At 46.7% G+C, this 57,512-nt stretch carries 57 protein-coding genes, 8 tRNA genes and 1 pseudogene (2 of these 66 cut by a window edge); 14 read left to right on the plus strand and 52 right to left on the minus strand.

Features of this window, described 5'->3' with window-relative positions; genetic code table 11:
• From BGP75_RS05665 to tusA, 3 genes are all read right to left on the minus strand, one after another.
• Positions 1–437: the 5' portion of a TIGR00730 family Rossman fold protein gene (locus BGP75_RS05665; protein ID WP_076716386.1), read on the minus strand. It extends 145 nt beyond the left edge of the window; 437 of the gene's 582 nt are visible here — the first part of the coding sequence; it begins with the start codon at positions 435–437; the stop codon falls past the left edge of the window.
• A gap of 4 nt (positions 438–441) precedes the next feature.
• Positions 442–948, minus strand: a complete 507-nt coding sequence (locus BGP75_RS05670) for a ProQ/FINO family protein (protein WP_083704643.1) — start codon at positions 946–948, stop codon at positions 442–444.
• Positions 949–1,120: 172 nt separating this feature from the next.
• Entirely contained in the window at positions 1,121–1,363 is a 243-nt protein-coding gene (gene tusA, locus BGP75_RS05675; protein ID WP_076716389.1) for a sulfurtransferase TusA, read from the minus strand.
• Positions 1,364–1,643: 280 nt separating this feature from the next.
• Here tusA and BGP75_RS05680 point away from each other — a divergent pair, with 280 nt between their 5' ends.
• Positions 1,644–1,928: an antibiotic biosynthesis monooxygenase gene (locus tag BGP75_RS05680; protein ID WP_076716392.1), complete on the plus strand. Its 285-nt coding sequence runs from the start codon at positions 1,644–1,646 to the stop codon at positions 1,926–1,928.
• Positions 1,929–1,970: 42 nt separating this feature from the next.
• Here the strand turns inward: BGP75_RS05680 and rlmM are convergent, their stop codons facing one another.
• Positions 1,971–3,041: a 23S rRNA (cytidine(2498)-2'-O)-methyltransferase RlmM gene (gene rlmM / locus BGP75_RS05685; protein WP_076716394.1), complete on the minus strand. Its 1,071-nt coding sequence runs from the start codon at positions 3,039–3,041 to the stop codon at positions 1,971–1,973.
• A 329-nt stretch (positions 3,042–3,370) separates the two neighbouring features.
• On the opposite strand from rlmM, the gene BGP75_RS05690 reads away from it, so the two are divergent.
• Together BGP75_RS05690 and BGP75_RS05695 are read left to right on the plus strand one after the other, a co-directional pair.
• Positions 3,371–4,129 carry a helix-turn-helix domain-containing protein gene (locus tag BGP75_RS05690; protein ID WP_076716396.1) on the plus strand — a complete coding sequence of 253 codons (759 nt, stop codon included), beginning with the start codon at positions 3,371–3,373 and terminating at the stop codon, positions 4,127–4,129.
• Positions 4,130–4,403: 274 nt separating this feature from the next.
• Entirely contained in the window at positions 4,404–5,087 is a 684-nt protein-coding gene (locus BGP75_RS05695; RefSeq protein ID WP_076716399.1) for a sulfite exporter TauE/SafE family protein, read from the plus strand.
• 10 nt (positions 5,088–5,097) lie between these two features.
• On the opposite strand, the gene BGP75_RS05700 is transcribed toward BGP75_RS05695, so the two are convergent.
• Positions 5,098–5,643 carry a hypothetical protein gene (locus BGP75_RS05700; RefSeq protein WP_076716402.1) on the minus strand — a complete coding sequence of 182 codons (546 nt, stop codon included), beginning with the start codon at positions 5,641–5,643 and terminating at the stop codon, positions 5,098–5,100.
• A 191-nt stretch (positions 5,644–5,834) separates the two neighbouring features.
• Between BGP75_RS05700 and BGP75_RS05705 the strand changes: the two genes are divergently transcribed.
• Positions 5,835–6,494 (plus strand): hypothetical protein, encoded by a 660-nt coding sequence (locus BGP75_RS05705; protein WP_076716404.1) that lies wholly within the window; start codon positions 5,835–5,837, stop codon positions 6,492–6,494.
• Positions 6,495–6,607: 113 nt separating this feature from the next.
• Here BGP75_RS05705 and ccoS read toward each other — a convergent pair whose 3' ends face one another.
• From ccoS to ccoN, 9 genes are all read right to left on the minus strand, one after another.
• Entirely contained in the window at positions 6,608–6,841 is a 234-nt protein-coding gene (gene ccoS, locus BGP75_RS05710; protein ID WP_076716407.1) for a cbb3-type cytochrome oxidase assembly protein CcoS, read from the minus strand.
• Between the two features lie 96 nt (positions 6,842–6,937).
• Positions 6,938–9,478 (minus strand): heavy metal translocating P-type ATPase, encoded by a 2,541-nt coding sequence (locus BGP75_RS05715; RefSeq protein ID WP_083704644.1) that lies wholly within the window; start codon positions 9,476–9,478, stop codon positions 6,938–6,940.
• A 3-nt stretch (positions 9,479–9,481) separates the two neighbouring features.
• Positions 9,482–9,976 carry a FixH family protein gene (locus tag BGP75_RS05720; RefSeq protein WP_076716410.1) on the minus strand — a complete coding sequence of 165 codons (495 nt, stop codon included), beginning with the start codon at positions 9,974–9,976 and terminating at the stop codon, positions 9,482–9,484.
• Positions 9,977–10,075: 99 nt separating this feature from the next.
• The gene (gene ccoG, locus BGP75_RS05725; RefSeq protein ID WP_233152854.1) at positions 10,076–11,497 is read right to left on the minus strand and encodes a cytochrome c oxidase accessory protein CcoG; all 1,422 of its coding nucleotides are present in this window, start codon (positions 11,495–11,497) and stop codon (positions 10,076–10,078) included.
• A gap of 300 nt (positions 11,498–11,797) precedes the next feature.
• A complete protein-coding gene (locus tag BGP75_RS27565) occupies positions 11,798–11,923 on the minus strand; it encodes a hypothetical protein (protein ID WP_255395926.1) in 126 nt (41 codons plus the stop codon).
• A 66-nt stretch (positions 11,924–11,989) separates the two neighbouring features.
• A complete protein-coding gene (ccoP, locus tag BGP75_RS05730) occupies positions 11,990–12,832 on the minus strand; it encodes a cytochrome-c oxidase, cbb3-type subunit III (protein ID WP_076716415.1) in 843 nt (280 codons plus the stop codon).
• Entirely contained in the window at positions 12,822–13,034 is a 213-nt protein-coding gene (locus BGP75_RS05735; protein WP_076716418.1) for a cbb3-type cytochrome c oxidase subunit 3, read from the minus strand. The genes ccoP and BGP75_RS05735 overlap by 11 nt, the downstream gene beginning before the upstream one ends.
• A complete protein-coding gene (ccoO, locus tag BGP75_RS05740; RefSeq protein ID WP_076716420.1) occupies positions 13,027–13,740 on the minus strand; it encodes a cytochrome-c oxidase, cbb3-type subunit II in 714 nt (237 codons plus the stop codon). The genes BGP75_RS05735 and ccoO overlap by 8 nt, the downstream gene beginning before the upstream one ends.
• Before the next feature lie 16 nt (positions 13,741–13,756).
• Entirely contained in the window at positions 13,757–15,190 is a 1,434-nt protein-coding gene (ccoN, locus tag BGP75_RS05745; protein WP_076716423.1) for a cytochrome-c oxidase, cbb3-type subunit I, read from the minus strand.
• A gap of 532 nt (positions 15,191–15,722) precedes the next feature.
• On the opposite strand from ccoN, the gene hemN reads away from it, so the two are divergent.
• From hemN to BGP75_RS05760, 3 genes are all read left to right on the plus strand, one after another.
• A complete protein-coding gene (gene hemN, locus BGP75_RS05750; RefSeq protein ID WP_076716425.1) occupies positions 15,723–17,114 on the plus strand; it encodes an oxygen-independent coproporphyrinogen III oxidase in 1,392 nt (463 codons plus the stop codon).
• 184 nt (positions 17,115–17,298) lie between these two features.
• Positions 17,299–18,075, plus strand: coding sequence for a fumarate/nitrate reduction transcriptional regulator Fnr (gene fnr, locus BGP75_RS05755; protein WP_076716428.1), 777 nt, complete (start codon positions 17,299–17,301; stop codon positions 18,073–18,075).
• Between the two features lie 83 nt (positions 18,076–18,158).
• Positions 18,159–18,692 (plus strand): adenine phosphoribosyltransferase, encoded by a 534-nt coding sequence (locus BGP75_RS05760; RefSeq protein WP_076716430.1) that lies wholly within the window; start codon positions 18,159–18,161, stop codon positions 18,690–18,692.
• 99 nt (positions 18,693–18,791) lie between these two features.
• On the opposite strand, the gene BGP75_RS05765 is transcribed toward BGP75_RS05760, so the two are convergent.
• The 3 genes from BGP75_RS05765 to BGP75_RS05775 form a co-directional block, all read right to left on the minus strand.
• Complete coding sequence (locus BGP75_RS05765; protein WP_076716433.1) at positions 18,792–19,226, minus strand: DUF3010 family protein; 435 nt, start codon at positions 19,224–19,226, stop codon at positions 18,792–18,794.
• Between the two features lie 157 nt (positions 19,227–19,383).
• A complete protein-coding gene (locus BGP75_RS05770) occupies positions 19,384–19,812 on the minus strand; it encodes a hypothetical protein (protein WP_076716435.1) in 429 nt (142 codons plus the stop codon).
• Between the two features lie 202 nt (positions 19,813–20,014).
• Entirely contained in the window at positions 20,015–20,515 is a 501-nt protein-coding gene (locus BGP75_RS05775; protein ID WP_076716438.1) for a flagellar basal body-associated FliL family protein, read from the minus strand.
• An 861-nt stretch (positions 20,516–21,376) separates the two neighbouring features.
• On the opposite strand from BGP75_RS05775, the gene rdgC reads away from it, so the two are divergent.
• The 4 genes from rdgC to BGP75_RS05795 all read left to right on the plus strand — a co-directional run bounded on the left by rdgC (position 21,377) and on the right by BGP75_RS05795 (position 24,839).
• Positions 21,377–22,312: a recombination-associated protein RdgC gene (gene rdgC / locus BGP75_RS05780; RefSeq protein WP_076716441.1), complete on the plus strand. Its 936-nt coding sequence runs from the start codon at positions 21,377–21,379 to the stop codon at positions 22,310–22,312.
• A gap of 154 nt (positions 22,313–22,466) precedes the next feature.
• Complete coding sequence (queE, locus tag BGP75_RS05785) at positions 22,467–23,099, plus strand: 7-carboxy-7-deazaguanine synthase (protein WP_076716540.1); 633 nt, start codon at positions 22,467–22,469, stop codon at positions 23,097–23,099.
• An 87-nt stretch (positions 23,100–23,186) separates the two neighbouring features.
• A complete protein-coding gene (gene queD / locus BGP75_RS05790; protein WP_076716444.1) occupies positions 23,187–23,543 on the plus strand; it encodes a 6-carboxytetrahydropterin synthase QueD in 357 nt (118 codons plus the stop codon).
• A 138-nt stretch (positions 23,544–23,681) separates the two neighbouring features.
• Positions 23,682–24,839: a cation diffusion facilitator family transporter gene (locus BGP75_RS05795; RefSeq protein WP_076716446.1), complete on the plus strand. Its 1,158-nt coding sequence runs from the start codon at positions 23,682–23,684 to the stop codon at positions 24,837–24,839.
• Positions 24,840–24,915: 76 nt separating this feature from the next.
• Here BGP75_RS05795 and BGP75_RS05800 read toward each other — a convergent pair whose 3' ends face one another.
• On the minus strand, positions 24,916–25,386 hold the full coding sequence (locus tag BGP75_RS05800) for an aminoacyl-tRNA deacylase (RefSeq protein ID WP_076716449.1): 471 nt from the start codon (positions 25,384–25,386) through the stop codon (positions 24,916–24,918).
• Positions 25,387–25,545: 159 nt separating this feature from the next.
• On the opposite strand from BGP75_RS05800, the pseudogene BGP75_RS05805 reads away from it, so the two are divergent.
• A pseudogene (locus tag BGP75_RS05805) lies at positions 25,546–26,175 on the plus strand (pseudouridine synthase); the annotation flags it as partial.
• Between the two features lie 63 nt (positions 26,176–26,238).
• Here the strand turns inward: BGP75_RS05805 and BGP75_RS05810 are convergent.
• The 3 genes from BGP75_RS05810 to dapA all read right to left on the minus strand — a co-directional run bounded on the left by BGP75_RS05810 (position 26,239) and on the right by dapA (position 29,610).
• The gene (locus BGP75_RS05810; protein ID WP_076716543.1) at positions 26,239–27,195 is read right to left on the minus strand and encodes a 2-hydroxyacid dehydrogenase; all 957 of its coding nucleotides are present in this window, start codon (positions 27,193–27,195) and stop codon (positions 26,239–26,241) included.
• Positions 27,196–27,347: 152 nt separating this feature from the next.
• The gene (bamC, locus tag BGP75_RS05815) at positions 27,348–28,727 is read right to left on the minus strand and encodes an outer membrane protein assembly factor BamC (RefSeq protein WP_076716455.1); all 1,380 of its coding nucleotides are present in this window, start codon (positions 28,725–28,727) and stop codon (positions 27,348–27,350) included.
• Positions 28,728–28,734: 7 nt separating this feature from the next.
• Positions 28,735–29,610 carry a 4-hydroxy-tetrahydrodipicolinate synthase gene (dapA, locus tag BGP75_RS05820; protein WP_076716458.1) on the minus strand — a complete coding sequence of 292 codons (876 nt, stop codon included), beginning with the start codon at positions 29,608–29,610 and terminating at the stop codon, positions 28,735–28,737.
• A gap of 196 nt (positions 29,611–29,806) precedes the next feature.
• Between dapA and BGP75_RS05825 the strand changes: the two genes are divergently transcribed.
• Complete coding sequence (locus BGP75_RS05825) at positions 29,807–30,286, plus strand: peroxiredoxin (RefSeq protein WP_076716461.1); 480 nt, start codon at positions 29,807–29,809, stop codon at positions 30,284–30,286.
• Between the two features lie 67 nt (positions 30,287–30,353).
• Here the strand turns inward: BGP75_RS05825 and BGP75_RS05830 are convergent, their stop codons facing one another.
• Together BGP75_RS05830 and BGP75_RS05835 are read right to left on the minus strand one after the other, a co-directional pair.
• Complete coding sequence (locus BGP75_RS05830; protein WP_076716464.1) at positions 30,354–31,412, minus strand: AI-2E family transporter; 1,059 nt, start codon at positions 31,410–31,412, stop codon at positions 30,354–30,356.
• 87 nt (positions 31,413–31,499) lie between these two features.
• Positions 31,500–31,736, minus strand: a complete 237-nt coding sequence (locus tag BGP75_RS05835) for a sulfurtransferase TusA family protein (protein WP_076716467.1) — start codon at positions 31,734–31,736, stop codon at positions 31,500–31,502.
• Between the two features lie 166 nt (positions 31,737–31,902).
• Here BGP75_RS05835 and BGP75_RS05840 point away from each other — a divergent pair, with 166 nt between their 5' ends.
• On the plus strand, positions 31,903–33,348 hold the full coding sequence (locus BGP75_RS05840; protein ID WP_158070067.1) for a M48 family metalloprotease: 1,446 nt from the start codon (positions 31,903–31,905) through the stop codon (positions 33,346–33,348).
• Between the two features lie 69 nt (positions 33,349–33,417).
• Here the strand turns inward: BGP75_RS05840 and nadA are convergent, their stop codons facing one another.
• From nadA to BGP75_RS05985, 29 genes are all read right to left on the minus strand, one after another.
• Positions 33,418–34,488: a quinolinate synthase NadA gene (gene nadA, locus BGP75_RS05845; protein WP_076716469.1), complete on the minus strand. Its 1,071-nt coding sequence runs from the start codon at positions 34,486–34,488 to the stop codon at positions 33,418–33,420.
• 276 nt (positions 34,489–34,764) lie between these two features.
• Positions 34,765–34,840 (minus strand) — tRNA-Lys (locus BGP75_RS05850).
• Positions 34,841–34,875: 35 nt separating this feature from the next.
• Positions 34,876–34,951 (minus strand) — tRNA-Lys (locus BGP75_RS05855).
• A gap of 37 nt (positions 34,952–34,988) precedes the next feature.
• A complete protein-coding gene (gene queC / locus BGP75_RS05860; RefSeq protein ID WP_076716472.1) occupies positions 34,989–35,684 on the minus strand; it encodes a 7-cyano-7-deazaguanine synthase QueC in 696 nt (231 codons plus the stop codon).
• Positions 35,685–35,799: 115 nt separating this feature from the next.
• The gene (gene ybgF / locus BGP75_RS05865) at positions 35,800–36,681 is read right to left on the minus strand and encodes a tol-pal system protein YbgF (protein ID WP_076716475.1); all 882 of its coding nucleotides are present in this window, start codon (positions 36,679–36,681) and stop codon (positions 35,800–35,802) included.
• Between the two features lie 11 nt (positions 36,682–36,692).
• Positions 36,693–37,238 carry a peptidoglycan-associated lipoprotein Pal gene (gene pal / locus BGP75_RS05870; protein ID WP_076716478.1) on the minus strand — a complete coding sequence of 182 codons (546 nt, stop codon included), beginning with the start codon at positions 37,236–37,238 and terminating at the stop codon, positions 36,693–36,695.
• Positions 37,239–37,308: 70 nt separating this feature from the next.
• The gene (gene tolB / locus BGP75_RS05875; protein WP_083704647.1) at positions 37,309–38,610 is read right to left on the minus strand and encodes a Tol-Pal system beta propeller repeat protein TolB; all 1,302 of its coding nucleotides are present in this window, start codon (positions 38,608–38,610) and stop codon (positions 37,309–37,311) included.
• The gene (gene tolA, locus BGP75_RS05880; protein WP_076716551.1) at positions 38,607–39,593 is read right to left on the minus strand and encodes a cell envelope integrity protein TolA; all 987 of its coding nucleotides are present in this window, start codon (positions 39,591–39,593) and stop codon (positions 38,607–38,609) included. The genes tolB and tolA overlap by 4 nt, the downstream gene beginning before the upstream one ends.
• A gap of 18 nt (positions 39,594–39,611) precedes the next feature.
• Complete coding sequence (gene tolR / locus BGP75_RS05885) at positions 39,612–40,028, minus strand: protein TolR (RefSeq protein WP_076716480.1); 417 nt, start codon at positions 40,026–40,028, stop codon at positions 39,612–39,614.
• A gap of 50 nt (positions 40,029–40,078) precedes the next feature.
• Entirely contained in the window at positions 40,079–40,741 is a 663-nt protein-coding gene (tolQ, locus tag BGP75_RS05890; protein ID WP_076716554.1) for a protein TolQ, read from the minus strand.
• A gap of 71 nt (positions 40,742–40,812) precedes the next feature.
• The gene (ybgC, locus tag BGP75_RS05895; RefSeq protein WP_076716483.1) at positions 40,813–41,223 is read right to left on the minus strand and encodes a tol-pal system-associated acyl-CoA thioesterase; all 411 of its coding nucleotides are present in this window, start codon (positions 41,221–41,223) and stop codon (positions 40,813–40,815) included.
• Positions 41,224–42,264, minus strand: a complete 1,041-nt coding sequence (gene ruvB, locus BGP75_RS05900) for a Holliday junction branch migration DNA helicase RuvB (RefSeq protein WP_076716486.1) — start codon at positions 42,262–42,264, stop codon at positions 41,224–41,226.
• A gap of 151 nt (positions 42,265–42,415) precedes the next feature.
• Positions 42,416–43,036: a Holliday junction branch migration protein RuvA gene (gene ruvA, locus BGP75_RS05905; protein ID WP_076716489.1), complete on the minus strand. Its 621-nt coding sequence runs from the start codon at positions 43,034–43,036 to the stop codon at positions 42,416–42,418.
• Positions 43,037–43,101: 65 nt separating this feature from the next.
• Complete coding sequence (gene ruvC, locus BGP75_RS05910; protein ID WP_076716492.1) at positions 43,102–43,620, minus strand: crossover junction endodeoxyribonuclease RuvC; 519 nt, start codon at positions 43,618–43,620, stop codon at positions 43,102–43,104.
• Positions 43,621–43,733: 113 nt separating this feature from the next.
• Complete coding sequence (locus tag BGP75_RS05915; RefSeq protein ID WP_076716495.1) at positions 43,734–45,614, minus strand: SurA N-terminal domain-containing protein; 1,881 nt, start codon at positions 45,612–45,614, stop codon at positions 43,734–43,736.
• 81 nt (positions 45,615–45,695) lie between these two features.
• Positions 45,696–45,771 (minus strand) — tRNA-Asn (locus BGP75_RS05920).
• 57 nt (positions 45,772–45,828) lie between these two features.
• Positions 45,829–46,101 carry an HU family DNA-binding protein gene (locus BGP75_RS05925; RefSeq protein WP_076716497.1) on the minus strand — a complete coding sequence of 91 codons (273 nt, stop codon included), beginning with the start codon at positions 46,099–46,101 and terminating at the stop codon, positions 45,829–45,831.
• Between the two features lie 141 nt (positions 46,102–46,242).
• Positions 46,243–48,645: an endopeptidase La gene (gene lon, locus BGP75_RS05930; RefSeq protein WP_198939282.1), complete on the minus strand. Its 2,403-nt coding sequence runs from the start codon at positions 48,643–48,645 to the stop codon at positions 46,243–46,245.
• A 219-nt stretch (positions 48,646–48,864) separates the two neighbouring features.
• The gene (gene clpX, locus BGP75_RS05935; protein ID WP_076716503.1) at positions 48,865–50,145 is read right to left on the minus strand and encodes an ATP-dependent Clp protease ATP-binding subunit ClpX; all 1,281 of its coding nucleotides are present in this window, start codon (positions 50,143–50,145) and stop codon (positions 48,865–48,867) included.
• A gap of 177 nt (positions 50,146–50,322) precedes the next feature.
• Entirely contained in the window at positions 50,323–50,958 is a 636-nt protein-coding gene (gene clpP / locus BGP75_RS05940; RefSeq protein ID WP_076716506.1) for an ATP-dependent Clp endopeptidase proteolytic subunit ClpP, read from the minus strand.
• Positions 50,959–51,095: 137 nt separating this feature from the next.
• Entirely contained in the window at positions 51,096–52,436 is a 1,341-nt protein-coding gene (gene tig, locus BGP75_RS05945) for a trigger factor (RefSeq protein WP_076716508.1), read from the minus strand.
• Positions 52,437–52,646: 210 nt separating this feature from the next.
• Positions 52,647–52,722, minus strand: a tRNA-His gene (locus tag BGP75_RS05950).
• Between the two features lie 14 nt (positions 52,723–52,736).
• Positions 52,737–52,821: transfer RNA gene (locus tag BGP75_RS05955), tRNA-Leu, on the minus strand.
• A 40-nt stretch (positions 52,822–52,861) separates the two neighbouring features.
• A tRNA-His gene (locus tag BGP75_RS05960) sits at positions 52,862–52,937 on the minus strand.
• Between the two features lie 83 nt (positions 52,938–53,020).
• A tRNA-Arg gene (locus BGP75_RS05965) sits at positions 53,021–53,097 on the minus strand.
• Between the two features lie 41 nt (positions 53,098–53,138).
• Positions 53,139–53,215, minus strand: a tRNA-Pro gene (locus BGP75_RS05970).
• Between the two features lie 333 nt (positions 53,216–53,548).
• Positions 53,549–54,943 (minus strand): cysteine--tRNA ligase, encoded by a 1,395-nt coding sequence (cysS, locus tag BGP75_RS05975; RefSeq protein WP_076716511.1) that lies wholly within the window; start codon positions 54,941–54,943, stop codon positions 53,549–53,551.
• Between the two features lie 117 nt (positions 54,944–55,060).
• Positions 55,061–56,803 carry a glutamine--tRNA ligase/YqeY domain fusion protein gene (locus BGP75_RS05980; RefSeq protein ID WP_083704649.1) on the minus strand — a complete coding sequence of 581 codons (1,743 nt, stop codon included), beginning with the start codon at positions 56,801–56,803 and terminating at the stop codon, positions 55,061–55,063.
• A gap of 187 nt (positions 56,804–56,990) precedes the next feature.
• A protein-coding gene (locus BGP75_RS05985) for an EAL domain-containing protein (protein ID WP_076716514.1) crosses the window boundary here: on the minus strand, positions 56,991–57,512 show its 3' portion. It continues 1,416 nt past the right edge of the window; the window shows 522 of its 1,938 coding nt (coding positions 1,417–1,938); its start codon lies beyond the right edge, outside the window — the gene reads right to left on this strand; its stop codon occupies positions 56,991–56,993.

Consider the following 57,512-nt stretch of genomic DNA (forward strand, 5'->3'; position numbering starts at 1 on the left):
AAAAATTCAATCAATTTATCATAATAGCCATTAACATTGAAAAATGCGCAAGGCTTAAAGTGAACACCAAGCTGAGCCCAAGAGATCATCTCGAATATTTCTTCCAGCGTACCGATTCCTCCCGGTAACGCTACAAAACCATCAGCTCGCTGCGACATTTCCTGTTTCCGCTCATGCATGCCGGAAACACTTACCATTTCTGTTAAATGCTGGTGGGCCTGTTCCCACTGGATCAGCCCTTTGGGCATAACTCCAACTACTGTTCCTTGCTGGCCCAGCACGCGGTCAGCAATAACACCCATCAGCCCATTTCGGGAACCACCGTAGACAACGCCAACTCTGCGCCTGACCAAAACATCTGCGAAACTCTCAGCTTGCTTTATAAAATCAGGATCTACTCCAGAGTTAGCACCACAATAGATGGCGATCTGCTGCATCGGTTTAACCGCCTTTTTGCAGCAGCTGGCTCAATTTATCGTTAAAACGTTCCTGGCGTGCGTTTTCACGACTCTCCTCACGCTCCTTCTTGATTCGCTCATTACGGCTATCCCGAATCTTTTTCAACATGGCTTTCGCGTGTTCAGCCTCCTGCTCGCTGACCTTACCAGCAGCCTCTCCCTTCAGGTCAATCCGATCAGCCCCTGCTTTTAGCGCTTTATAATAAAGCGGTGAGCGCACATAAGAAGCCAAGGCACGTTTAATTTTGCCTTGAGATAACTTTCCATCAGCGACAATATCTTCCTGAATACCGATCTTGAGTGGCCGTACACTGTTACGGTTAAAAACTTCAGGATAGTGTTCGGAAATTGTCGCAATAGCAGCACTATTTGCAGCCCGGTTCTTGCTCTTACTTTTGCTTGAGGGATTACCTGTACTTGGGGATTTACCCTTAGAAGTAGGAGTACTTTCAGCGGCTGTATTTTCTGTTGCTGTTTTTTCTGCAGTCATGGAGCTTTACTTCGCTTAACCAATATTAAACAAATTTTATAGCGAAACGAGTCATTCACAGACGACGTATCGATGAGATTGCAATCGAATATTCTGCTTTTATAGATAAAACCAGAATTCGACGGCACAGAGTGCTTGTCGGCAGTCTATAGGCGATTAAGCCCGATGGCAATCAAGCAGCTCCTTTACGGATGTAATACAGGAAACACTCCTGCACTTCTTGATGATCAATCAACTCATGACCTAAAAAAGTGCAAAATTTCGGAATATCTCTCTGAGTTGATGGATCCGTTGCTACAACCTCAAGTACTTCACCAATTCCCATATCACGTACTTTATTGTGTAACATCATTACCGGCTCTGGACAAAACAGTCCTTTTGCGTCCATGTAATGATCCACTTTTATATCGGGCATCAAAAAAACCTCAAATCTCGATAACGCCTATTCTCTCAGAACACAGCCCGACGAAAAAGCTTCCTGTTCCTTTTTTCCTCAAGAATTATTAGAACACTGATAGAGCTCTCCTATACTTCTAATTAAAGGAAATCACAAATGGTGGAATTTAAGCCTGCCTGTAAATAGATAATGCAAGCTTGAAACAATGATAGCGATAAAACAGGAACTCCAAAAAGACTAAGAAACCTAAAACAATAGGAGCTCAGAAGACTCACACAGCAAGAGGCGTAGTGAACCCATGATAAAGATAATAATTGAACGTCACGTGGCCGGGGAGCTTATAGACTACTATCATCGAGCATCCCGCAATATTCTTCAGATGGCAATGCAGTCTCGTGGCTTTATATCAGGCGAATCTCTTAAAAACTCCGATGATCCTAATCATCGGTTAATCATTGCCAGCTACGACACTTCTTCCAATTGGAGCCTCTGGTACCATTCAGATCAGCGAAAGGCCCTGATGGAAGAACTACGACCTATGCTGGTAGAAGATGAAAAAATAACCGTTTTCGAACATATATGATGACATAACCGCCAGCGCCACAGGCTAAGCCATTATTTTTAACTATACGGTATCGGTAGGACGCAGATAACAAGTCACTTCTTCACGGTCATGATAGAGGTGTTTAACATCCAGAATGTAATGACCAGGTAGATCTGTTACCAACGTTTCTATTGTTTCTCTGGCATCAACCACCGCTTGGTAGCGTTTTTTCATCGGCAACTTCAAATTAAACACAGCTCTTCGGCAGCCACCATTAGCTACCCAGTCAGCGGCAAGTCGCGCGACTTTGCTTGGCTGATCAGCGATATCACATACCATCCAATCCACAGTCTTGTTTGGCCGATACGCAAAACCATCTTCCCGAACATGAGTAACTAGCCCGCTATCCATAAGGGACTGCTCCATCGGGCCGTTATCGACAGCGGTAACTCTGATATGTTTTTTAACTAACTGCCACGTCCACCCCCCAGGAGCTGCCCCCAGATCAACTGCGGTCATGCCGGGTTCCAGTAAATGCTCCCTGTCCTTCAATGAAAGAAATGTATGCCAAGCTTCTTCAAGCTTTAAAGTGGATCGACTGGGAGCCTTAGAAGGATACTTTAATCGCATAATTCCCATTGGATTGGGAGAACTGTTTTCAGGATAACTGATCCCCATATAAGCAGAAGACGAATCCTGAAAGAAAAGATGCAAGCGCGGAAGCTTTGACGTACGACGTTGCGTTAAGACCCCGGCACGGCGAAATGCAGCAGCACAGGGCGAGGTAAACTTCTTACAGAAAGTTGCTAGTTGCTTAGCGTCATTGGTATCTGCAGTTTCAATCACCAACTCTCCACACTGCGGTAGTTGCTTAGCGGCAGCTACCAGGGTTGTTATCCGGTCTTTAGCTGGCAACTCGTCAATTCTCTCGCCACAAGCAAGCCACTGACGAGCAAACACCATCTTTGAAAAAGCAAGCAACTTAATTAACCGATGGGCTCCACCAGGCTGCTGACATACGTAACAGACATAACCATCGCCACTCTGGGTTTTAGCATAGCCAAATTCACCCGCCAGCTGTGCTTGATCACTGATCTCGGCCGCTGTTTCAGATTCAAAGCCCGGACGACAATACAGAATCAAATGGTCCATTGTTTTCTCTACCCAATATGAATACAACAACAGATAACTGCTGCAAGTGGTCGCCATTATCTACAGCATTGAAGGAATACACCAGAGGTCCGGCGCAAGAATTAGTCACAAGACATCAAATCCGCTCTTGATCATATTTCACCAAGCCGCTGTATGGCAAACAGCCATTAATACTCAGCATATAATTATCAACGAGCCCATTTGATATAAAGCAATTAGCGCAAAATACCAAAATGCTAATATCTCAATATTCAACGAGACTAAAGAGCTTTAGCCAAAACCATAAGCCTGACAAGCTTAGAACGGCGAACATACAAGCAGGTGCCTGAATGACAACTCGAATCACCACTGATCGCCCACCACGCCGTGGCCAGGCCAACCATGTAGCCTGCGACGATTGCGGACTGTTTCCGCTATGTAATCCCATCAATATCAGCGGTCATGAGCTGAGCATGGCCGAAGAATTTGTAGAACGACGTCAGCCCATAAGAGCCGGCGAGTATCTATTTTCCGAAGGAGCTCCATTTACAGCAATTTATGCTGTTACCTCCGGAGCCATCAAACTTGTCAACAACTCTGATGAAGATGAAGAGTTAATTGTCGGCTTTGTACTCTCTGGAGAAGCGCTGGGACAAACGGGCATTTATCCTCAACGCTATCCATGCAGCGCAATAGCTCTGGAGGACAGCTTTGTCTGTGAATTACCCTTCGGCAGCTTGCTGGAGACTGCCAATCAGGTGCCAGTACTGCTAAACAACTTCCAGACGATGCTGCACAAGGAAAACTTTGACCTGTATCGCCAGTTCGCGATGCTGATGGCACGTAAAAATGCAGAACAACGTTTGTCCGCCTTTTTACTGAATTTATCATTGCGACGACAGGAACGCGGTTTTTCTGCTGAGGAGTTCCAACTTCCGATGTCACGAGATGATATTGCAAATTTCCTCGGACTGCGTAAAGAAACGCTGAGTCGCCTATTCACCAAACTCCATCAATCAGGATCAATAGCAGTACGCGGAAAACATATCCGGATGCTGAATGCAGAACAACTGCGTAAAGCTTCAGGACTCCCCTCCTCAGCCTCCTGACTGTATACGGGCTGATTTCCTCATTGTAATCACAAAACGGCTAAAAGGTTTTTTGGACTTGTGCCGCCAAAAAACCTTATGCTGATTTTGCTCGTTGAGTACAATCGCAATAGTCATTTTACAACGGCCCAGCTCCTTTGATATTTTTCACATCCTTCTCTGAACGAAGAGTAAAGCGAAAAGCCTTTGATACCGGTACCGCTTCTATTTTGCTTATCGTCTAGGCACAATTGACCTCCTTCTTTTTCACAACACCAAGTAATGGGTGGAAACCTTGCCAGATACTCTATCGCCTTTTTTGAGTGCCTTTATCGTTGGTTTAGTTGGTGGAGTACACTGTGTGGGAATGTGTGGCGGTATTGTTGCCACTCTCAGTTTGGGACTGCCAGAGAAGCAAAGACGGAGCCCGCTGGCAATGATTCCCTATCAGCTAGCGTACAATCTCGGCCGAACGGTAAGCTATGTCCTGGCAGGAGCTTTGATGGGTGGAATAGGAGCACTGTTACTGCAGTGGTTACCTCTTTATCTTGCGCAAAGAATATTGCTGACCTTCGCGGGCATTTTTATGATCTTGCTTGGGCTCTATATCGGGGGCTGGTGGATGCTGCTCAATAAAGTTGAACAGGCGGGCACACTTCTCTGGAGAATCATTGAACCAGCCGGCAGGAAGCTTCTACCGGTCAAAACCCCAACGCAGGCTGTTGGAGTCGGCCTCATCTGGGGATGGGTACCCTGCGGCCTGGTCTACAGCATGCTGATTAACGCAGTATCCTCCGGGAGCGCGGTTAGTGGCGCAGGAGTCATGCTTGCCTTCGCATTAGGCACTCTACCAAATCTTATCATCATGGGAATGCTGGCAGGCGTTGCTGCCCATTTACTCCAAGCTCCACTGACACGAAAGCTCGCAGGACTCAGCATCATAGCATTTGGAGTAGTCACCTTAGCGCGACTGCTTTGATATTTTGTGTTTAATGCTCACCAGTCGACGCAACTTCCTGATTCGGATCAGCTAACAACACTGCCTCTTCGTTTGGGAATCGATCATAGATTCCTTTTGATATAATTCCGCTGGAAGCCTGATGCATTCCATCTGATTCCATAACAATTAACACCAGCACAGAAACCATTATCGGCAATAATCCTACGCCTCCAACAAGAGCCATTACCGCTACTTTTTTCATTCCGAGGACGCTATAGCCCATCCACCCCAACCCGGCTATTAAAAAACCGACCAACAGCACTGAGGCAAACACCTTGCTACGCCGAGCTGCCACCTGCCAGTGACACATAACAAACCACTCATCGGCCTCTAGAGATTTTTTCGCTCGCCATATCGTATAAACAATGGTCATGAACGAGATAACCGGAACAACCACCAGAGGTTGCCAAAACGTATTAAAGACCCCCAGCGCAGCAACAAACCAAAGAATATGATTACCCACCATATTGGTCAAAAACAGCTCATGAGGGGCTTTGGCTTTACGCTTAGTATCAGCCGGAATGTCAAACTTCATTCAGTTGTCTCCAGTAGCGATCAGGATTCTACACCAGACGCCATGATACTTAATATTTCCCTGTATTCCTTTCGTTGAGGCCGCTAAAATGCAGAAAGTTCAGGAAAAAATGATATTCGAACTACAGGCATTCAGTTTTTATCATTAGATGCATGCAACCACCTTATCCTCAAAGGAAATAGTTACCTGTTATGGACCGAAAAATAGTCCTGGGCCTGATTGCGATCAGCACTTTGGCCATCATTATTGCGATTAGCTTACCAGGAGGACGGAAAGTCGACAGCAATCCAAAACTTCCTTGGCAGATAACAACGGATGCCGATGGCAACACCAGCGTTTTCGGCCTGACTTTGGGAAAAAGCACTCTTAAGGATGCTGAGTTGAGTTTTGAAAATGCAGCAACCCTAAGCCTGTTTCGAACAACCAGTGGCGAGTATTCCGTGGAAGCCTATTTTGACAGAATTTACTTAAGCGGCCTCAAAGCCAACCTTGTCCTGACTCTCGAAGTCAGCGCTCAACAAGCACAAGAGATATTCTCTCGCGGCATTAGAATAAGCCAGCTGGGCGATGGCAGCAAAAAGGTTGAAATCAGCGAGGAAGACAAACAACACCTTGGCGGATCAACGATAGATCTGATCACCTACCTGCCAGCCGCAGACCTGGAAGCACCACTCATTGCCAAACACTTTGGAATACCGGACAGGAAAATAGCCGAAGGCGAGCATCTGACTCACTGGTTATATCCTGATAAAGGCCTCGATATCACGGTAAACAGTGATGGTAAAGAGGTATTCCAATACCTTACACCGAGCGAATTCCAACGCGTTATAAGCCCATTGGAAAAGCTATGATGTCCCTCTGAAATGCCCTGCCTCCGGTAATACTGGATACCAAAACGTCTGCAACAGGCTGTCCCTGTTGACTGCTAATGTCCCCCGATCCGAACAATAGTGATCGGGGACAATTAATCATTCTTGGTATCACCGCCAGACTTGCTCTCCTGGCCACCAGCGGCATTGCTGGCAGAAGTCGAGGCCTGAGAATCAAAGTCGGGGCTCAGATCATCATCCATCAATATTCGATGCCCCTCCCCCTCCATATCTTCAAACTGACCGCTCTTGGCAGCCCAAAAAAGGATAGCCACTCCAACGACACCAAGAAAGATCATTCCCGGTATCAACCCATAGATTACTTCCATCAACACACTCCTGAACGCTTAGGCAGGAACATTATCTCACTACAATGAATTATGCCCAAGTGTTCTCTAATTCCGGTCACATGATCAGACAATACACTAATCACGCTTACGAAATACTGAATGAATTCGAGCAGCATTACCAATCACCAGTAAAGAGCTGATAGGCATGGTAATCGCTGCCACAAGCGGAGTCACCAATGCAGCCATTGCCAAAGGCACCATAATTAAATTATAGGAAATGGAAATAGCAATATTCTGCCTGATTGCTTTCAGTGTTCGCTGTGAAAGATTCGATACCAATAAGACTTTTTTCAGTTCATTACTCATTAAAACGATATCAGCACTGGCTATAGACACATCAGTTCCCGACCCCAATGCTATCCCGACATCGGCTCGAACCAGTGCCGGCGCATCATTTACACCATCCCCGACCATAGCAACTCTATGTCCTTGAGCCTGGAGTGCTGCAATAACTTTGTCTTTATCAGCCGGCAGCACTTCGGCTATCACCTCCATGCCTCCCAACCGCTTCGCCACGGTTTCGGCGGTGGCCTGTCTGTCGCCGCTAAGCAGTGTAACTCCCATTCCCTTTTGTTTTAGCTTGGAGACCACTTCAATTGAATCTTCCCGCAAGGTGTCTTCTATACCCAACACCGCTACTTCTCTGTTATCAATTGCGCAACGTATGGAACCTATACCAACAGCATCCAATGATTCAGCCTGCTCATCCAACCAGGCAAGCCTTGTCACACCATTTTTATCCATCCAGGCCGCTGTACCAATATGGACTAACTGCTTTTCTACCATCGCAGATATACCGAAGCCAGGTTCACTGATGAACGACTCAACCCTCAGAGAATTTTTATTCAGGAACTCATCAGAGAAACGTCGAACAGCAGATGCAACAGGGTGTTCTGAAGAATGTTCTGCCGCATACACAAGGGTCATAAGGGCTTTAACATCCTCAGATAAAACCTCATCTCCCCGCGACCAATGCTGATTGAGAGTCTTTATCGATACAACTGAGATTATCCCTTCCGTAAGGGTCCCTGTTTTATCAAAAACAAAATGAGTAATTCCTGACAAAGATTCCAGCGTTTCTCCGTTTCTCACCAAGATACCATTACGAGCCCCCAACCCTGACGCCACGGCGATAGACATAGGAGTCGCCAAACCAAAGGCACAGGGGCAGGTAATGATTAATACAGCCGTTGCCGCCATTAGCGCCTGTTCTATTCCAACATTAAACCACCAACTGAAAGTAGCCAGCGCCAAGCCTATTGTCGTTGCCACAAACCAGGGAACTATCCGATCAGCGATACTCTGTATCGGTGCCTTGCTGGACTGAGCCTGCTCGACAAGATGAATAATTCTTCCCAGTGCCGTATTATTCAGGAGCCCGGAAACCTCTACCCGTAACATCCCTTGACCGTTAATAGTGCCTGCACACACCGAAGATCCAACCTTCTTAGACACCGGTTCAGACTCTCCGGTCAACATTGCTTCATCGATACTTGACGCTCCCGCAACCACAGTACCATCTGCAGGTATTCTTTCTCCTGGTCTAACGACAACTATATCCCCCAGCGCAACTGAACGAATTGGGACAACCCGTTCGTCACCATCGCGTATGAGGTTAGCGACTTTTGGCTGAAGGTCCAGCAGCCGTTGTGTCGACGCCACGGCCTGACGTTTGGAAATAGCTTCCAGGTAACGCCCTACAAGAATTACAAAGAGAAAGTTAACGACCGTATCAAAATAGACTTCTCCAACTGTCGTTCCGGACAATGTTACATAGACCGAATACAAATAGGTAATAGTGGCTCCCAATGCAATGGGAAGGTCCATCCCCAGGCTTCGGTTTTTCAGACCTGCCCAGGCCCCGCTATAAAAAGGAAAACCGGAATAAAGCAGCGTTGGTGTGGCCAAAGCTAACCCAATCCAGTGAAACATCTCTCGAAACTCACCCTGGTCCGCTCCGGTATAGAGCGCAATAGAGATCCACAGCAGGTTCATCATTGCGAACCCTGCTACCGCCATACGGTAGAGCAACTTCCTGTTTTCTCGCTTCAGACTCCCCTCTGCAGCTTCAGGATCGAAAGGTACAGCATTATAACCCAGCATCCCCAGGCTTCGGATGATTGAAGATAACGGTATAACTTCATTATCCCAACGAATTTGTAACCGCCTGCCGGTTAGATTAACCCTGGCGTCAATAACACCGCTGATACGTCGCAGACTATTTTCAATCAGCCAGACACAGGCAGCACAGTGAATACCCTCAACCAATAGCTGAACTTCACGCTCAGCCCCGAGTTCGGTGACAAAGTCCTGTTGAATTTCATCTAGATCGTAAAAAGCAAGTTCTTTGGGGATCTCAGGAGGAGGCGCTAAAAAATCCCCTTCCATTCGACGCTGGTAGAACCCGTTAAGACCGGCACTGAAAATTGCCTCACATACGGACGCGCAGCCGTGACAGCAAAACAGCCGTGCTTCTCCTTCAACTTTTCTGGTTATGGCCTGCTCTGAATCGGAAAACAATCCGCAATGAAAGCAAAGGCTGTTGGAGTCAACTCTTTGCATTGCTGGATCTACAGATAACCCAGCAGCAGAACCAGTCACGGCCTCATTAGACATCAGCTAGTTTTCTTCAACAAAAATACGTAGAGAGATATTAAACTCTTCCTCTCCGTCTTTTACACTAGCCAACAAATCCCAGTATCCTTTTAGAGGAAACTGGGTTTTCACCTGATAATTCCCAGGAGCCAGGCGGCTCATTTCGGTAGAGAAATCAGCTCTGGAATCTGACGGCCGGTAAGCAAATAAAGTCACCGAATCAGGAGTAACAACCTTTCCCTCCTTATCGAGCAGACTGAACTGAAACTCTGCAGGCTGCTTAAGGCTGATCTTAGCCGGTGGGGTCAATGTCATCTTCCAACCAGGATCCTTCGCTAGCCTTTTTAGCATGTTTTTTTCGTAATCCTGCCCTCGCTCATAGTAATTTTCTGCGACCAGACTGGGTGCCCGGTCGCCGGCAAGATAAATCAAATAGAAATTCGCCGTGACAAAAATCACGCCCATCACTGTCAGACCAATCACCCATGGGCTACGCCAGGCAGACTGTATTTTTCCCATGTTTCTCTCTCTATTACCAAAGCTGGTTGTTAGTCATTAATTGAGTTCCTAATGGCTGAAACACCTGGGGCCTCTCAGCCTATTAGCGTTCAGCTGATCCTATCTGGGGCCGATAAAAACACTTTCGCGCTTACTTTTGAGAATCTGATTTGAATCTCCGGCACCTTCTATATAAAAGATGATGGACTGGGACTCCCCTACCAGATTACTCCGCGGAACTCGAACAAAAACATCTCGCCCAGAGACAGTTCCGGGTTTCAAGGTCACAGTTTTCTCTGCGCCAACTAGTATCAGTCCTGCAGGGCCGCTGGCTGTAATTGTAACCTCAACGGGGTCCTTTAACTTATTCAACATTTTTAAACGGTATTTGTTTTGTATTGAACCATCACTCTGCATGACAAATAATGGCTGGCGGTCATGCAGCACTTTCAACTGAATTGAATCCAATGTACTCAGGCCATAAATGATACCACTCAGGGAAGCCAGCAAAATAAAGCCGTAAACCCAGACTCTGGGCCGCTTTAAAATAGGAATAGAATGCCCCGTATCAAGCCCTTCCTGAGACTCATAACGGATCAGCCCACGAGGGCGACCTACTTTATCCATAACAGAGTCACAAGCATCAAGACAAAGCGCGCAAGTAATACACCCTTCCTGTTGGCCATTACGAATATCCACGCCTGTAGGGCAGACGGCAACGCATTGATTACAATCGATACAGTCGCCCGTTGCTCGATCTTCTTCCCTTTGCCCCTTCTTTACTCGACCACGGGGCTCACCTCGAACATAATCATAGGTTGGCAAAACAGTGGTCTTATCAATCATGACTCCTTGAATTCGGGCATAGGGACAGAGCCAAAAGCAAGTCTGCTCTCGCATGAAGCCTGCCAAGATGTAAGTGCCAAGAATGAACATACCGATAAATGTGACAGAAACCATGCCAAGCTGCAGACTCAACAACTCCCCCCAAAGCACGAAAGCATCAGTAAACCAGGCGGTGAAACTAATTCCCGTAATTACCGCAATAATCAACCATAAGAAATGCTTTAAAGATTTAACCTTAATTTTTTTCAGATCCCATGGCGCTTTTTCAAGCTTTCGCCGCTTTTGCGGGCTCCCCTCAAGCTTTTCTTCAATCCAGGTGTAAATATCGGTCCAAATGGTCTGAAAACAAAAAAAACCACACCAGACCCGACCCGCTACAGCTGTTACAACCGCCAACAAAATGGCAAAAAACAACAGCAACAGGGCCAACATCCAAAAGTCTTGTGGCAATAATGTAGCCCCAAAGATATGAAATTGACGACTAGGAATATCGAACAAAACGGCCTGACGATCATCCCAGCGAAGGTAAGGGCCCAGAAAAAATACTAACCAAAAACTATTTGCCCACCACTTTATACTTCTCCATTTACCTGGCATTCGCTTAGCATGAATCGTTTCTTCGCCAGTATTTATATGCCAATGACCCGCTTCGGCGTACAAATCATCAACACTAGTAGCTGGAATTCTATTTTGCACATCGCTCAATGTAGGATCTCCTTCGAGGGAGTGATATTTCAGGATCGGGCGAATTCTATCGGAGGCTTAGGTAAAAAACGACAGCCTTTGCGCATCGCACAATTAGTTCAACCTATTATTAAGATTATACTAATTTATATACTTCTTACATACCAAAGACAGCTCTATATCAAAGATTTTTCATTGCAATCAGTGGTCATATCAGTAAGCAGCAAATCGACAACAGCAAGGAGCCTGAGAAATGCTCAGACAATAAAAAAGGGGGACTGTTCAATCCCCCTTCCATGAGATGGTCCGCGACTACTTGTTGTGACGCTCGGAGTCTTCATTGATATGTTGTATTCCTCTGAATACAAAATAACCAAAGACAACTACAGCACCGAGTACACTCAACACGGAACCAATAAGCACAGCATCTGCCGTCATAATCAGTTCCTCCCATCTTGACCGGAACACATGCTCCGGTCGATTCTACGCCTTTACAAGCGCGTCTTATTGCCCACCGCCCAGCTTATAGACATAAACAGCGAGTTTCTTGATATCACCTTCTGACAGGCGATCTTTAAAACTAGGCATGACCGCTTGACGAGTTTTTGGATCATTCGCAGCGTTGACACCATGTATTATCGTGTACTTGGCGCTGGCCAGCTTATCATCTTCATCAAATCTCCATATTGCATCGGTAAGATTTGCAGAGCCTAAAGCTGGGTTTCCTTTAGCATCCATCCCGTGACAAGCAAAGCAAGCCTTGGTTTTGAACAGAGGCTCTTCAGCTATAGTTCCATCAACGATAGCCTGAGCCAGAGTATCAACCTCTTCGGGCTTCAATATTGCACCTTGAGCGGTCATCATTCCCCGACGGCCATTAGTAATTGTCTGCACCAGGTTTTCAATTTTACCTCCGTACAACCAATCATCATCAGCCAGCACAGGGAAGCCAGGACCACCTTGACCACCACTGCCGTGACAAGCAGCGCAATAATCACCGAACAGAACTCGGGCAGAAGCTACTGTATAGGTAGATAGCCCATCATCAGCAAGAATTTCAGCTGCTGACAAATCTTTAATCTGTTCTTCAAATTTGCCACGAATCGCTTCAACCTGATCAAGGCCTTCCTGATACTCACCGATTTGAGTCCAACCAGTTACACCCTTGGTGTGATCATTCGAACCAGGAATCATAGGATACAAAACACCGTAACCAACGACCCACAGGATGGAAATCCAGAATCCAATCATCCACCAGCGAGGGATCGGGTTCGCCAACTCACGGATATTGTCATCCCAAATATGACCCGTATTGTTTTCACCCGGAAAAGGATTTTTATCCGACATTTTTATCTCCGCTATCAGAGCTCTCATCGTCCAAAGGGATGTGCTTGTAAGATTCCAACTTTTCCCTGTTTTTAGGACGCAGAGCATAGACGTACACAACGACCAACAGGCAGAAAACCACCACGGTGAGAATCGTACCCACCCAGTCTTGAGTGGTCATTTCCGCCCAGTTAGTACTGAAGTACTCCTTCAAACTATTCACGATAAGCCTTGTTTTCGTCCAGCTTCGCCATCGTTCCTAATACCTGGAGAAATGCGACCATAGCATCTTCTTCAGTCTTCCCTTCAACAACAGCGGGAGCAGCTGCAATATCAGCGTCAGTATAAGGAACTCCAATAGTCTGTAGCCCAGTCATGTGAGCCTGCATGGTTTCACCATCAACCATCGCCTCTTGCAACCAAGGGTAGTTAGGCATGACTGATTCAGGAACCACTGACCGAGGCGCTCGCAAATGCTTGCGCTGCCAGTCATCCGAGTACTTACCACCTACTCGCGCCAAATCAGGTCCAGTACGCTTGGAGCCCCACTGGAATGGATGGTCATACATAGATTCAGACGCAAGTGAGTAATGGCCGTAACGCTCTTTTTCATCTCGGAACGGGCGAATCATCTGCGAATGACACAGGTAACAGCCTTCACGGATATAAACATCACGCCCAGCCAGCTCAAGCGCAGTATATGGGCGAATACCGTCTCCGGCTTTCCAATCTGCCAGCGTTTGACCCTCTTTACGCTGCCACACGATTTCAGGCGCACTGTTGTGCTCCATCGTCTTCTCAATCGTAAACAAGGGTACGATTTCAACAATACCGCCGACAGAAACAACCAGAGCGGTAGCCAGAATCAAGGCCCAGATATTGACCTCGCACCACTCCTGCAAGCTCTTCGGTTTTGTGTTATTAGCCATCTTATCCGTCTCCCTATTAAGCGCTGACTACGGCAGTGCGAGCTTGCTGCACCTTGCCTTCGGATGTGGACTTGCGAACGGTCATGAACACATTAAAGAGCATGGTTGCCGCCCCCAGCAGGAAGATAGCGCCACCAATCGCACGCATCGCGTAGTAAGGATGCATCGCTTCTACAGATTCAGCGAAGGTATAAACCAAAGTGCCGTATTCGTCGTACGCACGCCACATCAGGCCTTGCATGATACCGGACACCCACATCGCAACGATGTATATAACGGTACCGATGGTGAAGCACCAGAAGTGCATGTTAATCAGGCGTGTTGAGTACATTTCTGTATGGAAGCACTTGGTGATCAAGTGATATAGCGCACCACAACCAACCATAGCAACCCAACCCAAAGCACCGGAGTGTACGTGACCAATGGTCCAGTCGGTATAGTGAGACAGAGCGTTAACGGTCTTAATGGACATAACAGGCCCTTCAAATGTCGACATGGCATAGAAAGCCAGTGACATAATAAGGAAACGCAGTACGTAGTCAGTCCGTAGTTTGTCCCATGCGCCAGACAGCGTCATCATACCGTTGATAGCTCCACCCCAGGAAGGAATGATCATCGCCAGTGAAATAGCAGCCCCCAGAGAACCGGTCCAGTCAGGCAACGCGGTGTATTGCAGGTGATGCGCTCCCAGCCATACGTAACCAAAGGATAATGCCCAGAAATGGACAACAGACAGACGGTATGAAAAAACTGGACGGTTAGCCTGCTTCGGAACAAAGTAGTACATGATACCGAGGAAGCCAGCAGTCAGATAAAACCCTACTGCATTGTGTCCCCACCACCATTGAATCATAGCATCCTGAACACCGGAGAAAATGGAGTAAGATTCGAATAGACCGACCGGAATAGCCAAGCTGTTTACAACGTGAAGATAGGTAATCATGATCATCATCGACAGGAAGAACCAGTTCGATACATAGATATGAGAACTTTTGCGGTTAGCGATAGTCATCACAAAATTAAACAGATAACTCAGCCAGACAATTGCTATAGCGATATCAATCGGCCACTGCAATTCAGCGTATTCTTTGCCCTGAGTCAATCCCAGAGGAAGAGTCACTACGGCTGACACGATAATCAAATTCCATCCCCAGAACGTAAACCATGCCAGCTTGTCACTCCAGAGACGGACGCCACATGTGCGCTGAACAGAATAAAATGCAGTAGCCATCAGCGTACAGCCACCAAAAGCAAAAATAACCGCATTGGTATGAAGCGGCCTCAACCGCCCGAAAGTAATATATGGTAAATCAAAATTGAGTACCGGCCATGCTAATTCCGAAGCAATATATACTCCGGCACTAGCGCCTACCACTAGGTAGACGATAGACATAACCGCGAACCAGCGTACAACACCCAGGTTGTACTTCTGTTCTGCTGTGGCGTCCATGAACCCCCCCTTCTTGGGCCGAAGAAACGTTGTGATGCTTTAAACCTAACCCCCATTAATGCAGGGTTTTAAACGCGCGTAATAAGACGACTTTTTGTGCGCAATGTCAAATCAATATACAAACAAACGCTAGTTATTGATAAATAAAGTCTTTTTATTGAGATATGTCATTTTACAACTCGAGTTGGAAATGCATTTAAAACCCTTTCCAACCCCATCGCAATTAGCCATTATAATAAGACACTATTTCAACAGCTGACTTCCGGTGTCCAAACCGCTTCAAAATACCAAACACCACCTCCTGAAAGACTATAGAGAACAAGCGGCTACGCAAGTACACACACTAAACATCTGGTTATAGATGTCAATCTATAACCAAGCCGGATTCAACTCCTGTTAAGGAAATTTCAATAAATTGATTTGTGATATTTGCAGGACTGACCACTACTGCAACACTAAGAGCAGTGTGTTCTAATAAGCACATATTCAAGACCAAAGCCTCTTCCAGTGGCACCAAAGGATGTAGATAATTGTGACCGCAGAAAATCAAATCAAATGGGATCTAGACCTCATCAAGCGATACGACCTGTCCGGCCCCCGGTATACGTCATACCCTACAGCGATTCAGTTTGATCCTGAGCTAAGCCCGCGGCAACTGGTACAACACGGCCAGGAGACGGCAGATAAAACGGCCCCCCTGTCACTGTATATGCACATCCCTTTCTGCACTCACGTCTGCTATTTCTGCGCTTGCAACAAGGTAATAACCCGCAACAAAAAGCGCGCACAGCCCTATCTGGAGCAGCTTTACATAGAAATGCGCAAATTGTCAGAATGGTACTCGAACGACCGCATTGTCAACCAGCTCCACTGGGGAGGGGGCACCCCCTCTTTCATCAATGATGATCAAATGCGGGAACTGGTTGGACATATCAGAAGCAATTTCAACCTTCGAGATGATGATCTGGGAGACTATTCCATTGAAATAGATCCACGTGAGGCCGATGCGGGCCGGATGAAAGTCATCCGGGAGCTGGGCTTCAATCGTGTAAGCCTTGGCGTGCAGGATATAAAGACAGAAGTTCAGCAAGCAGTCAATCGAGTGCAACCCATCGCGCTATCTGAAGAGATCATAACCAGCTCCAGAGATTTGGGTTTCAAATCGATCAATATAGACCTGATTTACGGATTACCCCATCAAACAATAGACTCATTCTCTGCAACGCTGGAGAAGATCATTGAGCTAAGCCCAGATCGATTGTCTATTTTTAACTATGCCCATATGCCTGATCGCTTCCGCTCGCAAAAACACATAAATGCAGAGGATTTGCCCGCGCCCGAAGACAAACTGGTTATTCTTGAAAACACAATCAGTCAACTAATCAGTGCAGGTTACGTATACATTGGCATGGATCACTTTGCGAAACCTACCGACGAGCTGGCTATAGCGCAGCAAGAAGGAAACCTCCACCGCAACTTCCAAGGCTACACCACTCACAGTGACTGTGATTTGGTTGCAATGGGAGTTTCAGCGATAAGCCAGATCGGCGATGTGTATTATCAAAACGAGCACGACCTGAAACTGTACCAGGATGCGATAGATAGCAGCGAACAAGCAATCAAACGCGGAGTCATCCTCAGCAAAGATGACCGAATCCGTCGAGCAGTTATAACCAAGCTAATCTGTCACTTTGAGCTTGATTGTCAACAAATTGAGGCAAGCTTCGGCATAGAATTCAATGACTACTTTAAAGATGAGCTATTAAGGATGGATCAGTATATTAAAGATGGCCTTCTTGTCATCGATGGACCACAAATCATTGTCACACCCGCCGGCCGTTTGTTAATTCGCCGTATCTGCATGACATTCGATGCATACATACCCAAAGAGCAAACAGGTCGCACTTTTTCGAGAATCATCTAGAATCAATCCATGGATAAAAAAATAGCAGGGATTGCTAATATGACAAAGCAGAGAAATAGATAGCTAAATATTACCACCGGCCATAACATTCATTTAAATCAAAGCCTTCACCCTTGATTGTAAATGTTACATAATGCCTCCAGCAGGCTCCTCTGCAATAGAACAACAAGCATGGATGAGGTTTATGGCTGAAAAGCCAATACATACTGAAAGTTTTCACAATGCCAATGGCGCTCAACGTGCTCGTCCTTCTATCGGCTTGAGCTCTCAACCCTTTGCATTGGAATCCACCGACGCAGACAAGTTGTCTCAGATTGTTGAGGCCAGCCCACCTTTAAAGAAAGGGACTCACCTGTTTCTTCAGGGTGACCCTTTTATGTCTATCTTCACTGTACGAGCGGGCACTCTAAAAACCTATACAGTAACTAATGAAGGCGAAGAGCAAATCACCGGGTTTTACTTCCCTGGGGAAGTCGTAGCTCTTAGTGGCATAGGGACTGACCACCACCCTGTCTCAGCCAAAACACTTGAAACCACAACCGTTCTTGAATACCCCTATATACAGCTGGAAGCACTGGCAAGTCAGGTTCCACAATTACGTACGCAGTTGACAAACAGCATGGGGAAAGAAATAAGGGCCGAACTACAGATGATGCTCTTGTTAAGTAAAAAAACAGCCGAACAGCGAGTCGCAACATTTCTATGCAAGCTATCGGATCGCTTTAAACAAAGAGGCTATTCAGCAACCGTTTTCAGACTGTCAATGTCTAGAAATGAGATCGGTAATTATCTTGGTCTTGCGGTAGAAACCGTTAGTCGTATATTTACTCGATTTCAGAAGCAGCAGCTTATTAATGTTGAGGGGAAAGAAATTGAGATTGTTAGCTTAGAAGATCTTTTCCAGGTTTCAGGAGATGCCAAAGTCTGCGATGAAAGCCCTGGCTCTGCAGACTATCGATAGCAGCTCATAACGTTCATGCAATTATCCCATTTACCAAGCAGTACCACCTCCGCGGTGCCACTCCAAAAGTTTGAGGACTTACAATGTCGTTTGACGAATGCTACTTAAAGTCAGTTATCCGAGCCGTGCCTAACTGGCCAGAAGACGGAGTCACCTTTCGCGACGTAGCACCTCTTTTCCTGAATCCAAAGGCGTTACACATGGTGGCTGACTCCTTCAGCCAGCATTACATGGATTCAGATATAACTCATATAGCTTCATTGGATGCACGGGGGTTTCTCATTGGCTCCATTGTCGCCTATAAACTAAATTTGCCTTTAATCCTAATCCGCAAAAAGGGCAAATTACCGGGTCAAACCTTACAAGAGGAATATTCTTTAGAGTACGGCACTGCAACCGTTGAAATACAGCAAGACGCATGTTCTTCTGGCGATAAAGTACTGATATTAGACGACTTAATTGCCACCGGTGGCAGTATTCTAGCAGCCAGCACTCTGATTAGAAAACTAGGCGCTCAGGTCACCGAGGCTGCTGCTATTATCGATCTCCCAGACCTTCAGGGCTCAGTTCGACTGCAGGAAGCTGACATTCCGGTACACACCCTGATTGCATATTAATCAATTAGTTAGTCAGGCCCTTTTATTCCAGGGCCTGACTAAGCATTTTATCCCGAATCTTCTTCTTTATACACCCTGCCCCCCCCTATCGAAGCTCTTTCAATCACCAAACAGGAGCCCGTTCTGATAAGCGTAAGCTGCATTAAAGGCCGGCTTTTGGAATTTTTTAAGCCCAAGACTATCGAAATCAACCTGTAGTTTATTCAGCTTTATCTTTTCTTTCATCGTCGCTTGGGATATCAACTTAACCGGCTTATCGACCAGTTGAATGGCAGCTTCTAATTTAAAACTGGTTGCACTTCCAGCCAACTTCCCTTTTTGGTCCCGCTCAATAACAACAACCTCATCGACCTGGTAGTCCTGCATTAATTTCGCGAACGCAAAATGAAAGTCTCGGATACTATCCGTTGCCGCTGACTGGGAGACGGCAAACAGACGCTGCCTACACTCTGGCACATCAAATGCGCCGTTGCTATAACCCAATATACAAATAATGGCTTCACCACCCTTTAATTCAACACCACAGACTCGCATGTTCTACCTTTCGAAAAATTGATATGGACGCTATTACCGAGGGGAGAATACTAGCAGTTTTAAGGATTTTCCGGGCAAATAAAGTATAAAAGAAAGCACAGAAGCCTATTCAGCAAGAGAATACAATAAGACCAATCCTCCCACGCCACTGACACGATTAAAACTTAACACCAAGATCAACTTTCGCACCATGAATGGAATCCAGATAGTCTTTACCCGCCTGTAAAGAAGGCTTGCTATCCCGTTCTGCCTCCTCAGTCAGCATAGATCCGCTCATAGAGACCCCCTCTTCATGCTTCTTTTTGGCAACGAATGGATTCGACTCAACCTCCGCCGGCTTCAGATTTTCCATAAACTGCCGCTCTTTTTCGGTTAAAAGTGCATCAGCACCAGTGGCAGCAGCCTGCTCTTCCGAAGACAGTTGCTCCAGGCTTAAGTTTAATGTGCGCTTAGCCTGCCCAGGTTCGCCCTTGCCTAAAGCGATGCCGCCGGATTGGTTTGCGTCGACCCCATCCGCCTGAGCTGCAGCACCAAAAAAACCAATCAAAATAAACAAAAGGATACGAGAAGAGTTGCTGTTTTTCATAAAAAACCTGAATGTAAAAACTGGTTGATTGGCAATTTTAGTGATTTAGAAAGAAGGACACCAGCCCAGCTGACCAAACGGCCTCAGCCAGCGTACCGATGGGCATTCGCTGATACCTGTTCCAGCCTATTTCTCTGCGCCCAAAATGATGATGTTCCTCCTCGTAGCTGCCCCCCCCTAATGCAAAAGATCGAAGATTTCTTTATAGAGTAATAAAATTGGTAAACAGTATTTCTTCAATACCTGGCTTTCCTATTTGCTCTTGAAGGATATTGTTAACAACTTCAGTTGCCTTAATTCTCAATCGCTCCTTTCCTTCAAGCGATTCCATATCAACCACCGTTTGAGACAGAAACAACTCACCTAACCCATGAACAACCAGCGGCATATGTTTTTGAAGAGCCGTTTTAACTTCAGGCTCAAAAGTGCGGGCCTCTGCATAAACCTGCATAAACCGTTCTGTACCCCGATCTTCACTCGGAAAATTGGTGATAAAATACGGTGGAGTCCCTGTTGTCCCCAACTGAACGTAAATAGCTACCTTTTTCTTGGGTTCCTCTACAACAACCTTTTCCACTTCAGCCTCTTCCTTCAAGAGAAAAAACCAAACACCACCGGCTCCAACTATCGCAACCAACGTAACTACCAACGCCACAAGAATAACCACGAGTTTATTGGATTTCTTTGCTGACTCAGCTGTCATCACATTTCCTTATATCGTTTTAGAGACGATCCAATCGAATAAATCCCCAGCAGATCGTGGCAATACTCACACCTGATTACATCAGGACTAACTATTTTCTCCCCCTTCCTGCATTTACGGGTCAGCCCCAAAATAGCAAGGTGAACAACAAACTTTTGCTTGCCCCACCTTCGCCTGAGGCCTATCCTATTCTATAGGCTCTTTCGATGAAGCCTCACGGTGCGGTAGCCACTCTTTTAATCATGAGTTTCGCCGTCCCGCCTGTTAGAAAGTAAGGATCTGGATTAGCAGCCCTGACGCTGCTATTTCAGGTCCTTTTCTCAGCAACTCTTGCAAACCTCCTCCATAAACAATCCGGCACACAAAGGTGCTATTTCACCGACCTCAACAAGTCTGGGGAAATTCTGTTTCGGGATTGATATCTGAATTATAAGCTAGGCATGATCCTGCACATCCTTGTTACGCCTTGGACATTTTTCCCAGTGCTCCTGGCTACATTGGGTTTTTCTGCATTCAAACTCACAATAGGATGAATGCAACGGGACTGCCCTTCTGAGCCCACCAAAAAATGTGCAAATTGACTTAAAAAAAGAAAATGACATTCAACACCCTTTTCTATGACCCTCCATGTCGTTACTTCTAGCCCCGATTATATTGGAGTAGCCATCCGATAAAAACCAAACCTGGCCTAAGAGTTCAAACAATTGACCGGGATCAGATTTTTGCGCTTAATATTTAGCCGCTCAATATCTAACAGCATAGCAAAGAAAACACTGACGCCTGAACGGATCAAAGAACTAGCCGTTTATTAACTCAACCGGTAGACTTGCCGGTTCAATTTTTACAGCCTGGATTTTATACATGTGGTTTAAGAATTTGGTTTTCTATCGCTTTACACAACCATTCAAACTCAACGCTCAAGAGCTTCAGGAAAAACTGGAAGCCAGCCCCTTTGTCCCCTGCAGCAGCCAGGAAGCCACCCGGTTTGGCTGGACCTCTCCGATGGGAAAGCTCAGTGAGGAACTGGTTCACGCTAGCGGAAACTACCTGCTGATCAGTGCTAAAAAAGAAGAAAAAATACTTCCCGCTTCAGTAGTTAAGGATTTTTTACTTGATAAGGTTGAACAAATTGAACAGGAGCAAGACAGAAAGGTTCGAAAGAAAGAACGCGATGCACTGAAAGATGAGATTATTTTTGAGTTACTTCCTAAAGCCTTTAGTCGCTTTCAAACCACTTCAGCCTATATCGATCTAAAGGAAGGGCTGCTGATAGTTGATGCAAGCAGCGCCAAACGTGCAGAAGATCTAAGCTCCTTCCTGCGAAAAACCCTGGGCTCGCTACCCGTCACCATTCCCGCCATGAACTCAGCCCCTTCAGCCATCATGACACAATGGCTGTCAGAAGAAAGCAGCCTGGCCGCTGGGTTTGAGCTGGGGGACGAAGCTGAATTAAAGGATCCACGCGAAAATGGCGCCATCATACGCTGCAAGCAACAGGAACTGGTGGGCGAAGAGATCGACGTTCATCTCAAAGCAGGAAAACAAGCAGTTAAACTTGCTCTGCATTACGCGGATAACTTGTCCTGTGTAGCTGGTGATGACCTGATTCTCAGACGCCTGAAATTCTCCGATTTAGTACTGGAAAAAGCGGCTGAGATGGGTGCTGAAGACGCCGCAGCAGCATTTGACGCCGACTTTACACTAATGGCCATGGAGCTTTCGACCTTTATTCCTCATCTTCTAGAAGCCCTGGGCGGAGAAAACAAGGATGCTTACGCCCCAGCAATAGCAGTATAGGCATTAGCCTGTAGCCAGTCTCAACAGTTATCTTCAGGCCTGGATGCCTGAAGATAATTTGGCACCGGACTACTCCAGCAAACAAAATTCCATATTCCCCCCAATCAACAATCCATGTAAAATCTCACTCTTACCTTCCTACCTATCAAAGACTATGTATTCCGTAAAAGAACTTTTTTACAGCCTCCAGGGTGAAGGCGCCCATGCTGGTCGCGCTGCTGTTTTCTGCCGTTTTACCGGCTGCAATCTCTGGTCTGGCCGAGAGCAGGACAGGGCTAAAGCTGCCTGCAATTTTTGTGATACTGATTTTGTCGGCACTGATGGTGAAGGAGGAGGGAAATATGGTCGGGCTACAGATTTGGCCAAGGCCGCTATGGCGCTATGGCCAGCGTCTCAGCGAGATTCTGCTTACCTGATTTGCACCGGCGGGGAACCATTATTGCAACTTGACCAAGAACTGGTTTCTGCGTTCAAAGCAGTAGGGTTTGAAGTAGCGATAGAAACTAACGGTACTTTGCCCGCGCCCACCGACATAGATTGGATCTGTGTCAGCCCCAAGGGATCATCAGAACTGGTATTGCAACAAGGAGATGAACTTAAACTGGTTTACCGACAACAGGATGCCCTGCCTGAAAGATTCGAAAATCTGGATTTTTCTTATTTTTTTCTGCAAGCCATGGCTGGACCGCAAGAGAAAGAACAACTTCAGCAATGTGTAAAATATTGCCAGGAACACCCCCAATGGCGACTTAGCCTGCAGACTCATAAACTAATCGGCATACCCTAGCAGCACTTTACCCGCTGCTTAACCAACGGACATTGATCCAGCCTGACAACTTCAGCAACCCTATTAACTTTGTAAGCAAGCCGACAAATGGAAATATATAAAGAGTTCACTTTCGAAGCCGCACACCTCTTACCCAACGTTCCAAAAGGACACAAATGCGGCCGCCTTCACGGCCATAGCTTTATGGTACAGGTCCATGTCTCCGGCGAGGTAGATCCACGGACCGGCTGGATTATGGACTTTGCCCAACTGAAAGCAGCGTTTAGGCCTATTTACGACCGCCTTGACCACTATTACCTAAACGATATTGCCGGCTTGGAAAATCCGACCAGCGAAGTACTTGCGCGATGGATCTGGAACGAATTAAAGCCATCTTTACCAGAGCTTTCTAAAATAGTCATCAAAGAGACTTGTACCAGCGGCTGCGTGTATAAGGGAGACTGATCAACCAATGCCAGACTGAGGCTGTTGAACTCGATGACCAGAATCTCTGGTCATCCTTTATTCTCCTCTATACCATTGATATCAAGAACATCAGACCTTTTTTGATGACGCTGTTAAACCAAACGATATTTAGATTTTATGCATAACCACGCTCAAGACCGCACAAAGGAAGCAGTTCGCGTCACTTGGATAGGCGCCATTTTTGATGCCATTCTGGGTGTATCCAAGATAATAGTTGGTGTTTTATTCTTTTCTCACGCCCTTATAGCAGACGGAATACATTCCCTATCCGACTTAATCACCGATTTTATGGTTGTCGTTATTGTCAAAATAGCCCACGCAGAGCCTGATGAAGAACACCCCTACGGTCACGAACGATTTGAAACGCTGGGCACCGTAGTACTCGGTTGCTTGTTAGTAGCCGTTGCAGGCGCAATGGCCTATGACAGCGGGCTTAATTTACTCGACCCATCCGAAAAAAACGTACCCGGTTGGCCAGCACTCGTCATTGCTTTTGCCTCAATCGCCATTAAAGAAGCCCTCTTTCGCTATACTCTGGCCATTGGCAAAAGGATTAAGTCCGATTTACTCATTGCCAACGCATGGCATAGCCGCACAGATGCCTATTCTTCAATAATTGTATTTATTGGCATCGCCGGCTCAATGATGGGGATTATCTGGCTCGACAGCCTGGCCGCCCTTGGCGTGGCGATCTTTGTCGCCAAGATTGGTTGGGAGCTTAGCTGGAAAAGTATTCAAGAGCTTGTTGATACTGCCATCCCTCCTGAAGAGCTAAGTGCAATAACAGCATCGGCCAAAGAAGTTGCAGGGATCGAAGATGTGCATAGCTTTAAAAGTCGGCAAATGGGCCCTAAAATGCTTCTAGAAATGCACTTACAAGTAAAGCCCTATGTCAGCGTTTCTGAAGGCCATTATATTGGCGATTCCGTAGTAGCAAAACTACTAAGAGAATTCGATTCCATCGGCCACATTATTTTCCATATAGACACCGAAAATGACGATAAGCGAAACAGCTGCATGGTTCTGCCCTTTCGCGCAGAGATTACAGATATTGTCGACCACCTGCTGGAAAATCTGGCTCCAGAGCTTACCCGTCAGAATATAACCCTTCATTATCTGCATGGAAAAATTGAGATTGATCTTTTCATAACTCCACCACCGTCGAGCCAAATAGATATTACTGCCATCAATCAAAGTCAACTGTCCGAACAGCTCAATGAACACTTGATGAAATACACATGGCATCAGCACCTGAATCTCTGGCTGGCTATTTAGATCAGCTCAAAGCTGAGAATGATCTATCGAAAGTAAAAAAGAAAGCAAAAAACACTGTCTGTTTTTAGAAGAGAATCTACAAACAGACACTAATTCGCCCTGAACAACCATCCTTCATCAAATGGATAAAACTATTTCTAGACATACAGACCAACTCTTGATGGTCTCCCGCTTCTATACAACACGCGGGCTCATCCACAATACGCTCATCCCACACCACGCTGAGATTATAGGCCTGAGCCAATGCTGGCACCGCGCCCACCACACAATCACTGAACAATTGCCGAAGGTCAGCCTGGTCTGCTAATGACAAGACTCGATTAAGCCGGGAGTTCACCGCTGACAGATCAACACTTCTATTCGCGGGTAACACCGCCACCACAAAACCTGTTTTATCCTTAAGAACGACAGCCTTCGCAAACCGATGCACCGGCAACTTTGACTGCTGCGCACAGTCCACCGCTGTTTCCGCATACCGATGCCTGATCAGCTGATAGGAAACAGACCTGCTCTCCAGGAATTTCCTGACGCGCGGAGCCATTGACATACAGATATCTCCGACAGCTTCCCAAAATAAACATTCACTACATTAGGGAAGCATCCATTAAACACTTGTATGAGCATAGGACACAAAAGCTCAAATTTCCGTTGCCTAATAAATATATTTTAGTACTCTTGTGCCTCTTCTTCAGCAGTTAAGCCAACACCCTATCCTATGATTGAAATCATCTATGCCGATAGCCAAATCGTTCTGATCAATAAGCCCCATGATCTGTTATCGGTTCCTGGAAGGGGACCAAACAATCAAGATTCAGTGCTCCTGCGATTACAACAACAATTTCCTACAATCAGAATTGTCCACAGGCTTGATTGCGCCACTTCTGGAGTCATGGTCCTTGCACTTGATGCCGACAGCCATCGCGCTCTAAGTATTCAGTTTCAAGAACGCAAGACAGCTAAACGCTATATCGCCAGAATATACGGCCAACCAAACAATGATTCCGGTTCTGTCGATCTTCCTTTGCGTTGTGACTGGGAAAATCGTCCAAAACAGATGGTTGATTTTGAACAAGGAAAATCAGCACTAACTCATTGGCAGGTTATTGAATACTCTGAAGATTGCACACGCGTTGCGCTGACCCCTGTTACCGGTCGCTCTCATCAACTCAGAGTACATATGCTGGCCATGGGGCACCCCATAGCAGGCGATCGATTCTATGCCAGCGGGGAGGCCCTGACGGCCGCTGATCGCCTGCATTTGCATGCCGAAAGCCTTGAACTCTTCCACCCCTTAAGTGGTGAGAAGGTCTGTTTTACAGCCCCATGCCCTTTCTAGTATTAAAAACCCATTACAAAGAACACAAGCAAACAATCAAGTCTGAATACGCTCAATAAAGTATCAGGAATTAACAACTCGAACAGGCTTTCCCTCAAGATGGGCTCGAATATTTTCTGCCAGCTGACAGACGATACGCTGACGCGCCTGAAAACTCCCCCATGCACTATGGGGCGTGATGATCAGATTAGGATGGTTACAATCCAGCAGGGGGTTGCCTTCTTTAGGAGGCTCCTCCGTAAGCACATCCACACCGGCACCAGCCAGTTGATCAGATTCAAGCGCATCGACCAATGCAATCTCGTTCACAACCCCGCCACGAGAAGCATTAATCAGCAAAGCTCCTCGCTTAATCAGCCTGAGTTCATCTTTTGCAATAAGATTTCGGGTTTCTTCCGTTAACGGGCAGTGTATCGTTAAAATGTCGATCATCGGCAACATATCTTCCAGCGCATGTCGCCCAGGTCTTGGAACCTCTCCTACTCGTTCAGCAATCATCACCTCCATGCCAAAGGCTTGGGCAATCCGAGCCACGTTTTTCCCTAACTCACCGTATCCGATAATACCCAGCACCTTCCCGGAAAGCTCCTGTATTGGGTAGTCCAAAAGACAAAACTGGCTAGCTAGGTTCCATCTCCCGGTTTGAACCGCTTGATGGTATTGTAACAACCGAGTACTAAGCGCCAACATTAACGAAAAAACGTGCTGCACAACCGATCCAGTCCCATATGCCTGACAATTGCTGACAGTAATACCAAGCTCAGTCGCAGTTTTCAGGTCTACATTATTAGTGCCTGTCGCGGCAACGCAGATCAATTTTAACTGCTTGAGCTTTCGAAGCAGCGGCGCAGTCATCTTTTGTTTATTAACCACCAGTATATCGGCATCACTGGCGCGAGACTCAACCAGCGCCTCAGAAGTCGATGAATATTCACACCATTGGTCAACAACCTGCTTAATAGGACTAAAGTCCAAATCATCACAATCCAGGCTGTCTCTATCCAGAAATACAGCTTTCACGGCTTCTCCTCTAAACCAACGCAATATCCAGGCAAATTTAAAATTGACGAAAATCCAAGAACCAATAAAAAGGAGCTCGATCAGAGCCCCTTTATTTACGAAAAGCCAGTCACTATCCACCGGCATTGGATACTGAAATAACCAATAAACAACTAACCCTGAGGCAAATTATCCTTAATGTTCCAGAGAATTTCTTCCGCCACAATTGCCGACGCTTCTTTCGACTCATCTGTCAACACCGAAACATAGACCCCACTCCTGCGTCGACTTAGCCTAATTTGGTAGTGCCCTGTATGCTCCAGCTCGCCCGTTTCCTGATTTTCAACGAAATCACTCTTGCTGGTTTCAAATACGTAAATAGCTTTTCCACCCAACCAGATTTTATAGCCTTCCTTTTTTGATAGATCATCCGGGTCCACTTCCTCAACATCGCTTTGGCTATAACGAATTTTATCGGCAGCATCCTCCTCATCAGACTCTATGCCAATAGCATCTTCCAGAAAGTCGGTGGAAATGGAAATATCTTCACGATCCCCGTGCAACCAATCAATAAATCCCCAGAACCCGCCTTCATTTTCCTCGTTAAACGGCGTACTGGTCGTATAGGTAATATAATATTTGCCAATATCCTTATCTGATGAGCCAACATCGACCTTGGCAGCCGCCATCGCAGTATCCACCCATTGCCACGCATTATCGATTCCCGTCGCTAGCTTCAGCACAGGATTACCATTCGAGTCCCGACCCAAAAGAGCAGTACCACGCCCACTGTTCTGTCGGGATATCAGTGATTTAGCAGTTGTTGTGGAAGTCGTACGACTTAAATAATGCAACAGCTCATACATCATCTCAGACTTATAACTTACATTTCGGGACTGGGCCGACCAGTCAGGCTGACTGGCATCCTCTGCATCACTTACGCGTAAGTGCTGCATTTTTATTGCCGTTCTTCCTTCATTGTCAGCACGGGCCAGCAACACTCTTAATTTGTCCCGATGAGGACTCTTAACATCCTGAAAAGTCGCTTTACTTAATAGTGATGAGAAAAAGCCAGGCTCTTCTGATTTTTCTTGAATCCAGGCTGTCTCCATCACTCCCTGGGCTGGATTTGATAACTCAATATCAACTTCGTTGTAGCTCCAAAAATCTCCAACTTTCTGCCAGACTTCGCGAACAGGCTCATCCACAACTATATATTTTTCAAGCCCTTCCCGGGCAAGACTGACGATTTCGTTACCGGATTCAGCATAGAAAAAATCAGGGCGAGGCACTTCAAACTCTTCCTCCGAGCGACTGGCAACCGTGCCTACATCAGGAATAATCAGAATGTCTCTTATTGCCTCATCATCAAGATGCTCAGGGACCTCTAATCGTGGAATGGTAACCGCTTGCTCATAGTCCTGGCTTCTATCGCGTACAAGGCCGTTATCGCCAATGAGAGCGTTATCTGTCATCCATCCGCAGCTGGAAAGAATTGCGGACCCTGCCAGAACGACAACAGCCCGGGTTATAAAAGTATGAAACTGCTTCATCAGAGGCCTATATTAGTGCACAAAGTGACAGTGTTTTTTTCAGAATATCGCGTTTTTCTTCGGCAAGAGGTGTTAGCGGCAGACGAATACCTGCGTCAACTAATCCCATTTCGTGTAAAGCCCACTTAACCGGTATAGGGTTGGATTCCAGAAACAGATCCTGGTGCAAGGGGTCCAGTTTTGAATTAAGCTCCCGTGCTTCTACTTTATTCCCATCTATTGCAGACCGGCAAAGTTCCGCCATTGCTTTCGGAGCCACATTGGCAGTAACAGAAATATTCCCATGCCCACCCAGCAGCATTAACTCTACCGCTGTAGCATCGTCTCCAGAGTATACGGCAAACCCTTGGGGACTATTGTCGATAAGGTATTTCGCCCGATCCAAATCACCAGTCGCCTCTTTGATACCAACGATATTGGTGATCCTGGATAATCGCAATACCGTTTCCGGCAGCATGTCACAGGCAGTACGCCCAGGCACGTTGTATAGAATCTGAGGTATATCAACAGCTTCTGCTACAGTTTTATAGTGCTGGAACAACCCTTCCTGAGTCGGCTTGTTATAATAAGGAGTGACCAGCAAACAGGCATCTGCACCGGCGGCTTTCGCAGCCAGGGTAAGCTCAATTGCTTCCGACGTTGAGTTGGCCCCTGTTCCGGCAATAACTGCAATCCGGCCGGCAACTCGCTTAACCACTCTCTGAATGACATCACAATGCTCGTTACAGTTTAGCGTTGCTGATTCACCCGTCGTTCCCACTGCAACAATTGCATCAGTGCCTTGCGCCAGGTGAAAATCTACAAGCTTGTCCAGCTTTTCCCAATCGATATCACCGTTATCCAACATTGGGGTAACCAGAGCAACTTGGCTTCCAGTAATCATTGAGCATCTCCAACCAGAGCTAAAATATTCAGCACCGCAGCTAAACGGTGACACCTTCGATTCAGGCGATTAAAATGCATCGCTGCCGTTTAATGATGCTGACGCAGATCAGCCCACTCAATCGAAACGAGCATTTTACCCAATAAGATCACACATGCGTAGATCAACTGACGATTAATTTCAGGGTGTATTTTTTATGAACAAAGTGGTTCTTGAACAACCGGTTCCGGATTTTACAGCAGAAGCAACTGGAGAAAAAACCGTACAGCTTTCTGCTCTCAAGGGTAAAAACATCGTCATCTATTTTTACCCCAAAGACAGCACACCAGGCTGCACAACCGAGGGCCAGGATTTTCGCGACAACATTGATGCCTTCAACCAGCTGGATACCCTGATTTTTGGCGTATCCAGAGACAAAATGCGCTCACATGAAAATTTCAAGACAAAACAGAGCTTTCCGTTCGAGTTGATATCCGATCCAGATGAAATCCTGTGCAATCTGTTTGATGTTATCAAGCTTAAAAAGCTTTACGGAAAAGAACACATGGGAATAGAACGCAGCACTTTCCTTATCAACAAAGAAGGAGTCCTTGCCCGTGAATGGAGAAAGGTCAAAGTAAAAGGACACGTTGAAGAAGTTCTGCATACTGTACAGCAACTATACAGCGACAATTAGACAACGACAGCAAAAGGGCTAAACCTCTCCGGTTCAGCCCTGCCCTCCAGAACAGTCCCGTTTAAGCTTAGCCCACTTTAACTTTCGATGGCCAAGCACTCATTACTGCTTTAATTAATGTGGCCAATGGTATCGCAAAAAACACTCCCCAAAAGCCCCACAGACCACCAAACACCAGAACCGCAACAATAATCGCAATAGGGTGAAGATTCACCGCTTCAGAAAACAGCAACGGCACCAACACATTACCATCCAGCGCCTGAATAATTCCATAAGCCAGCATTAGGTACATAAACTCCGGCCCCCACCCCCATTGAAAAAAGGCAATGAGCGCAACAGGAATCGTCACAACAGCAGCACCGATATAGGGAATGACAACAGACAATCCGACCATAATGGCTAATAACGCCGAATAACGAAGGCCCAGAACAATAAAGGCAACGTAGGTAACTGCACCCACTACTAAGATTTCAACAACCTTACCTCGAACGTAATTTGCTATCTGGTCTTCCATTTCCAGACCAACCTGTGTAATCACAGCACGTTTTTCTGGGAGAAACGCTGTCCACCAGCGAAGGATTACACTGCCATCCTTCATAAAGAAAAACACCAGAATAGGAACCAGCACCAAATAAATCAGTATCTGAATCAGATTACCTATTGATGAGATAGAAAAGGAAAGAACCATCTGCCCAAGCTTTGCAAGCTCAGCAGTTGCCTGATCAATAACAGCCTGCACCTGAGTACTGGTGATCAGTTCAGGATAACGCTCGGGTAACAACATCAGCAAATCTTGTCCCTGTGCCATCATCCGTGGCAACTCATTTAACAAATTAACCAACTGGCGCCATGACTCAGGAATAACAACCAACAGAATCGCCATGAACGCACTAACGAACCCGACGAAGACCACCGCCACAGACGCTGTATGCTTCATTCCCAACTGCTTTAACTTGGCAACCATCCCCTGCATCAAAAAAGCCAGGATAATACCGGCAAAGACTGGCGCCAACATCCCTCCCAGAGTGAGAACAACAACCAGCGCCAGTACCAGAAACACGAAAAGAAGCAAAGCTTCTTCATCAGAAAAATAACGCTCTACCCAATCTCCAAAAACCTTCAGCATTCGCTGCCTATCCCTTCTCAAATAATCTATTTAAGTCGACTTGCTTTGAATCTACCTACAACCTGTAATGTGATAATGCAGGATCAACTATCCACCCTTCTTGCGAATTATATACGTATAGCTGCCTGCCTTATCAGTAGACTCTAGTAGCTCGTCTCCAGATTGGTCTGTAAATGCTTGAAAATCACGAACAGAGCCTGAATCGGTGGCAACCACTCTCAATACTTGACCCGGCTCCAGCTTATTTAACGCCAATTTGGCTTTTAGCAAGGGTAACGGACAACTAAGGCCACTTGCATCAAGCTCCTGATCAATGTCGTACATAAATTCTCCTAGAATAAAACAGATACGACTAAACTAGGTATATTGCCGCAAAACTGTCTAAATGATGGAACTAATTGCTCACAGCTGCGACTATATACGAAATCCGAACAATCTATAACCGTTCATCAAATGTTCGTCTTTGCTTTCTTTAGAATTGAGGATCCACTTGAAAACCAAACTGTTATCACTTGCAATCCCTCTACTCCTGACAGCCCCGCTGTTGCTGATACAGACTACACCTCTGGACGCTTCCGAATTACCGGTAATTGGCGATACCACATCCAGCACAATAACGCTGGAAGAAGAACACAAACTTGGAAAGGCCTGGGCTCGTGCGTTGCGCGCTCAAGCCCGGCAACTGAATGATCCTTTGGTTTATAGCTATATTGAAGATCTTATTTATCAACTGGCAAGTAACAGCGACCTTCCTGACCGGAGACTTACGCTAATCGTTTTGAATAACCCGACACTCAATGCGTTTGCCGTCCCGGGAGGTATAGTTGGTATCCATGCTGGCCTGTTCCAGTACGCTCAAACTGAAGGTCAATTTGCATCGGTTCTCGCTCACGAACTGTCTCATTTAAGCCAGAGGCACTATGCCACTTCGTTAGAGCAACAACGAAAAAGCTTACCTCTGCAACTTGCAACCATGCTTGGCGGGATAATACTTGCCGCCAACAGCGATGGAGACGGAGCCATAGCAGCAATAGCGTCTGGCCAGGCAGCTTTTCAACAGCAACGATTAGCATTCAGTCGCCAAAATGAACGTGAGGCCGATAATCTTGGTATGCAGGTATTAATGGAGTCAGGATTTAATCCGATAACAATGCCAGACATGTTCATGCAAATGCAAAAATCCTTCCGCTTTGCTGGAGAACAGGCCCCCGAATTTTTATTGACGCACCCGGTTACTGAATCACGAATAGCCGACAGCCAGGGACGAGCAGCACAACTACCGAGCACAGGTAAAATAGACAGCTTAAGCTATCAGCTTATTCGCGGCCGAATCAGCACAATACTAAGCAAAGATACACATGCAACTTATCAGTATTTCACAGACCTTCTTAAAGACAATCCTGGCGAACCAGCCCATTATGCAAAAGCCTTTGCTGCACTGAACTCAGAACAACCCGAAGCAGCACAGGCATCCATTGATTGGCTACTGCAAAAGGATTCCGAAAACCTGTACTACAAGATATTGCAATCTGAATTATGGTTAGCCGAAGGAAAGCCTGAAAAAGCATCAGCTGAACTGAGAGAACTGCTAAGCTTGTATCCCCAAAACCACCCACTGACAGTATTGTTGATTCGCAGCCTAAGAGCCCAACAGAAAAACAACGCTGCAGTAGAAGTATTACGCAAACACCTGCGAAGTTATCCTGAAAATACTAATTTATGGTACGAACTGGCCGAAGCCAACGGATTAACAGACAACATTCTAGGCGTACATCAGGCAAGAGCAGAATACTTTCTGCTTATCGGCGCTACTGCTAAGGCAGAATCCCATCTAAAACTGGCGCTAAAGCTACCCAATATAAGTGAAAACGATCGGGTTCGACTTGAACAACGACTAAAAGAAACGCATGAAATAAAGAAAAGCATGGAATTCTAGCCATAGTCTACCTGGCGATCAGCGCCAGGTAGATCCCCCTGGTCAGGAGATAAAGCTCAACACCGGAGACTAGGCGCGAGCTCTGACAGCCGGCTGTATTTGAGCTGAAAAATCCAACATCCGTTGCAAGGGCAATAAAGCCTGTTGGCCTAGCTGAGGATTAACAAACACCTCCTGCTCTCCTGTCTCCAGCACATGAGCCATGTTTTCAAGCTCGTTCATCGCCATCCAAGGACAGCTGGCACAACTACGACAGGTCGCACCATTTCCTCCAGTGGGCGCTGCGATAAGCGTTTTATCTGGAGCAGCCTGCTGCATCTTATAAAAAATCCCGCGATCCGTCGCAACAATAAATTCCTTATTAGGCATTTCACGAGCAGCCCTTATGAGCTGACTGGTGGAGCCGACGCTGTCAGCCATTTCGATCATTGATGCAGGTGACTCAGGATGAACCAGAACGGCGGCGTTCGGATAAACTTTTTTCAAGTCATTCAGCCCCTGCGCCTTAAACTCTTCATGGACGATACATGAGCCATCCCACATCAACATATCAGCTCCTGTCTCTTTGGCAATATAGCTCCCAAGATGCTTATCTGGCGCCCAAATGATTTTTTGTCCTTCATCAACCAGATATTCAACGATATCCAACGCACAACTGGATGTAACCACCCAGTCAGCACGGGCTTTTACCGCCGCAGAGGTGTTCGCATAAACGACCACCTGATAATCGGGGTAGCGATCACAAAATGCAGAAAACTCTTCAATAGGGCAGCCCACATCCAGAGAACAGGTTGCCTCCAAAGTCGGCATAAGAACACGTTTCTCAGGACTAAGAATTTTGGCGGTTTCTCCCATAAAACGCACACCTGCAACCAACAGTGTTTGCGCAGCATGATCTCTGCCGAATCGAGCCATTTCAAGAGAATCTGATACACAGCCCCCCGTCTCCTCAGCCAGTTCCTGCAACAAAGGATCAGTATAATAATGAGCCACAATACAGGCATTTTGCTCAATAAGCAGGCGCTTGATTTTCTCTTTATAAAAAGAAATCTGCTCTGTAGTCAGTGCGGTGCGTTGATGGTTATGAGCCAAATGCTCTTGGACCATAACCCGGTCTTCAATTTGTTTTTCAGTCAACATAGTATTCGTCAGCATGTATTTTAATCATTACTACTTCGGACAAAATAACCATTTGACAGATGAGCTTTTGAACACGGTTGCTTGCTGTCAACATGACTACCAGCCTAGGCAGTAAAACGTTAATGCGGAGACTTTGCCTTGTCATCACTTACGGGCTCTAGACGATCTAAATATACCATAGACCGGCACCTAAACAGAGCAACGGGTTCGAAAACTCAGGGGGAGGTAGGTCATCGACATTACCAATCCATGATGACACGAACAGGCTGCGGAAAGTGGTGGGTCGTGGGCGACTCGAACGCCCGACCAATTGGTTAAAAGCCAACTGCTCTACCAACTGAGCTAACGACCCCTGGTAGAAAAACTGAAAATATGAAACTAAGTTGTTGGTGGGTCGTGGGCGACTCGAACGCCCGACCAATTGGTTAAAAGCCAACTGCTCTACCAACTGAGCTAACGACCCCAACGGGTTGCGTATACTACCGAAGTATCAACGAAAATCAACCCTGCTTTTGTGAAACATAGCGAGTAACATCCTCTACTCCGGCATCGGCAAAACCTTGGCTACGAAGACGACAACTGTCACAAACACCGCAGGCATTGCCTTCATCGTCGGCCTGGTAGCAAGACACAGTTAACGAATAGTCAAGCCCATGGTTGATACCTTGCTGGATAATCTCAGCCTTGGTCAGAGTCATTAACGGAGTCTCAATCTTAATGCAGCCACCATCAACGCCTATCTTTGTGGCTACGTTTGCAAGAGCCTGGAAAGCTTCTATAAATGCGGGACGACAGTCAGGGTAGCCGGAATAATCCACTGCATTTACGCCTATAAATATTGCCTGAGCCTCAACAACCTCGGCCCAGCCTAGTGCCAGAGAAAGGAAAACCGTGTTTCTGGCTGGCACATAGGTCACAGGTACCCCTTCTTCAATTGACTCAGGAACATCAATACTACGATCGGTGAGGGCGGAACCGCCTATATCTTCAAGGCTCAATCGCACAATTTTGTGATCAATCACACCCTGCTGCCCAGCAACGGCCCTTGCGGCATTCAACTCTGCAAGAGAACGCTGGCCATAATCGAAGCTCAATGCATAGCACTGATAGCCCTGACGATTCGCCATAGCCAATACAGTAGAAGAGTCCAAGCCGCCGGAAAGCAGCACAATAGCTTTTTTTAATTTATCTGACATGTTGGAACATACTCGGAAGGGAATTTCTCGATCAGTAGCGCCACCACGTCCGATGATAGCACTACATATAAGCATAGAGCACAGGGCTCAGATCAAACTAATGTGTGTTCGAAGATCAGTTGTTCAGATTCTTCTTGAGGTAATCATCAGCCAGTTTAGCCGATGATTGATTAGGATAGAGTTCAATCACCTTTTTCATAGCAGCAGCTGCCCCGGGCCTATCTCCCATCAGGTCATAGGTTAACCCTAGTTTATAGTAAGCGTCAGCAGCCTTCTGATGCTTGGGAAAACGCTCGATAAGCCGCTTATAAGCGGCTTCCGCTGCCGTATAATCAGTTTGCGCCCGATGAACTTCACCGGTCCAGAAAACTGCGTTTGGCACTAACGGGCTAGACGGATACTGTTTCACAAAATCGTCAAAGGCTAACAGCGACTTAGCGTAAGAACGCTGCCGGACCAGCGCAAATGCCCGCTGATAAGCCTCCCGATCAGACAACCCTGGAACCGTGGTTGATGTAGCTGGAGAAGGACGGGAGGCAGGCACGGAAGAAGCAGGCTGGTTGAGCACACTCTGTTTAGGCGTAACCTGCGCAGCAGTGACAGAGCCCCTCCCAGCAGCACTTACCTCAGCCAACTGACGAGTAAGATTCGTGATACGACGATCCAGATCACGATACCGATCCCGTTGGCTGGTACGCATCTTTTTCATCTGATGCGCTTGCTCTTCAACCTTCCCCCGAAGAAACTGAACTTCCTGTTGCAGCTGATCCAACAATATAAGCAGCTCCGCCGCCTGGGATTGCTGGGCACTTTGGGCAATCACGACTGGCGCCGGAACACGGCCTGCGGCGTTTACTGCATTTGCAGTTAACGCCCCATTACCTGCAGGTTTACCACTTCGGTCAACAACAGGTACCGGTAGTGAACTTTGAGCCCACAGGGCCGACCCCTGCAAACCAATAACAACGCTAATCAGTACCTTTGCAGCTTTCATCATCTTAATGGTGCTTAGTATTTAATTTCAACGCGACGATTCTGACCCCAAGCGTCTTCACTATGACCAATGACCGCTGGACGCTCTTCGCCATAACTGACAATTTCAATTTGCGAGTTGGAAACACCCTGTACTGTCAGGTACCGACTAATAGCCTTGGCGCGACGCTCACCCAGCGCCATATTGTACTCTCGGGTACCCCGCTCGTCGGCATGCCCTTCCAGCACAACCAGCTGGGACGGGTTATCCACCAGAAACTTAGCGTGGGCTGAAAGATCTGCAAAAGCCTCTGCCCTAACTACTGCCTGGTCAAAATCAAAATAAAAGACGCTGGTTAAACTCATCACGTCAGCTTTGGTCATTCCAGTATCAGTATCCATCTGTCCGTGGGTCATACTGGAACTGTCAGTCCCTTGGCTTGTTGCAGAACCCTCATCTGTTTGTTGCTGCGTATGATCCATAGAATCACCACTATCGGTGTCCTGACTGGTGGTACTACAACCCGCTGCCCAGATTACAGACGCCGCGATAGCAATCGCTTTAAGATTTCCAAGTCGCATTATTTGCTCCTAAATCGCCATTCCTGACTTCAATAATTGATTTTCGCCCTAAGGTACTGCCATCATTAGATTATTGCAAGTACGGAGACCAAGCAGGCTCGCGCACATCGCCAAATTTCGCGGGCAAGCGAAACCTAACTCTTCCGTCAATCGAAACAGCTCCTAATACACCGCGTGTCCCATCCTGGGTCGCGTAAATGACCATACTGCCGTTTGGTGCAATACTCGGTGATTCATCTAAATAGGTCTCTGTAAGCACATCCAGACGACCGGTCTTAAGATCTTGAACTGCAATGTGAAAAACCCCGTTAGAGCGATGAACCATAACCAGATGACGGCCATCATAGGTCAATCCGCCACGGGCGTTATAGTCCCCTTCAAAAGTCAGTCGCTCAATCCAGTTATTGCTTAGATCGATACTATAAATCTGGGGCTTACCACCACGATTGGAAGTAAATATGATAGAACCTCCATCAGAGGACCAGCTTGGCTCGGTATCGATACCATAATGGCGTGTCAGACGTCTGAGGTTTCGGGTCGCAATATCAATGATATAGATCTCTGGATTACCATCCTTGGAAAGCGTTATCGCCAACCGCTTACCATCGGGAGACCATGCAGGCGCTCCATTCAAACCTCTAAATGCAGTAATTCGTTGCCGTTGGCCAGTAGCCACATTTTGAATAAATATTGAAGGCCGCCCGGTTTCGAAGGAAACATAAGCCAGATTTTTTCCATCTCTTGACCAGGAAGGAGAAAGAATGGGCTCTCTGGACTCAAGAATCGTCTGCGCATTAGCCCCATCCGCATCAGCCTTTTGCAACCGGTAATTATAGCGATCCTTAGAGACTTTGCTGGCTGTAACGTAAACTATCTCAGTGGCAAAAGCCCCTTTAATTCCGGTCAACTTTTCATACACCACATCACTGACCCGATGAGCCAAACGCCGCAGATCTTTTTTCGCACCACCAAAAAAACCTCCGGCTATACGCTGTTCTTCGATCACGTTAAACAGTTCGTACTCAACCCGATACCCATTAGAGGCAGGATCAGGAAGCACTTTGCCGATAAGTAAGTATTCCAACCCACCCAGTCGCCAATCCCGAAAATACACATCGCCTCCCTGTGATGGGAAACTCAACATGTTTTCTCTTTCCATTAAAGAAAACAAGCCGCTTCTGTAGAGATCATCACTAACAATCTCCGCCACATCAACGGGCAGCCCTTGTATACCTTCCCAACCGAAAGGAACCACAGCTACCGGCACGGGGTTATCGGCCCCCTGGGTAACCTCAAATGTCAATTCAGCCCTCGTCAGTATTGAAACCAATAGCAAGCTACAGAACAACCAAGTTTGCAGTAGACGTATCACAGACGTAGATCCTCTGGTCTAAAAATCATGTTAAATTCCCGAAGGTTTCGATCAAATGTTATGGGGTCAATTCCCTGAAGCTCGGGAAAACTCTCCGACTTCCAAACAGCATTTACAGCACTTCGATCAAAAGCCGCATCACCACTACTTTTATACATATATGCATCATCAACCTCGCCCGTAGGTAACAGTCGTATCTTTACCTCAACTTGCATGCCATTTCTGGCCGACGGAGGCCTGGACCAGTTTGAAGAAACCACGCGCACAATAAGCGATCGGGCACTTTCCACAATCTGCCCTTCATTTGCCAATCGCTGCCGCTCGGCTTCAAGTCTTTCAGACTCCTCTCTGGCCGCAGCCTGAGCAAGAGCCTCCTCACGCTGTTTCTGGGCTAATATTTCCTGTTGCCGCTTGCGCTCGGCCGCCTGTTTACGTTTCTGCTCTTCAGCTGCCTTACGCTTTGCCAGCTCTTGCTGCTTTTTCTTTTTTTCTTCTGCAGTCCTCTTCTGTTTTTCTGCTTCTGCTTTCTTCTTCTCTTCTGCTTTCTTTTTAGCAAGTGCTATTTGCTTTTCTTTAGCTTTCTGCTGATCAGCCTTCTTTTGCGCATCAGCTTTTTGTTTCTTCTCGGCTGCCGCCTTCGCCAGTTGTTTTTCCTTTGCTTTCTGCTTATTCAGCTTGTCCTGACGAACTTTAGCCTCCTGCTTTTTCTTTTGCTCGGCTTTTCGTTTGGCATCTTCCTTACGCTTCTTTTCAGCCTTACGTTTTGCCTCCGCTTTTTTTGTTTCCTGCTTACGCTTAAGCTCTTCACCTTTTTTCTCTTTAGCGGCATTCGCCGCTTTAAGATCGATCAACTCTGCCTTGACGTGCTGGAACGCTTGCACTGGATGAGTACGTTCTCGCTCAAACCAGGTTGTCGAAGCCATATATATGAGCACGCCATGCATACTGACAGCAAGCACAGCAGGTACTATATAGGAGCGCATTTCAGCCAATTCCGCCCCCTATTCCGTAACCAAACCAACACTTGGAGCGCCAGACTGACGCAACACCACCATAAGCTCCACAACCCGCTCATAATTGACACTTTTATCGCCGCGCACTAACACCAGCTTCTGCGGGTTAGTGTTTAATATTTTCGAAACTCGACTTCCGACATCATCCAGAGAAACAGCTTGCTTAGGATCACCACCGACATCAATAAAATATTCACCGCTAGCGGTGACCGAAACGATTAACGGCTCTTGATCACGATTATCCACGGGTTCAGCGCCTACTTTAGGCAACTCAACATCAACCCCCTGAGTCAGCATGGGCGCAGTAATCATAAAAATCACCAACAAAACCATCATTACATCGATATAGGGGACAACATTGATTTCTGCATTCAATTTGCGGCGATTCTTACGACGACGAATCATTGGCATTCAGACTCTACTAAGCGACAAGTTCAAATTCGGCTTTTATCAAATCAGGCGTGTACACGACGATGCAGAATACTGGAAAACTCCTCTGCAAAGGTCTCATAGCTACTCATCAAGGATTCAACACGGGAAGAAAAGCGGTTATAGGCAATAACAGCAGGGATCGCAGCAAATAGTCCAATGGCGGTGGCTATCAGCGCTTCTGATATTCCGGGAGCCACACTGGCCAAAGTGGCCTGATGAACATTTGCTAACCCCCTGAAGGAGTTCATAATTCCCCAGACTGTTCCAAACAAACCAACATAAGGGCTGGTGGAACCCACGGTCGCAAGAAACGCCAGATGTGTATCCAGTTTTTCCTCTTCACGCGCCAAAGCAACCCTCATCGCACGCTGAACCCCTTCCATTACTGCTTCAGGATCAGCATCTGTTTGTTGCCTTAAGCGAGTAAACTCCTTAATTCCAGAACGAAATATATTCTCCAGCGCACAGTTAGGGTTTGGATTAACGTTAACTTCACGAAATAGCTGACTTAGATCAACCCCGGACCAAAACCGTTCTTCAAACAAAACCAGACTTCGCTTTGCAGAGGCTATAAATTTGCGTCGCTGAAGAATCATCACCCAGGACAAAATTGAAGCAGCAAGCAGGCTCAACATGACTAACTGCACTACCAGACTGGCGTTTACAACCAGACTCCAGAGAGACATTTTTTCAACCACGGAGAGTATTCCTTTTCCAAATTATGTTCTGTTAATTCAGCTTGCTGGCAAGCTATCGCCTATTTTTTCAGATAAGATTCTAACGCTTTCTTCAAGGGTTTTGGCAATCTCACTGGTTTAATCGTGTCCGCATTGACAGAAGCAATCTTCACTTGCGCAAAACAGGTAACCTGCCGGTCACCTATCCGCCGAACCCTCTGTTCAAACGATATGGCCACCGGTGAAAGAGCTTCGATCACCGTTTCCACCTGAAGTTCATCATCCAGGTAACTTGGTTGCAAATATTTACAAGTTGCACTGTGAACAACAAATATAAGCCCGCAACTTTTTAACGAGGCTTGCTCAAAACCCAATTCCCGCAGCAACTCAGTACGGGCACGCTCCATGAATTTCAGATAGTTGACATAATAGACAATCCCACCTGTATCAGTGTCTTCCATATATACTCGAAGCGGGAATAAGTGTTCCATCTATCCGTCTGATTTCTGAGACCTGTCAGTCCCGGAAACCTTACCACCCATACCAAAATGATCATAGGCAAGATTCGTTAAAGTACGCCCCCGCGGGGTTCGCATAATATAGCCCTGTTGAATAAGATAGGGCTCCAGCACATCTTCGATCGTATCACGCTCTTCAGAAATAGCCGCAGCCAGGCTATCCACTCCGACCGGACCACCATCGAACTTTTCAATCATAGCCATCAACAGCCTGCGATCCATATGATCAAATCCACAGCTATCCACATTGAGCATATCCAGAGCCTGGTCAGCCATCGCACCGGTAATAACACCATCGCCTCGAACTTCTGCGAAATCACGACTTCTGCGAAGAAGACGATTGGCGATACGAGGAGTCCCGCGAGATCGTTTCGCCACTTCTCGTGCTCCAGTCTGATCTATTCTGACAGAAGAAAGTTCCGCTGAGCGCTGCACAATGCTGGTTAAATCTTCAACATTATAAAACTCCAGACGCTGCACAATACCAAACCGGTCTCTCAGGGGCGAAGTTAGCAACCCAGCCCGAGTGGTGGCACCTACAAGCGTAAAAGGCGGTAAATCCAGCTTAATGGATCTGGCAGCGGGGCCTTCACCTATCATAATATCAAGCTGATAATCTTCCATTGCCGGATAAAGGACCTCCTCAACGGCCGGGTTTAATCGATGAATTTCGTCAATGAAAAGAACATCTCCAGCTTCCAGATTGGTGAGCATTGCCGCTAAATCCCCGGCCTTTTCCATCACCGGACCCGATGTGGTTTTGAGATCGACGTTCATTTCATTGGCGATTATGTGAGCAAGGGTGGTTTTGCCTAAACCAGGAGGACCAAATATCAACGTATGATCAAGAGCCTCTTTCCGGTTTTTAGCAGCCTGGATGAAAATGTCCATCTGCTCGCGGACTACTTGCTGCCCAACATAATCTGACAATACCTTTGGGCGGATAGCCCTGTCCTGCACTTCCTCGACCCGCGTAGCAGGGGATGGAGCAATGAAACGATCCTCTTCTAACATAAAAATCTCACTACCGACTCCAGTTCAGACCCCAATCATACTTCCAAGTGGTTCCGAAACAACAACACTACTTAATATCTTTGGACGGAACCTTTATGCCTTGTTTCTTTACAGCGCCAGAACAACAGACATAAAGCCTCAAACAACACTCTTACAGCATCCCTTTTAGCGCATGACGTATCAACTCTTCCGCTTTTACCCGGCCCAGAGATTTAACCGCCTGGGCAACCGCTTTGGTCGCCTGAACGGGCTTGTAGCCTAAAGCGATAAGCGCACTTTCCGCCTCTTCCTGGCCACTATCCAAGCTATGCAGAGGTGCAGAATCGTCATCAACTGCAGTTAATGCAAATGACGCATCCTTAGGCATCCAGTCTTTAAGCTTGTCCCGCATCTCTACAATCAGCCGCTCTGCCGTTTTTTTGCCCACGCCGGGCAAACGAACAAGGGCCGCGCTATCGTCGTTAGAGACGCAACGAGCAAACTCATCTGCGTCAATTCCTGAAAGAATTGTCAGCCCCAGTTTTGGCCCGACACCATTAACTTTAATCAACGTTCTGAACAGCGTGCGCTCTTGACGACTATGAAAGCCATACAACAATTGCGCGTCTTCACGCACCACAAAGTGAGTATATAAATCGACCGCCTTTCCAAGCTCGGGCAATCGATAAAATGTGCTCATGGGCGCCTCTATTTCGTACCCTACACCCTGAACATCCACCACCAGTAATGGAGGTTGCTTTTCCAGCAACTCACCACGTATACGTCCAATCATTACTAACCTTACCTCTAAAAAGAAAGGGAATCACAAACCGGCAGCCGCCTGTGTAGAAGCGTTGTCTATCTCAGGCGCCTATTGCCGTTTCTGGTCGCGCCCGTAAGATTAATAAGCCCCTGTCTGGTATTGGCATGACAAAGTGCAATCGCCAACGCATCAGCAGCATCAGCCTGAGGCAGCCCCGGCAGCCGGAGTAATGACCGGACCATGTGCTGGACCTGAACCTTATCGGCTCCCCCATTCCCGACAACCGCCTGCTTCACCGCTCTTGCCGCATACTCTGCTACCGGTAATTTTTGTGACACCCCAGCAACAATTGCAGCCCCTCTTGCCTGCCCGAGCTTCAATGCTGAGTCAGCATTTCTAGCCATAAAAACCTGCTCAATGGCCATTTCTTGAGGGCAATATAGCTTTATGACTTCAAGCACGCCTTCAAACACCTGCTGCAAGCGATCAGGCAAGTGATCACCCTTAATGCGAATGCACCCGCTAGCAATATACTCAGTACTGCTGCCAACTGTATTGATCACCCCATAACCGGTTATTCGAGAACCAGGATCAATACCTAAAATCAGTGTCATTAGAATCCTATTGACATAAAAAAAGGGGGAGGCCCCCCTTTTATTAATGCATGTATCAGGAAGCTATTCTTCAACTAAAAAAAACAACTTCACAAAGCCCTAAAATCAAACAACTAAAGCTGTTCAATATCAGCTTTAGCCTTCAGGTTTTCAACAAGATCACGATATTCAGTCTGACCAAGCCGGTTCGCCAAAAAGCCTTCCAATCCCTTACGTTGGGTATCGTCCAGCGTATCTTCAGCAGCACCAACTGCTTCCAGCGCCAGCACGGCTGCGCTGCCACTATCAAGAGTGATCACTTTATACGAAATCTCACCCTCAGATGGCTGAGGCATCTTAAACACTTCTGTAATCACCTCTCTTGCTACTGATTCCGCAGCACGCCCCTGAGCCTGGTATTTTTTCCAGCTATAGTCTTCTTCGACTGACTCAAGCCCGGAAGACTTCGCTTTAGCTACCAATTCGGCGGCCTTTGCAGTTACTTTCTCAGTGGCCAACTGACGCTTCAAATCAACTTCAATCTGGTCTTTTACTTCCTCAAACTCCTGAATTCGCGCGGGTTTGTGCTCTTTCAAATGAAGCACCAGAATACGATCCGCGTCCAATTCAATCAACTCACTATTTTCGCCATTATTCAGCACATCCTCAGAAAAAGCGGCGGCTAAAAATCTGGGGGCCTGTTCCAGTGCGGAAGCCCCGCCATCACGACCGAAGAAATCCGTGCTTGTAATATCAAGCCCCAGAACCTCTGATGCTTCCAGTAGATCCGATGCAGAGAAGCGAAGATCATCCAATTCTTCAGACTTGGCCACAAATAATGACTCAGCTTTTTGCAGCCTCTGCTCTCGTGCCAACTGCTCTCTGACCTCATCAAAAGCAGGAGCAGACATTGTTTCAATATTCGTCAGTTTAATCAGATGATAGCCAAAATCAGTTCTTACAGGCTCAGATATCTGTCCTTTTTCCAAGGAAAACAAGGCCTCTTCAAACTCAGGAACCATGACTCCTTTCTCTACAACCCCCAGATTCCCACCTTCGGCAGCAGATCCAGGATCGTCTGAATTTTCTTGGGCCACTTCGGCAAAATCTTTGCCGTCATCAATCTGCTTCATCAACTCCAACGCCAACTTCAGCGCTTCTTCTTCCGTACGCTGATCATCGACCGTAACCAGAATATGCGCAGCTTCACGAGCCTCTTCGCTCTCAAAGGTTTGAACCAGAGTTTCATATTGAGACTGCAACTCGGCTTCATCCACCTCAATAGTCTCGGCAATAATTTGTTTATTTAATTCAACATAATCAACAGAAACTTGTTCTTCTGATTTGAATTGAGCCTTATTGCTATCGTAATAAGCACGAATGGCTTCATCATCAACAATGACGGAGTCAAGAACAGATTCCACATCAATTTCAAGATAACTGAAGTCACGCACCTGCCGGTCCAGACTTGCAACTCGTTCGACCTCACTTGGCAAAACAAAAGCTGACGAAACAATTGCACTTCTACCTTGGCCAACCGTATTTTCCTTACGCAAATAGTCGCGGTACATCATCGGAGTCATACCGACGTTACGCAACATTGCTTCGAACTGGTTTCGGTCAAAACGACCGTCAACCTGGAACTCGCGTGTAGCAAGGATAGCTGCATCCAAATATTGATCAGAGATGATCAACCCTTGCTCCTCGGCAGCCTGCCTTACCACTTCTTCTTCAATCAAATTACCGACCACGGCGCCTCGCAGCAGGTTATCATCAAGGAGACTCGGATCGGCATTCTCTCCCATTTGCGCCATCAACTGGCGACGCTGTAAGTCAATACCTTCCTGTATCTGGCGATCACTGATATCCACCCCGTTTATCGTTACAGGAGCTGCAGGCTGCCCCACCAAACCAATCAAGGAATCCACTCCAAAGAGTGCAAAGGTAATAATAATAAATCCAATGACTATTTTGATAACGATGCTCTGGGTGTTATCCCTGAAACTCTGAAGCATGAAGCCCCCAACTGACGTGTTCTTACAAAGAGAAAATCTTATACAAAAAAAGCGCACTCTTCAGAATACGCTTTTTCAATCTGGCGGAACGGTCGGAATTCGAATCCTCCCCCCCGGCACAACAGGCCGGCATTCTAACCAACTGAACTACCGTTCCTGCATTTCACAATAACAGCACCAACCGCACACCGTAACTATGAAAACTCAGAAATGCTTAGTTAACAGCATCCTTAAGAGCTTTACCCGCTTTAAAACCAGGAACATTTGCTGCTTTGATTTCAATTGGATTGCCAGTCTGAGGGTTACGACCAGTGCGTGCAGCGCGCGCCTTAACTGCAAAAGTACCAAAACCAACAAGCGCAACACTGTCTCCATCTTTAAGAGCACCAGTGATAGCATCCAACGCTGCATCCAAGGCACGACCAGCAGATGCCTTGGATAAATCAGCGGAGGCTGCGATAGCATCAATCAACTCAGATTTATTCACTTATTTCCCCTTCTAATAAAATACTATTTGTTATGTTCTTAAAATTATTACATGCCCAGTAGTACTAGCCCGAGGCATTTTATACCAACTTGCAGAAACGACTGTCAAGCAACCAAATCAACTAAATACGCCGCCCAGAGGCTAATGAGTACTTAATTGACCCTGAACAGGCTTCAGCTCTTTCTCTTCATCCTCGACCTTTTTCTCTTCTTCAAGAGCGAGGGGTTCAGGCTGAAACTGTAAAGCGATTTCAAGAACTTCATCAATCCACTTAACAGGCTTAATTTCCAGTTCTTCCTTGATATTGTCTGGAATTTCTTTTAAATCGCGCTGATTTTCGTCAGGGATAATGACCGTTTTAATTCCTCCCCTACGAGCCGCCAGCAGTTTTTCCTTCAACCCACCAATAGGTAAAACCTGGCCTCGAAGTGTAATTTCACCTGTCATTGCCACATCAGAACGGACAGGAATCTCAGTCAAGGCTGAAACCAGTGCCGTACACATCCCAATCCCCGCACTGGGCCCATCTTTGGGGGTTGCTCCTTCGGGAACATGGATATGAATATCATTACTTTCATGAAAATCACTCTTAATCCCCAGCGTCGCACAGCGACTACGAACCACCGTAAGAGCCGCCTGAATAGATTCCTGCATCACGTCACCAAGAGAACCGGTACGTATCTGACGGCCCTTACCAGGCACGACAGCCGCCTCTATGGTCAACATCTCACCACCGACCTGAGTCCAGGCAAGACCGGTCACCTGACCAACAACATCGTTCTCTTCAGCCATACCAAAGTTAAACTTTCTAACTCCACTATAATGTTCCAGCTTGTCTGATTCGATCAGCACCAGATCCTTGTTAGTTTTATCAAGCGACTTTTCTTTTACGACTCTGCGGAAAATCTTCGCAATCTCGCGCTCCAATCCTCGAACACCAGCTTCACGAGTATAGTATCTGATTAGATCTCTCACGCCAGATTCTTCGATAGCAGCTTCATTTTCTTTAAGGCCATTTGTTTTCAGCTGCTTAGGTATCAGATAACGCTCTGCAATCTTAACTTTTTCATCTTCTGTATACCCGGGAATCCGTATAATTTCCATACGGTCCAACAATGGCCCCGGGATATTCATCGAATTTGAAGTACAGACAAACATGACATCTGAAAGATCGTAATCCACTTCCAGGTAATGATCATTGAACGTATGATTTTGCTCAGGATCCAACACTTCCAACAGTGCCGAGGCAGGATCTCCCCGATGATCCATACCAATCTTATCTATCTCGTCCAGAAGAAACAGCGGATTCTTAACACCAACCTTGGAAATTTTCTGCAACAACTTACCTGGCATGGAACCAATGTAAGTACGACGATGGCCACGAATCTCTGCCTCATCCCGGACACCACCCAGTGCCATCCGTACATATTTGCGGTTTGTTGCTCGAGCAATAGATTGCCCCAGAGAGGTCTTACCAACACCCGGAGGTCCAACCAGACACAGAACAGGGCCTTTCAGTTTACGAACCCGCTGCTGTACGGCCAAATACTCCAGGATTCGCTCTTTAACTTCCTCCAATCCATAATGATCAGCCTCAAGAACCTGTTCAGCTGCGCTCAGGTCGTGCCTGACTTTACTGCGCTTTTTCCAGGGGAGGCTAACCATCCAATCGATATAGCTGCGGACCACCGTTGCCTCAGCTGACATCGGCGACATCATTTTAAGCTTATTAAACTCGTTAAGCGCCTTTTCTTTAGCGTCTTTAGTCATGCCGGCATCTTCTATACGAGTCTTAAGCTGCTCAGTCTCGTTAGGCCCATTCTCATCGAGATCACCGATTTCTTTTTGAATCGCTTTCATCTGCTCGTTGAGATAGTACTCGCGCTGGCTCTTTTCCATCTGTTTCTTGACTCTGCCGCGAATGCGTTTTTCTACATTCACCAGATCAATTTCAGATTCCATAAGCGCCAAAAGATATTCTAACCGCTCGCGAGTTTCGGTTTTTTCCAGAATTTTCTGCTTCTCATCAAGCTTAACCGTAATATGAGCAGCGATGGTATCACCCAACCGAGCAGGATCCTCGATACCAGCCAGAGATGACAATACTTCTGCTGGAATTTTCTTGTTCAATTGAACGTATTGCTCAAACTGAGACAGCACAGTACGAGTGAATACCTCACCATCATCGCCCAGACCGGTTATCTCAAGCTCCGAACACTCTGCCATCCACCCATCATCGTCTTCGACCAAAGACTCGATACGAGCGCGATAAGCACCTTCCACCAGCACTTTCACTGTCCCGTCGGGCAACCGCAACAGCTGCAGGATATTAGCGACGGTTCCTACTTCAAAGATATCTTCCGAGGATGGCTCATCTACCGAAGCATTCTTCTGTGCAACCAGAAGAATTTCCTTACCTTGCTCCATCGCAAACTCAAGAGCCTGAATTGATTTCTCACGGCCAACAAACAGCGGAATAACCATGTGAGGATAGACCACCACATCTCGTAATGGCAGAAGTGGCAACTGAATGGTTTTTTTAATGTCTTGCTCCATGGTGAAACCTCTGTATCTCAACGTCTCTTAATCGCTACTACACTTAACAGCCATTCTGGATCAATATTTCGCACTACCAGCTGAAACTACAAGTGTATTGTCTGAAAGAGAAAGATTGGGGTGGTTTACGCCATTTACAAGGTGGCGTTCGTAAATTAAGTCGCGAAACTAAAAAGGGCCTTAAACAAGGCCCTTTTATTACATTTCCTATTTCTCTGGAGCAGCTTTTGAAGGCTCCGGACGATCATAAATCAACAAAGGCTCTGACTCTTCTCGTATAACCCCCTCATCAACCACAACCTTACTGACATTTTCAAGGGATGGCAGACTGAACATCGTATCGAGAAGCGCAGCTTCAAGAATTGAACGCAAACCTCGCGCCCCTGTTTTACGCTCCATCGCCTTTTTGGCTACGGCGTAAAGAGCCTCTTGACGGAAGTCAACTTCAACCCCTTCCATCTCAAACAACTTAGCATATTGCTTACTGAGCGAGTTTTTCGGTTCCGTCAGTATCTGAACCAGCGCATCTTCATCCAGTTCCGCCAGTGTTGCCACCATTGGCAATCGACCAACAAACTCCGGTATCAAACCGTAGCGCACAAGATCCTCTGCCTCAACATCAAGCAGTGTCTCACCCACACTCTTAACAGTTTCCTTGGAACTGACCGATGCGGAAAAACCGATACTGCTCTTATCTGAGCGATCCTGGATAACTTTTTCCAAACCAGCAAAGGCACCACCACATACAAAGAGGATGTTTGACGTATCCACCTGCAAGAATTCCTGCTGAGGATGCTTACGCCCACCTTGCGGAGGCACGGAGGCAACCGTACCCTCAATCAACTTAAGCAATGCCTGCTGAACCCCTTCGCCGGAGACATCTCGAGTGATAGAGGGGTTGTCCGATTTACGGGATATTTTGTCAATCTCATCAATATAAACAATGCCCATCTGGGCTTTTTCTACATCGTAGTCACACTTCTGAAGCAGCTTCTGGATAATATTCTCAACATCTTCTCCCACATAACCCGCCTCCGTCAGCGTTGTCGCATCGGCTATGGTGAAAGGCACGTTGAGCAACCGGGCCAACGTCTCAGCCAGCAATGTCTTACCACTTCCAGTCGGCCCAATAAGCAAAATATTACTTTTCCCAAGCTCAACATCATCCTGTCGAACCTGATATCTCAGGCGCTTATAGTGATTATATACTGCGACAGACAGGACTTTTTTCGCCCTTTCCTGACCTATAACATATTCATCCAGCGTCAGTTTGACCTCTTGGGGAGTAGGAAGCTTGTCTTCGGATTCCTCCACCCCGGTCTCTTGAACTTCTTCGCTGATAATGTCATTACACAGATCAACACACTCATCGCAAATAAACACAGATGGCCCGGCGATTAGTTTGCGCACCTCATCCTGACTCTTACCACAGAAGGAGCAATAGAGCAGCTTATTATCGCCACCCTTACCGGTTGTTTCGTCGGACATTCGACTTCCTCATCAAGCCATTGAATCAAGCATTAACCAATTAATGCAGATCCTAGCCCTCTATTTCAAGAGGGCACGTCGTTTTTTTTTTGGATCCTTTCTGTCTATTTTAGACGCAAGATTCCAGAATCGCGCACTAAAACAGCAATGCGCGCCATCATTTTTTGAGAACCAGAATTATCGCTTATCTACCACCGAATCGATCAAACCGTAGGACACTGCAGCTTCGGCATCCATAAAGTTGTCTCGCTCGGTATCCTGAGAAATTGTTTCGATATTTTGCCCCGTATGATGAGCAAGCACCCGGTTAAGCTTTTCTCGAATTGTAAGAATTTCTTTTGTATGGATCTCAATATCGGTCGCTTGCCCCTGATAACCACCCAGCGGCTGATGGATCATCATTCTGGAGTGAGGCAGACAATGCCTTTTGCCAGCTGTACCTCCCGCTAACAGCAAGGCTCCCATGCTCGCAGCCTGCCCCAAGCACATAGTGCTGACATCTGGCTTAATAAACTGCATGGTATCGTAAATGGACAGCCCAGCTGTCACAGATCCGCCGGGAGAATTAATATAGAGATGAATATCTTTGTCAGGATTCTCTGACTCAAGAAACAACAGCTGAGCCACAACAAGATTAGCCATATGATCTTCAACCTGGCCAACCAAAAAAATCACCCGCTCTTTCAGCAAGCGAGAATATATATCGTATGAACGCTCACCCCGCGCCGTTTGCTCCACAACCATTGGAACAAGCCCGGACGCTGAAATAAGTTCGCTTTGCCCGTATTTTCCACTTGAAAAGTGCTGGGTCATCTAGTTTCTCCTTCTACCGGTGGCGAAAAAAACGGCAGTAGACGATGAACGCCGACTGCCGCCCTAGCCTCATACGCTAGTATTGGGTATCAAATCTCGCACAATACCAGCGCGTTCACAACTGTGATTGTATTAGCTTACTCGCCTTTTTCTTCTTCGACATTTTCTTCAGCTTCTGGGGCAGCAGGCTTGATAGCCTCCTCATAGCCCACAACCACTTCACTAACCTTAGCTTCTGCAAGCAGTGAGTCAACCACCTGATCTTCCAGCACCAAAGCCTCTATCTGAGATAGCTGCTCCTTGTTGCTATTGTAATAGTCGATAACCTCCTGAGGTTGCTCATAAGTCTGAGCCATCTCAGCGATAGTTTCCTGAACACGCTCTGGATCGGCCTTCAGTTCTTTCGAAGCAATAATTTCTGCAACCAGCAAACCAATAGATACACGCTGCTTTGCCTGCTCCGTGAACAGCTCTGCAGGTAACGCCTTAGGATCCATATCCGCACCGCCACCAAACTGCTGCACAGCCTGCTCGCGAAGCCTGTCAACCTCTCCATCTACCAGAGACTTAGGAACGTCGATGGTATTAACCTTAACCAACTCGTTCAACACTTTCGTTTTCAGCTTGCCTTTCAGAGCCTGCTTAACTTCACGCTCCATGTTTTTGCCGATTTCTGCCTTAAAGTCGTCCAACGTTTCAGCGTTGACACCAAACTTGGCAAACAATTCAGCATTCAGCTCTGGCAACTCAGGACTGGAAACTGAGTTAATCTTGATTTTAAATACTACTTCCTGCCCCGCCAGATGCTCAGCATGGTATTCCTCAGGGAAGCTTAAAGTCAGTTCTTTTTCGTCACCAGCCTTTAAACCAACGATACCATCTTCAAACCCTGGAATCATGGTACTGGAACCCAACACCAGATCATGCCCTTCTGACTTCCCACCTTCGAAAGCCTCACCATCTTTAAAGCCTTCAAAATCGAGATTGACACGGTCACCGTCTTCAGCAGCTTTTTCCACCACATTCCATTCTGCATGCTGCTTTTGCAATACTTCAACCATCTTGGCAATATCTTCTTCTGAAACTTCTGAAGCTTCTTTAACTACTTCAACGCCAGAAAAATCCGCCAGCTCAATTTCAGGGTAAACCTCAAATGTAGCTACGTATTGAAAGTCTTCACCTTCATTGTCATTTTTCGCTTCAATGCTTGGACCCCCAGCAGGCTTTAACTTCTCCTGGGTGAGAGCCTCATAAAAGGTATGCTGAATAACCTCACCTAACACTTCCTCACGCGCACCCTTACCATAACGGCGCTTGATCACCTTAAAAGGTACTTTACCCGGACGAAAACCATCAATACGGGCAGATCTCGCAGTCTGTTTTAAGCGACTATTGACGTCGTCCTCGATGCGCGCGGCAGGTACTGTAATCGTCATTTGACGCTCAAGGGAAGAAGTCGTCTCAACAGAAACTTGCATGAAAATTCCTCACAAAAGAATGTTTGCTTAAGCTTAAATCGATCTAGTCTGAAATTTGAACCTAAGCAAGGCTCTAATAATGTCCAAACTCTATCCGAAACCATTAAAGCCAATAGGGCTAAAATAAAAGACCGGATTTTCTGCCATCGACTGCTCGGAGTCAAGCAAACGATCACCAGACGAGCCCAGGAAACAAAAGTATTCAGAAATTGGGGTGGACGATGGGGCTTGAACCCACGACCGCCGGAATCACAATCCGGAGCTCTACCAACTGAGCTACGCCCACCACAGAGTAAAAGATGGTGCGGACGGAGAGACTCGAACTCTCACACCTTTCGGCACCAGAACCTAAATCTGGCGTGTCTACCAATTCCACCACGTCCGCATAACACCTGCACGATAGATTTATTCGTACAGCTCATTGATGGGGTGGACGATGGGGCTCGAACCCACGACCGCCGGAATCACAATCCGGAGCTCTACCAACTGAGCTACGCCCACCATATCAATGACTTTAAAACAACATCACCACGACCGCTAAAACTACAACATTCAAACAATCACAGCAACCAGCACACCAAAACTGGCGCGCCCTACAGGATTCGAACCTGTGACCTACGGCTTAGAAGGCCGTTGCTCTATCCAGCTGAGCTAAGGGCGCACGAACAATCCCGCATGCCTGATCTCTTATCAAGACCAGAATGGTCGGGGTAGAGAGATTCGAACTCCCGACATCCTGCTCCCAAAGCAGGCGCGCTACCAGACTGCGCTATACCCCGTTCCCTCTATCCCGACAGCCAGTTTCTCAACATCAGCTGCATCGATCAAAGGAGGTGCGAATATTACAGTTGCCATATTTATAGGTCAATACTTTTTCCAATCCTTTGCTTTATCAAGGCAATAATAAGCGTCGCCGCATAGCTGACTGTTCATCGGTGACACCAAAAAGCGCTTGACTTCCCTTCAACAACGATGAACAACCACTTACTCTGACAGACGAGCAAAATGAGGACCGGAAACGGGTGGAATATCAATTCCCCCCTGATCAGCCCCCGCCCAGTGTACGCCCTGCTGCTACCAGCCCCTGCTAACCACGCAAAGCAAAGCTTTGCTCAGCCTTCTCGGCGCCAGGTAGTTCCTTCACGACCATCATCAAGAACAACACCCTGCGCTTTCAACTCATCTCTAATACGGTCAGCATCAGCAAAATTCCGGGCTTTTTTTGCCTCTGCCCGCTGTTGAATCAGCTCCTCAATCTGCTCCTCAACGAGCCCTTCTGCAGCGGAACCGCCACTTTTCAGATAGACTTCCGGGTCTTGCTGCAACAATCCTAACACGGAACCGAGACGTCTTAACTGAGCACCCAATCGACCCGCTTCCTCTCTATCAACCTTAACAGCCCGATTAATTTCTCGCGCCAATTCAAATAAGACAGATACAGCTCCAGCTGTATTAAAGTCATCATCCATTGCCGCATTGAAACGGACATCAAAATCATTGCCAGGCTCAGCTTCAGTAACTTCGGGCAACCCTCGCAACGCATGATAGAATCGGTCAAGCGCCCCTCTCGCTTCCTTCAAGCTGGCTTCAGAATAATCGATCTGACTGCGGTAATGCCCTGATGTCAGAAAATACCTGACCACCTCAGCATCGTACTTGTCGAGTATTTCACGAATCGTAAAAAAATTACCTAAGGACTTGGACATTTTTTCTTTGTTAACACGAACAGCACCCGCATGCATCCATGTATTAACAAACTTAACACCATTGGCAGCCTCTGACTGAGCAATCTCATTCTCATGATGAGGAAATGGTAAATCGGGTCCCCCGCCATGAATATCAAACGTATCCCCCAGGCAGCATTTCGACATTGCAGAGCATTCTATATGCCATCCAGGTCGACCCAGCCCCCAAGGAGATTGCCAACTGACCTCACCCTCTTTCGCAGCTTTCCAAAGCACAAAATCAAAGGGATTTTCTTTAACCTCATTGACTTCAACCCGAGCCCCAGCCTGCATCTCATCAAGATTTCTGTTATTTAACTTCCCATAATCAGCGAACTGCCTGACCCTGTAGTAAACATCTCCATTAGTCGCAGCATAAGCAAACCCTTTCAAAATCAAGGTTTCAACCATTTGAATGATATCACTCATATGAGCCGTTGCCCGCGGCTCCTCTGTTGGAGACAATACCGAGAGCGCCTGTTCATCTTCGTGCATTGCCGCGATAAATCGCTCGGTCAAAGCCTCGCAAGTCTCACCATTTTCATTAGCACGCTTAATTATCTTGTCATCCACGTCGGTGATATTGCGCACATAGTGCACATCGTAACCTACCGAGCGCAAATACCGAGTTATCACATCAAATGCAACCAAAACCCTTGCATGCCCCAAGTGACAATAGTCATACACCGTCATGCCACAAACGTACATACGGATTTTTCCTGGCGATATCGGCTTAAACTCTTCTTTCTCACGGGTTAAGGTGTTGTATATCTGTAAACTCATGGACCTTTTCTTCTCGAAAAAACGATTTCAGTTAAGACCTACGGAACAAGGCATATCCTACCAAGGACTCCAGGCAACTCGACAGTATAGCTGCACAGGGGTGACCTGAGCCTCCGATTAACTCCCTTTGGACCAGGTATCTCTTAAGCCGATAGCTTTATTAAAAACCGGCCCAGATGATGAGTGCTCATACCGATCAGCAACAAAGTAACCCTCTCGCTCAAACTGAAACCGAGACTCTGGCTCGGCCTCTACCAGTCCTGGCTCAACCCAGCAATTATCCAATACCTGCAACGAGTCTTTGTTTAAATACTGCATGAAATCACTTTCCCCCTTATCGGGAGACTCATGATTAAACAGGCGATCGTAGATACGGACAGTTGCCTTTTTACCTTCAGTGGCAGAAACCCAGTGAATAACACCACGAGGCTTAATGCCCTCTGGCGGATTCTCGCCAACGGTCCCAGGCACCAGCGTTGCTATTATTTGAGTAATGTTGCCACCGGAATCTTTTATCACTTCTTCGGCTCGAATAACATATGCACTGCGCAAACGTACATAGTCACCCAACACCAGTCGCTTAAACTTCTTCCTGGATAATGAAGTATCCTCACTGAAGTCAGCTCGATCTATATACAACTCTGCCGTAAAAGGGAGCTGGCGCTGCCCCATATCAGTTTTAGGGTGCGCGGGCGCAACCATGGTTTCTACATCCCCACCAATATACTCAGAAAAATTACTGATAGTTAACTTTACCGGGTCCAGAACACACATCGCACGAGGCGCATTTTTGTCCAGATCCTCACGAATGGAAAACTCCAACTGAGCAATATCAACAACACCGTCTGATTTGGATATCGGCAAACCATTACAGAAATTACGAATTGATTGACTGGTAAATCCACGCCGCCTCATGCCAGAAATGGTCGGCATTCGCGGGTCATCCCAACCGTCGACAACCTTATCATCAACTAATTGCTTTAATTTGCGCTTACTTGTTACGGTGTAATTTACGTTCAAGCGACCAAATTCATACTGCTTTGGCTTGCTTGGAACAGGAAGATGCTCAAGCAACCATTCGTACAAGGGCCGATGGTCGGCAAACTCCAATGTACAAATAGAATGAGTAACACCCTCAATAGCATCTTCCTGCCCGTGAGCAAAATCATAACTGGGATATATACACCACTTATCGCCAGTCTGATGATGAGTCTGCTTACGGATTCGGTAAAGAATAGGATCCCTTAAATTCATATTAGGAGATGCCATGTCAATTTTGGCTCGCAACACCCTCGAGCCTTCGTCAAATTCACCCTCTTTCATCCGTTCAAGCAAATCCATATTCTCGTCGACGGACCGCTGTCGATAGGGGCTGTCCTTACCTGGCTCGGTAGCCCAGCCTCTGTATTCACTTGCCTGCTCTGCGGTCAAATCACAAACATACGCCTTGCCTTCTGCAATAAGGTGCTGCGCCCAGGCATAAAACTGATCGAAATAGTCAGACGCATATTTAACATCGTCAGCCCATTGAAACCCAAGCCATTTCACATCGGCTTTGATGGCATCCACATACGCCTGCTCTTCTTTACTGGGGTTAGTGTCATCAAAACGCAAATTACATTGACCACCAAACTGTTCGGCCAATCCAAAGTTGACACAGATGGCCTTGGCATGACCAATATGCAGATAACCATTCGGCTCCGGAGGAAACCGGGTAACAATACTTTGACATTTTCCGCTTTGCAGATCTTCACTGATTATCTGGCTTATAAAGTTAGATACTTTTGAGCCAGCCCCTGCCGTGTCAGAAGATGATGAATTATGGGGTATCCCGGGTGTAGCTGATTTGTGGTTGCTCATGCCGTTTACTTATTGAAGATGAGTAGTTTTAACGCCACAAGATAAGGCGCTCATGCAAGCCAAGCATTATAGCCCCGTTAGCTAGCGAGAAGGAATGAATTGAATGGAAAGATCTGATTTGCTTTCAGCCGCTCAAGTGAAAAAGCAACATTTATACTGGAAAGCCTGGTAAAAGAGACTACTACGACTATAAAAGATCTGCAGGCGGTTCTATATACCCCTGATAGGCAGATACAGGCAAGCTGCGCAAAGCAGCTAATTGACTGTCGGTTTCCACACGCGCTGCAAAAAGTTCAATATCTTGAATTTTCGCCAATTTTGCCATCGCGGAAACAAAGCTGCTGTCAACCCCGCTACCCTCCAGGTAGGATATATCCAACTTAATATACTTAGGCTGCAACGCGGCTAAATCAGCCAGTTTGTCAAAATAGTGCCCGAACCTGTCAATGCCATAATCGACACCCAGTTTGCGACAATGTGAGAAAAGATCATCAAGAACAGCCGGATGATTCACCGCAGCTTCTTCTGAAACCTCTATCACCAGCTTCAGACTCAGGTGCTGACTCTCAGACAGATATCTTTTCAGCCATACGACAAATTCACTGTCGGACAGCCCGCCATCACTCAGATTTACCATGACAGGAACACCCCGGGGGAGCGGCATTTTAACCAACTGCTGCAAAACATAACGATCCAACAGCGCTCCAAG

Origin of the sequence: Motiliproteus sp. MSK22-1 (genome assembly GCF_001968815.1) — a bacterium.
GTDB lineage: Bacteria > Pseudomonadota > Gammaproteobacteria > Pseudomonadales > Balneatricaceae > Motiliproteus.

Excerpts from the sequence above, each read along its gene's own strand:
- BGP75_RS05670 (WP_083704643.1), bottom strand. The coding sequence starts at position 948 with ATGACTGCAGAAAAAACAGCAACAGAAAATACAGCCGCTGAAAGTACT.
- tusA (WP_076716389.1), bottom strand. The coding sequence starts at position 1,363 with ATGCCCGATATAAAAGTGGATCATTACATGGACGCAAAAGGACTGTTT.
- BGP75_RS05680 (WP_076716392.1), top strand. The coding sequence starts at position 1,644 with ATGATAAAGATAATAATTGAACGTCACGTGGCCGGGGAGCTTATAGAC.
- rlmM (WP_076716394.1), bottom strand. The coding sequence starts at position 3,041 with ATGGACCATTTGATTCTGTATTGTCGTCCGGGCTTTGAATCTGAAACA.
- BGP75_RS05690 (WP_076716396.1), top strand. The coding sequence starts at position 3,371 with ATGACAACTCGAATCACCACTGATCGCCCACCACGCCGTGGCCAGGCC.
- BGP75_RS05700 (WP_076716402.1), bottom strand. The coding sequence starts at position 5,643 with ATGAAGTTTGACATTCCGGCTGATACTAAGCGTAAAGCCAAAGCCCCT.
- BGP75_RS05705 (WP_076716404.1), top strand. The coding sequence starts at position 5,835 with ATGGACCGAAAAATAGTCCTGGGCCTGATTGCGATCAGCACTTTGGCC.
- ccoS (WP_076716407.1), bottom strand. The coding sequence starts at position 6,841 with ATGGAAGTAATCTATGGGTTGATACCGGGAATGATCTTTCTTGGTGTC.
- BGP75_RS05715 (WP_083704644.1), bottom strand. The coding sequence starts at position 9,478 with ATGTCTAATGAGGCCGTGACTGGTTCTGCTGCTGGGTTATCTGTAGAT.
- BGP75_RS05720 (WP_076716410.1), bottom strand. The coding sequence starts at position 9,976 with ATGGGAAAAATACAGTCTGCCTGGCGTAGCCCATGGGTGATTGGTCTG.
- BGP75_RS27565 (WP_255395926.1), bottom strand. The coding sequence starts at position 11,923 with ATGACGGCAGATGCTGTGCTTATTGGTTCCGTGTTGAGTGTACTCGGT.
- ccoP (WP_076716415.1), bottom strand. The coding sequence starts at position 12,832 with ATGTCGGATAAAAATCCTTTTCCGGGTGAAAACAATACGGGTCATATT.
- ccoO (WP_076716420.1), bottom strand. The coding sequence starts at position 13,740 with ATGGCTAATAACACAAAACCGAAGAGCTTGCAGGAGTGGTGCGAGGTC.
- ccoN (WP_076716423.1), bottom strand. The coding sequence starts at position 15,190 with ATGGACGCCACAGCAGAACAGAAGTACAACCTGGGTGTTGTACGCTGG.
- fnr (WP_076716428.1), top strand. The coding sequence starts at position 17,299 with ATGGCTGAAAAGCCAATACATACTGAAAGTTTTCACAATGCCAATGGC.
- BGP75_RS05760 (WP_076716430.1), top strand. The coding sequence starts at position 18,159 with ATGTCGTTTGACGAATGCTACTTAAAGTCAGTTATCCGAGCCGTGCCT.
- BGP75_RS05765 (WP_076716433.1), bottom strand. The coding sequence starts at position 19,226 with ATGCGAGTCTGTGGTGTTGAATTAAAGGGTGGTGAAGCCATTATTTGT.
- BGP75_RS05770 (WP_076716435.1), bottom strand. The coding sequence starts at position 19,812 with ATGAAAAACAGCAACTCTTCTCGTATCCTTTTGTTTATTTTGATTGGT.
- BGP75_RS05775 (WP_076716438.1), bottom strand. The coding sequence starts at position 20,515 with ATGACAGCTGAGTCAGCAAAGAAATCCAATAAACTCGTGGTTATTCTT.
- rdgC (WP_076716441.1), top strand. The coding sequence starts at position 21,377 with ATGTGGTTTAAGAATTTGGTTTTCTATCGCTTTACACAACCATTCAAA.
- queE (WP_076716540.1), top strand. The coding sequence starts at position 22,467 with ATGTATTCCGTAAAAGAACTTTTTTACAGCCTCCAGGGTGAAGGCGCC.
- queD (WP_076716444.1), top strand. The coding sequence starts at position 23,187 with ATGGAAATATATAAAGAGTTCACTTTCGAAGCCGCACACCTCTTACCC.
- BGP75_RS05795 (WP_076716446.1), top strand. The coding sequence starts at position 23,682 with ATGCATAACCACGCTCAAGACCGCACAAAGGAAGCAGTTCGCGTCACT.
- BGP75_RS05800 (WP_076716449.1), bottom strand. The coding sequence starts at position 25,386 with ATGTCAATGGCTCCGCGCGTCAGGAAATTCCTGGAGAGCAGGTCTGTT.
- bamC (WP_076716455.1), bottom strand. The coding sequence starts at position 28,727 with ATGAAGCAGTTTCATACTTTTATAACCCGGGCTGTTGTCGTTCTGGCA.
- dapA (WP_076716458.1), bottom strand. The coding sequence starts at position 29,610 with ATGATTACTGGAAGCCAAGTTGCTCTGGTTACCCCAATGTTGGATAAC.
- BGP75_RS05825 (WP_076716461.1), top strand. The coding sequence starts at position 29,807 with ATGAACAAAGTGGTTCTTGAACAACCGGTTCCGGATTTTACAGCAGAA.
- BGP75_RS05830 (WP_076716464.1), bottom strand. The coding sequence starts at position 31,412 with ATGCTGAAGGTTTTTGGAGATTGGGTAGAGCGTTATTTTTCTGATGAA.
- BGP75_RS05835 (WP_076716467.1), bottom strand. The coding sequence starts at position 31,736 with ATGTACGACATTGATCAGGAGCTTGATGCAAGTGGCCTTAGTTGTCCG.
- nadA (WP_076716469.1), bottom strand. The coding sequence starts at position 34,488 with ATGTTGACTGAAAAACAAATTGAAGACCGGGTTATGGTCCAAGAGCAT.
- queC (WP_076716472.1), bottom strand. The coding sequence starts at position 35,684 with ATGTCAGATAAATTAAAAAAAGCTATTGTGCTGCTTTCCGGCGGCTTG.
- ybgF (WP_076716475.1), bottom strand. The coding sequence starts at position 36,681 with ATGATGAAAGCTGCAAAGGTACTGATTAGCGTTGTTATTGGTTTGCAG.
- pal (WP_076716478.1), bottom strand. The coding sequence starts at position 37,238 with ATGCGACTTGGAAATCTTAAAGCGATTGCTATCGCGGCGTCTGTAATC.
- tolA (WP_076716551.1), bottom strand. The coding sequence starts at position 39,593 with ATGCGCTCCTATATAGTACCTGCTGTGCTTGCTGTCAGTATGCATGGC.
- tolR (WP_076716480.1), bottom strand. The coding sequence starts at position 40,028 with ATGATTCGTCGTCGTAAGAATCGCCGCAAATTGAATGCAGAAATCAAT.
- tolQ (WP_076716554.1), bottom strand. The coding sequence starts at position 40,741 with ATGTCTCTCTGGAGTCTGGTTGTAAACGCCAGTCTGGTAGTGCAGTTA.
- ybgC (WP_076716483.1), bottom strand. The coding sequence starts at position 41,223 with ATGGAACACTTATTCCCGCTTCGAGTATATATGGAAGACACTGATACA.
- ruvB (WP_076716486.1), bottom strand. The coding sequence starts at position 42,264 with ATGTTAGAAGAGGATCGTTTCATTGCTCCATCCCCTGCTACGCGGGTC.
- ruvA (WP_076716489.1), bottom strand. The coding sequence starts at position 43,036 with ATGATTGGACGTATACGTGGTGAGTTGCTGGAAAAGCAACCTCCATTA.
- ruvC (WP_076716492.1), bottom strand. The coding sequence starts at position 43,620 with ATGACACTGATTTTAGGTATTGATCCTGGTTCTCGAATAACCGGTTAT.
- BGP75_RS05915 (WP_076716495.1), bottom strand. The coding sequence starts at position 45,614 with ATGCTTCAGAGTTTCAGGGATAACACCCAGAGCATCGTTATCAAAATA.
- clpX (WP_076716503.1), bottom strand. The coding sequence starts at position 50,145 with ATGTCCGACGAAACAACCGGTAAGGGTGGCGATAATAAGCTGCTCTAT.
- clpP (WP_076716506.1), bottom strand. The coding sequence starts at position 50,958 with ATGACCCAGCACTTTTCAAGTGGAAAATACGGGCAAAGCGAACTTATT.
- tig (WP_076716508.1), bottom strand. The coding sequence starts at position 52,436 with ATGCAAGTTTCTGTTGAGACGACTTCTTCCCTTGAGCGTCAAATGACG.
- cysS (WP_076716511.1), bottom strand. The coding sequence starts at position 54,943 with ATGAGTTTACAGATATACAACACCTTAACCCGTGAGAAAGAAGAGTTT.
- BGP75_RS05980 (WP_083704649.1), bottom strand. The coding sequence starts at position 56,803 with ATGAGCAACCACAAATCAGCTACACCCGGGATACCCCATAATTCATCA.